The sequence below is a fragment of the Klebsiella sp. JB_Kp031 genome (assembly GCF_040064295.1).
In the GTDB taxonomy this organism is placed as follows: domain Bacteria; phylum Pseudomonadota; class Gammaproteobacteria; order Enterobacterales; family Enterobacteriaceae; genus Klebsiella; species Klebsiella quasipneumoniae.
In genome coordinates this window covers 57672-115342 of sequence record NZ_JBEAJW010000024.1, presented here as the reverse complement: position 1 = coordinate 115342, position 57671 = coordinate 57672, and the positions used below count along the sequence as shown (strand labels likewise).

At 59.8% G+C, this 57671-nt stretch carries 50 protein-coding genes and 1 tRNA gene (2 of these 51 cut by a window edge); 24 read left to right on the top strand and 27 right to left on the bottom strand.

The features are described 5' to 3' along the window. The 9 genes from ABLV64_RS09830 to ABLV64_RS09790 form a co-directional block, all read left to right on the top strand. Positions 1-641, top strand: partial view of a DUF4311 domain-containing protein gene (locus tag ABLV64_RS09830; protein ID WP_002886897.1) — the 3' portion only. Its footprint begins 136 nt before the window's first position; the window shows 641 of its 777 coding nt (coding positions 137-777); its start codon lies beyond the left edge, outside the window; the stop codon is at positions 639-641. A 13-nt stretch (positions 642-654) separates the two neighbouring features. Beyond that, positions 655-1299, top strand: a complete 645-nt coding sequence (locus ABLV64_RS09825; RefSeq protein ID WP_004206504.1) for a DUF4310 family protein — start codon at positions 655-657, stop codon at positions 1297-1299. Positions 1300-1411: 112 nt separating this feature from the next. Beyond that, positions 1412-2545: an amidohydrolase/deacetylase family metallohydrolase gene (locus ABLV64_RS09820; RefSeq protein ID WP_004206505.1), complete on the top strand. Its 1134-nt coding sequence runs from the start codon at positions 1412-1414 to the stop codon at positions 2543-2545. Beyond that, positions 2529-3647, top strand: a complete 1119-nt coding sequence (locus ABLV64_RS09815; RefSeq protein WP_348843279.1) for a DgaE family pyridoxal phosphate-dependent ammonia lyase — start codon at positions 2529-2531, stop codon at positions 3645-3647. The genes ABLV64_RS09820 and ABLV64_RS09815 overlap by 17 nt, the downstream gene beginning before the upstream one ends. Then, the gene (locus tag ABLV64_RS09810; protein ID WP_017900574.1) at positions 3644-4384 is read left to right on the top strand and encodes a KDGP aldolase family protein; all 741 of its coding nucleotides are present in this window, start codon (positions 3644-3646) and stop codon (positions 4382-4384) included. The genes ABLV64_RS09815 and ABLV64_RS09810 overlap by 4 nt, the downstream gene beginning before the upstream one ends. Positions 4385-4451: 67 nt before the next feature. Next, positions 4452-5603: a lactonase family protein gene (locus ABLV64_RS09805; protein ID WP_348843278.1), complete on the top strand. Its 1152-nt coding sequence runs from the start codon at positions 4452-4454 to the stop codon at positions 5601-5603. A 22-nt stretch (positions 5604-5625) separates the two neighbouring features. Further along, the gene (locus tag ABLV64_RS09800) at positions 5626-7536 is read left to right on the top strand and encodes a PRD domain-containing protein (protein ID WP_017900572.1); all 1911 of its coding nucleotides are present in this window, start codon (positions 5626-5628) and stop codon (positions 7534-7536) included. Between the two features lie 77 nt (positions 7537-7613). Further along, entirely contained in the window at positions 7614-7856 is a 243-nt protein-coding gene (locus ABLV64_RS09795) for a type II toxin-antitoxin system RelB/DinJ family antitoxin (RefSeq protein ID WP_002886901.1), read from the top strand. Next, positions 7846-8127, top strand: a complete 282-nt coding sequence (locus tag ABLV64_RS09790) for a type II toxin-antitoxin system RelE/ParE family toxin (RefSeq protein WP_017900571.1) — start codon at positions 7846-7848, stop codon at positions 8125-8127. Before ABLV64_RS09795 ends, ABLV64_RS09790 begins: the two co-directional genes overlap by 11 nt. A 3-nt stretch (positions 8128-8130) precedes the next feature. On the opposite strand, the gene nrdG is transcribed toward ABLV64_RS09790, so the two are convergent. The 5 genes from nrdG to treR all read right to left on the bottom strand — a co-directional run bounded on the left by nrdG (position 8131) and on the right by treR (position 15631). Beyond that, entirely contained in the window at positions 8131-8595 is a 465-nt protein-coding gene (gene nrdG / locus ABLV64_RS09785; protein WP_023319597.1) for an anaerobic ribonucleoside-triphosphate reductase-activating protein, read from the bottom strand. A 307-nt stretch (positions 8596-8902) separates the two neighbouring features. Then, positions 8903-11041: an anaerobic ribonucleoside-triphosphate reductase gene (gene nrdD / locus ABLV64_RS09780; RefSeq protein ID WP_004206513.1), complete on the bottom strand. Its 2139-nt coding sequence runs from the start codon at positions 11039-11041 to the stop codon at positions 8903-8905. A gap of 385 nt (positions 11042-11426) precedes the next feature. After that, the gene (gene treC, locus ABLV64_RS09775; RefSeq protein WP_348843277.1) at positions 11427-13082 is read right to left on the bottom strand and encodes an alpha,alpha-phosphotrehalase; all 1656 of its coding nucleotides are present in this window, start codon (positions 13080-13082) and stop codon (positions 11427-11429) included. A 51-nt stretch (positions 13083-13133) separates the two neighbouring features. Continuing rightward, positions 13134-14552 (bottom strand): PTS trehalose transporter subunit IIBC, encoded by a 1419-nt coding sequence (treB, locus tag ABLV64_RS09770; RefSeq protein WP_004206516.1) that lies wholly within the window; start codon positions 14550-14552, stop codon positions 13134-13136. 131 nt (positions 14553-14683) lie between these two features. Beyond that, positions 14684-15631, bottom strand: a complete 948-nt coding sequence (gene treR, locus ABLV64_RS09765; protein ID WP_069135465.1) for a trehalose operon repressor TreR — start codon at positions 15629-15631, stop codon at positions 14684-14686. A gap of 377 nt (positions 15632-16008) precedes the next feature. On the opposite strand from treR, the gene mgtA reads away from it, so the two are divergent. Then, positions 16009-18717 (top strand): magnesium-translocating P-type ATPase, encoded by a 2709-nt coding sequence (mgtA, locus tag ABLV64_RS09760; RefSeq protein ID WP_004206521.1) that lies wholly within the window; start codon positions 16009-16011, stop codon positions 18715-18717. 73 nt (positions 18718-18790) lie between these two features. Here the strand turns inward: mgtA and ridA are convergent, their stop codons facing one another. From ridA to ABLV64_RS09735, 5 genes are all read right to left on the bottom strand, one after another. After that, positions 18791-19177 carry a 2-iminobutanoate/2-iminopropanoate deaminase gene (gene ridA, locus ABLV64_RS09755; protein WP_002886926.1) on the bottom strand — a complete coding sequence of 129 codons (387 nt, stop codon included), beginning with the start codon at positions 19175-19177 and terminating at the stop codon, positions 18791-18793. Positions 19178-19329: 152 nt separating this feature from the next. Beyond that, on the bottom strand, positions 19330-19791 hold the full coding sequence (gene pyrI / locus ABLV64_RS09750) for an aspartate carbamoyltransferase regulatory subunit (protein WP_002886927.1): 462 nt from the start codon (positions 19789-19791) through the stop codon (positions 19330-19332). Between the two features lie 14 nt (positions 19792-19805). After that, entirely contained in the window at positions 19806-20741 is a 936-nt protein-coding gene (pyrB, locus tag ABLV64_RS09745; protein WP_004206522.1) for an aspartate carbamoyltransferase, read from the bottom strand. Between the two features lie 2 nt (positions 20742-20743). Next, positions 20744-20803: a pyrBI operon leader peptide gene (locus ABLV64_RS09740; RefSeq protein ID WP_227650304.1), complete on the bottom strand. Its 60-nt coding sequence runs from the start codon at positions 20801-20803 to the stop codon at positions 20744-20746. Next, the gene (locus tag ABLV64_RS09735) at positions 20778-20882 is read right to left on the bottom strand and encodes a pyrBI operon leader peptide (RefSeq protein ID WP_002886930.1); all 105 of its coding nucleotides are present in this window, start codon (positions 20880-20882) and stop codon (positions 20778-20780) included. The genes ABLV64_RS09740 and ABLV64_RS09735 overlap by 26 nt, the downstream gene beginning before the upstream one ends. 194 nt (positions 20883-21076) lie before the next feature. On the opposite strand from ABLV64_RS09735, the gene ABLV64_RS09730 reads away from it, so the two are divergent. Beyond that, on the top strand, positions 21077-21529 hold the full coding sequence (locus ABLV64_RS09730) for a YhcH/YjgK/YiaL family protein (RefSeq protein WP_049003738.1): 453 nt from the start codon (positions 21077-21079) through the stop codon (positions 21527-21529). Positions 21530-21598: 69 nt separating this feature from the next. On the opposite strand, the gene argF is transcribed toward ABLV64_RS09730, so the two are convergent. After that, positions 21599-22603 carry an ornithine carbamoyltransferase gene (gene argF, locus ABLV64_RS09725; protein WP_004178387.1) on the bottom strand — a complete coding sequence of 335 codons (1005 nt, stop codon included), beginning with the start codon at positions 22601-22603 and terminating at the stop codon, positions 21599-21601. Positions 22604-22766: 163 nt separating this feature from the next. On the opposite strand from argF, the gene rraB reads away from it, so the two are divergent. Beyond that, positions 22767-23189 carry a ribonuclease E inhibitor RraB gene (gene rraB / locus ABLV64_RS09720; protein WP_004206524.1) on the top strand — a complete coding sequence of 141 codons (423 nt, stop codon included), beginning with the start codon at positions 22767-22769 and terminating at the stop codon, positions 23187-23189. Positions 23190-23247: 58 nt separating this feature from the next. Continuing rightward, entirely contained in the window at positions 23248-24012 is a 765-nt protein-coding gene (gene miaE, locus ABLV64_RS09715; RefSeq protein WP_004206526.1) for a tRNA isopentenyl-2-thiomethyl-A-37 hydroxylase MiaE, read from the top strand. 282 nt (positions 24013-24294) lie between these two features. On the opposite strand, the gene ABLV64_RS09710 is transcribed toward miaE, so the two are convergent. The 4 genes from ABLV64_RS09710 to pepA form a co-directional block, all read right to left on the bottom strand. Further along, positions 24295-24798, bottom strand: coding sequence for a GNAT family N-acetyltransferase (locus tag ABLV64_RS09710; RefSeq protein WP_017900565.1), 504 nt, complete (start codon positions 24796-24798; stop codon positions 24295-24297). Positions 24799-24917: 119 nt separating this feature from the next. Further along, positions 24918-27773, bottom strand: coding sequence for a valine--tRNA ligase (locus ABLV64_RS09705; protein WP_053810834.1), 2856 nt, complete (start codon positions 27771-27773; stop codon positions 24918-24920). Then, positions 27773-28216 carry a DNA polymerase III subunit chi gene (holC, locus tag ABLV64_RS09700; RefSeq protein ID WP_004206530.1) on the bottom strand — a complete coding sequence of 148 codons (444 nt, stop codon included), beginning with the start codon at positions 28214-28216 and terminating at the stop codon, positions 27773-27775. The genes ABLV64_RS09705 and holC overlap by 1 nt, the downstream gene beginning before the upstream one ends. 121 nt (positions 28217-28337) lie before the next feature. Continuing rightward, positions 28338-29849 carry a leucyl aminopeptidase gene (pepA, locus tag ABLV64_RS09695; RefSeq protein WP_004206531.1) on the bottom strand — a complete coding sequence of 504 codons (1512 nt, stop codon included), beginning with the start codon at positions 29847-29849 and terminating at the stop codon, positions 28338-28340. A 389-nt stretch (positions 29850-30238) separates the two neighbouring features. Here pepA and lptF point away from each other — a divergent pair, with 389 nt between their 5' ends. Next, entirely contained in the window at positions 30239-31336 is a 1098-nt protein-coding gene (gene lptF / locus ABLV64_RS09690; RefSeq protein ID WP_012969078.1) for an LPS export ABC transporter permease LptF, read from the top strand. Further along, a complete protein-coding gene (lptG, locus tag ABLV64_RS09685) occupies positions 31336-32418 on the top strand; it encodes an LPS export ABC transporter permease LptG (RefSeq protein WP_002886956.1) in 1083 nt (360 codons plus the stop codon). Before lptF ends, lptG begins: the two co-directional genes overlap by 1 nt. Before the next feature lie 48 nt (positions 32419-32466). Here the strand turns inward: lptG and ABLV64_RS09680 are convergent, their stop codons facing one another. Together ABLV64_RS09680 and ABLV64_RS09675 are read right to left on the bottom strand one after the other, a co-directional pair. Then, entirely contained in the window at positions 32467-33969 is a 1503-nt protein-coding gene (locus tag ABLV64_RS09680) for a helicase HerA-like C-terminal domain-containing protein (protein ID WP_048322798.1), read from the bottom strand. A 97-nt stretch (positions 33970-34066) separates the two neighbouring features. Beyond that, on the bottom strand, positions 34067-34888 hold the full coding sequence (locus ABLV64_RS09675) for a TIM barrel protein (RefSeq protein ID WP_004206534.1): 822 nt from the start codon (positions 34886-34888) through the stop codon (positions 34067-34069). 351 nt (positions 34889-35239) lie between these two features. Between ABLV64_RS09675 and ABLV64_RS09670 the strand changes: the two genes are divergently transcribed. Next, entirely contained in the window at positions 35240-36745 is a 1506-nt protein-coding gene (locus ABLV64_RS09670; RefSeq protein WP_004146794.1) for a CoA-acylating methylmalonate-semialdehyde dehydrogenase, read from the top strand. A gap of 18 nt (positions 36746-36763) precedes the next feature. Next, positions 36764-37573, top strand: a complete 810-nt coding sequence (gene iolB / locus ABLV64_RS09665; protein ID WP_023291777.1) for a 5-deoxy-glucuronate isomerase — start codon at positions 36764-36766, stop codon at positions 37571-37573. A 749-nt stretch (positions 37574-38322) separates the two neighbouring features. On the opposite strand, the gene ABLV64_RS09660 is transcribed toward iolB, so the two are convergent. Together ABLV64_RS09660 and iolC are read right to left on the bottom strand one after the other, a co-directional pair. Continuing rightward, on the bottom strand, positions 38323-39180 hold the full coding sequence (locus ABLV64_RS09660) for a MurR/RpiR family transcriptional regulator (protein WP_004206536.1): 858 nt from the start codon (positions 39178-39180) through the stop codon (positions 38323-38325). Between the two features lie 151 nt (positions 39181-39331). After that, a complete protein-coding gene (gene iolC / locus ABLV64_RS09655; protein ID WP_004146797.1) occupies positions 39332-41245 on the bottom strand; it encodes a 5-dehydro-2-deoxygluconokinase in 1914 nt (637 codons plus the stop codon). A 505-nt stretch (positions 41246-41750) separates the two neighbouring features. Here iolC and iolD point away from each other — a divergent pair. The 4 genes from iolD to iolE are packed head-to-tail and all read left to right on the top strand — an operon-like array spanning position 41751 to position 46600. Then, positions 41751-43691 (top strand): 3D-(3,5/4)-trihydroxycyclohexane-1,2-dione acylhydrolase (decyclizing), encoded by a 1941-nt coding sequence (gene iolD, locus ABLV64_RS09650; protein WP_064795200.1) that lies wholly within the window; start codon positions 41751-41753, stop codon positions 43689-43691. Between the two features lie 46 nt (positions 43692-43737). Further along, positions 43738-44751, top strand: a complete 1014-nt coding sequence (locus tag ABLV64_RS09645) for a Gfo/Idh/MocA family oxidoreductase (protein ID WP_004152192.1) — start codon at positions 43738-43740, stop codon at positions 44749-44751. 41 nt (positions 44752-44792) lie between these two features. Beyond that, positions 44793-45677, top strand: coding sequence for a sugar phosphate isomerase/epimerase (locus ABLV64_RS09640; protein WP_004152193.1), 885 nt, complete (start codon positions 44793-44795; stop codon positions 45675-45677). A 23-nt stretch (positions 45678-45700) separates the two neighbouring features. After that, complete coding sequence (gene iolE, locus ABLV64_RS09635) at positions 45701-46600, top strand: myo-inosose-2 dehydratase (protein WP_002886970.1); 900 nt, start codon at positions 45701-45703, stop codon at positions 46598-46600. 186 nt (positions 46601-46786) lie between these two features. On the opposite strand, the gene ABLV64_RS09630 is transcribed toward iolE, so the two are convergent. The 8 genes from ABLV64_RS09630 to ABLV64_RS09595 form a co-directional block, all read right to left on the bottom strand. Next, on the bottom strand, positions 46787-48097 hold the full coding sequence (locus tag ABLV64_RS09630) for an ABC transporter substrate-binding protein (RefSeq protein ID WP_186998104.1): 1311 nt from the start codon (positions 48095-48097) through the stop codon (positions 46787-46789). Further along, complete coding sequence (locus ABLV64_RS09625; protein WP_017899880.1) at positions 48090-49163, bottom strand: ABC transporter ATP-binding protein; 1074 nt, start codon at positions 49161-49163, stop codon at positions 48090-48092. The genes ABLV64_RS09630 and ABLV64_RS09625 overlap by 8 nt, the downstream gene beginning before the upstream one ends. Positions 49164-49168: 5 nt before the next feature. Next, positions 49169-49993, bottom strand: coding sequence for a phosphodiesterase (locus tag ABLV64_RS09620; RefSeq protein WP_217325144.1), 825 nt, complete (start codon positions 49991-49993; stop codon positions 49169-49171). Between the two features lie 10 nt (positions 49994-50003). Further along, entirely contained in the window at positions 50004-50891 is an 888-nt protein-coding gene (locus tag ABLV64_RS09615) for an ABC transporter permease subunit (protein ID WP_004206543.1), read from the bottom strand. Next, positions 50881-51765 carry a sugar ABC transporter permease gene (locus ABLV64_RS09610; protein WP_004146807.1) on the bottom strand — a complete coding sequence of 295 codons (885 nt, stop codon included), beginning with the start codon at positions 51763-51765 and terminating at the stop codon, positions 50881-50883. The genes ABLV64_RS09615 and ABLV64_RS09610 overlap by 11 nt, the downstream gene beginning before the upstream one ends. A 130-nt stretch (positions 51766-51895) precedes the next feature. Beyond that, positions 51896-52915 (bottom strand): NAD(P)-dependent alcohol dehydrogenase, encoded by a 1020-nt coding sequence (locus ABLV64_RS09605; RefSeq protein ID WP_004178400.1) that lies wholly within the window; start codon positions 52913-52915, stop codon positions 51896-51898. Between the two features lie 111 nt (positions 52916-53026). Continuing rightward, positions 53027-54496, bottom strand: a complete 1470-nt coding sequence (locus tag ABLV64_RS09600) for a SulP family inorganic anion transporter (protein ID WP_136084725.1) — start codon at positions 54494-54496, stop codon at positions 53027-53029. Beyond that, complete coding sequence (locus tag ABLV64_RS09595; RefSeq protein WP_136084724.1) at positions 54493-55173, bottom strand: carbonic anhydrase; 681 nt, start codon at positions 55171-55173, stop codon at positions 54493-54495. The genes ABLV64_RS09600 and ABLV64_RS09595 overlap by 4 nt, the downstream gene beginning before the upstream one ends. A 594-nt stretch (positions 55174-55767) precedes the next feature. Between ABLV64_RS09595 and ABLV64_RS09590 the strand changes: the two genes are divergently transcribed. The 3 genes from ABLV64_RS09590 to dptF form a co-directional block, all read left to right on the top strand. Then, positions 55768-55852: transfer RNA gene (locus tag ABLV64_RS09590), tRNA-Leu, on the top strand. Between the two features lie 199 nt (positions 55853-56051). Then, on the top strand, positions 56052-57317 hold the full coding sequence (locus ABLV64_RS09585) for an integrase arm-type DNA-binding domain-containing protein (protein WP_154064628.1): 1266 nt from the start codon (positions 56052-56054) through the stop codon (positions 57315-57317). Between the two features lie 217 nt (positions 57318-57534). Continuing rightward, a protein-coding gene (dptF, locus tag ABLV64_RS09580; protein ID WP_154064629.1) for a DNA phosphorothioation-dependent restriction protein DptF crosses the window boundary here: on the top strand, positions 57535-57671 show its beginning. The gene runs 1513 nt beyond the window's last position; the window shows 137 of its 1650 coding nt (coding positions 1-137); its start codon is at positions 57535-57537; its stop codon lies beyond the right edge, outside the window.

Here is a 57671-nt window from a genome sequence, read left to right as displayed (position 1 = left end):
ACTCCTGTGAGGGCGATCCGGCTTCCCACTTCTCCTTTGGCCTCGGTTTCTTCTTTAACGCCTGGGCCTCTTCCGTTGCAGCAGGCTCCTTCACCCAGGATGTTGACCACCGCATTATCCCCAACTGGGGCGCGGCGGCGCTGATGCTGAAAAATCGTAACGTCGGCGAAACGCTGCACGATCCGAAAAAAATGGCCATCTCCTGCGGCATCATCGGCATGATTGTCGTCGCCTTCCTCAACCTTACCGCCTCGTCCGTACCGGAAGCGCTGCAGGTGACCGCGGTTAAGGTACTGGTACCGGCGGCAAACCTGCTGGTGAACACCGTGATGCCGGTGATCTTCTGGCTGGCGGCGATCGACGCCGGTAAAAAATCAGGCTTCTGGGCGACCATCTTCGGCGGCGCGGCGCAGCTGATTATGGGCAACGCCGTACCGGGGCTGGTGCTGGGTATTCTGATCGGCAAAGGCGTTGAAGAGAGCGGCTGGAACCGGGTCACCAAAGTGATGATGGTGGCCATTGTCGCCCTGTTCGTCCTCAGCGGCTTCTTCCGCGGCTTCGACATGAAGATGATCGAATCCTTCCATCTGACCGTGCCGAACTGGCTGGACATGATCCACAACTCACTCAGCGGCAAATAACGGGAGCCTGATAATGGAACAGAATAAAGGTTTTTGGTATGCCGACTGGTCGTTCCCGATCTTCGTTGGCCTGCTCTCCTCCGGCGTCTTCGCCGGGACCCACATGTACTACCTGTACGGCATCGGCGCCTTTAACGAAGTCGCCTTCGTGGCGATGCTGAAGTCGGGGATTGATACCGGCGTTTACGGCGCGGTGGCGGCGTTTGGCGCCAGCTTTCTGTTCGCCCGCATCATCGAAGGGTCGCTGGTGGGGATCCTCGATATCGGCGGCGCTATTCAGACCGGGATCGGTCTTGGCGTCCCGGCGCTGCTGCTCGGCGCGGGCTTTGTCTTCCCGGTGGCGAACTTCGCCGCCTCGCTGGCAACCGGCCTGATCCTCGGCCTGGCGGTGGGCTACATCATCATTCTGGCGCGTAAGTTCACCATCAACCAGAGCGACTCCACCTACGGCGCCGACGTGATGATGGGCGCAGGTAACGCCTCCGGCCGCTTCCTGGGGCCGTTGATTATCCTCAGCGCAATGACCGCCTCGATTCCTATCGGGATCGGCTCGCTGGTTGGCGCACTGCTGTTCTATATCTGGCAGAAACCGATCACCGGTGGCGCCATCCTCGGCGCGATGATCCTCGGCTCGATCTTCCCGGTGGCGATTAGCTAATCGCTAGATGGCGCTGCGCTTATCGGGCCTACAGGTCAGCGCGATGTGTAGGCCGGATAAGGCGGTACGCCGCCATCCGGCAACAGATTCACTCTTTCATCAGGAGATAGCTATGTTTGATTTACTCCTGCGCCGCGCGCGCCTCGTCGACGATACCCTGACTGATATCGCCATTCAGGACGGGAAAATCGCGGCGCTGGGCGAGATTAGCGCGCCCTCCCGTAAAACCATCGATCTGCAGGGCAACAGCTACGTCAGCGCCGGCTGGATTGACTCCCACGTTCACTGCTACCCAAATTCGCCGATATATCACGATGAGCCGGACAGCGTTGGCATCGCCACCGGCGTCACCACCGTGATTGATGCTGGCAGCACCGGCGCCGACGATGTGGACGACTTCTACCAGTTAACCCGCAAAGCGGTGACGGAAGTCTATGCCCTGCTCAATATCTCCCGCGTCGGGCTGATTGCCCAGAACGAACTGGCCAATTTGGCCAATATCGACGCCGAGGCGGTGAAGCAGGCGGTGCAGCGCCATCCCGACTTTATCGTCGGCCTGAAGGCGCGGATGAGCAGCAGCGTGGTGGGGGAAAACGGCATTACGCCGCTGGCGCGCGCCAAGACTATGCAGCAGGAAAACGGCGATCTGCCGCTGATGGTACACATCGGCAATAATCCGCCGAACCTCGATGAAATTGCCGAGCTGTTGAGTCGCGGCGACATCATTACCCACTGCTATAACGGCAAGCCGAACCGCATTCTGAATCCTGCCGGCGAACTGCGCAGTTCGATTACCCGCGCCCTGCACCGCGGCGTGCGCCTTGACGTCGGCCACGGTACCGCCAGCTTCAGCTTTGAAGTGGCGCGCCGGGCGATTGCGCTGGGCATTCTGCCGCACACCATCAGCTCGGATATTTACTGCCGCAACCGCATCGACGGCCCGGTACGTTCGCTGGCGCTGGTGATGTCGAAATTCCTCGCTATCGGCATGACCCTGCCGCAGGTGATTGACTGCGTGACCGTCAGCGCCGCCGAGGGGCTGCGCCTGTCGCGTAAAGGGCGGCTGGAAGTGGGTTTCGACGCCGATCTAACGCTATTTCGCCTGGAGCGCCAGCCAACGCTGCTGGTGGATGCCGAAAAAGAGAGCCTCCAGGCAGACAACATTCTGGTGCCGCTGGCCGCGATCCGCGCGGGCAAAGGCTATCTGACCGAACAAGGGAGCGCGGAACATGCCTTCGATTTTTGAAAAATACCATTTAAAACAAGTTATTAACACTTCCGGCCGGATGACGGCGCTGGGCGTCTCCACGCCGCGCCCGGAAGTGGTGGAAGCCGCGATGGCCGGTATGAACCAGTACTTTGAAATGAAAGACCTGGTGAATAAGACCGGCGAGTACATCGCCAGGCTGCTGGACGTGGAAGGGGCGACCGTGGTCTCCTGCGCGTCGGCAGGGATTGCCCAGTCGGTGGCGGCGGTGCTGGTGAAAGACAGCGACTGGCTGCTGGAGAACCTGCACGTTACGCCGATAGAGAATAACGAAATCGTCCTGCCGAAGGGCCACAACGTCAACTTCGGCGCGCCGGTCGGCACCATGGTGGCGACCGGCGGCGGTAAGCTGGTGGAAGCGGGCTACGCCAACGAATGCTCTGCCGAACAGCTGGCGGCGGCGATCACCCCGCGCACCGCGGCGATCCTCTACATCAAATCCCACCACTGCGTGCAGAAAAGCATGCTCAACGTCGCGCAGGCCGCGGAAGTAGCGCGTCAGCATCATTTACCGCTGATCGTCGACGCGGCGGCGGAGGAAGATCTGCAGTGCTACTACCGCATGGGCGCCGACCTGGTTATCTACAGCGGCGCGAAAGCGATTGAAGGGCCGACCAGCGGGCTGGTGATCGGCAAAACGCAGTACGTTGAGTGGGTTAAACGCCAGTCGATGGGCATTGGCCGGGCGATGAAAGTGGGGAAAGAGGGGATCCTCGGCCTGACCTGCGCCATTGAACACTACCTGACGACGAGCAAAGAGAGCGGTGAGGAGATGGTGACGAAGATGACGCCTTTTATCGAACAGCTCAACACCCTCGACGGCGTCACTGCCCGTGTGGTATGGGACAGCGCCGGCCGCGATATCGCCCGCGCCGAAATCAAATTCGACGAAGCGGTGACCGGCGTGAAGACCGGCGATCTGGTTAACGCGCTGAAGCAAGGCGAATACGCCATCTACTTCCGCGGCTATAAAGCGAATGAAGGCATTATCGAAGCCGATGTCCGCAGCGTTAACGCACAGCAGCTGGCGGTGGTCGCCCGTCGCATCGCGGAAGTTCTGCACAAGGAGAAACAAGCATGAAACTGACCCCAAACTTTTACCGTGACCGCGTGTGCCTGAACGTCCTGGCGGGCAGCAAAGACAACGCTCGGGAAATCTACGACGCGGCGGAAGGTCATGTCCTGGTCGGCGTGCTCTCCAAAAATTACCCGGACGTCGCCAGCGCGGTGGCCGATATGCGCGACTACGCGAAGCTGATTGATAACGCCCTCTCCGTCGGGCTGGGCGCGGGGGATCCGAATCAGTCGGCGATGGTGAGCGAGATTTCTCGCCAGGTGCAGCCGCAGCACGTCAACCAGGTCTTCACCGGCGTGGCCACCAGCCGCGCGCTGCTCGGGCAGAACGAGACGGTGGTCAACGGCCTGGTTTCGCCCACCGGCACCCCGGGGATGGTGAAGATCTCCACCGGCCCGCTGAGCAGCGGCGCGGCGGATGGGATTGTGCCGCTGGAAACCGCCATCGCGCTGTTAAAAGATATGGGCGGCAGCTCCATCAAATACTTCCCGATGGGCGGCCTGAAGCACCGCGACGAGTTCGAAGCAGTGGCCAAAGCCTGCGCCGCGCACGATTTCTGGCTGGAGCCGACCGGCGGTATCGATCTGGAAAACTACAGCGCGATCCTGAAAATCGCCCTTGATGCCGGGGTAAGCAAAATCATCCCGCATATCTACAGCTCGATTATCGATAAGGCCAGCGGCAACACCCGCCCGGCCGATGTTCGCCAGCTGCTGGAGATGACCAAACAGTTAGTGAAGTAGTGCCCTTGCCCCTCACCCATCAAAGGATGAGGGGCAACTGATCCCACCGAACCATCAAGGAGTTACCATGCCAACCGCTCGTCACCTGCTTGTTGCTTCACTGTCTTTGCTTGCCGCCGGCGCCGCCGCGCAAACCCACTACGCCTGGATTGGCACCTATAATCCCAATGGCGAAGGTCTGTACCGCTTTACCGTTGATGGCCAAACCGGCGCGCTGCGGGACAAGGCGCTGGTGAGCTCGCTGGCGAATGTCGCGCAGCTGACCGTCTCGCGCGATGGCAAAACGCTGTATGCCGCCAGCGAGGTGGAGAAAGGCGTGGTGCAGGCGTGGCGCATTGAGAAGAACGGTGAGCTGACCGCACTCAATCAGGTCGCCTCCGGCGGCGCCGGGCCGGTTTATCTCTCCCTGACGCCAAACGGTAAACAGTTGCTGGTAGCCAACTACGTCAGCGGCAGCATCGCCGTGCTACCGGTCAAAGAAGATGGTAGCCTGGGTGAGGCGGTGGACAGGCATCAGGATGAAGGCCCGGCAGGGGCCGAACGCCCGGCGGCGGCCGTCGAGGGCAGTTTCGCCATCAGCGATCACAATGGCCCGCACGCCCATATGATCGCCGCCGATTCCAGCGGAAAATACGTTTACTCTACCGATCTGGGGCTGGATCGGATCTATCAGTACCGGCTGGATAGCGCCAGCGGCAAGCTGACGCCGAACGATCCGCCGTTTATCGCCGCTTCGTCGCCGGGCGCCGGCCCGCGCCACTTCGTCTTTACGCCAAAGGGCGACGGCCTGTGGCTGATTAACGAAGAAGCGTCGACGCTGACCTTCTATCATCTGGATAAGCAAAGCGGCCTGCTGCGCGAAGGCAAAACCGTCTCCGCGCTGCCGAAAGAGTATAAGGGCACCAGCTTTGCCGCCGGTCTGGCGCTGAGCAACGACGGCAAACAGCTGTACGTCGCCAACCGTCTGCATAACAGCATCGCCCACTTTACGGTGCAGGCCGATGGCCGCCTGAGCCACCAGGAGGATATCTGGACGCGCGGAGATTACCCCCGCACGCTGACCCTGGATACTCAGGGGCAGTGGCTGTACGTCATGAACCAGCGTAGCGATAATATTACCCGCTTCAGCGTGGCGCCGAAGGATGGCAAATTGACCTTTGTCTCAGACTACACGCCGGTCGGCAGCCCATCGCAGATGGTGATATCCGCCCAACCCTGAGCCGTAACCACAAGGAACTGACATGCGATTTCCCAACCAACGCTTAGCGCAACTCTTCACCCTGCTGCGGAATGAAACGCTGCCGCAGGATGAGCTGGCGCAACGCCTGTCGGTTTCCACCCGTACCGTGCGCGCCGATATTACCGCCCTGAATGCGCTACTGGCGCAGTATGGCGCGCAGTTTATCCTCAACCGCGGCAGCGGTTATCAGCTGAAAATTGATAACCCGGCGAGCTTTCAGACACTGGAGGAGGCGTCGCCGAAGGCGCAGCATGTCCCGCGTACCGCCCAGGATCGCATCACGTTTCTGCTGGTGCGTTTTCTGACGTCGGCGTTCTCCATCAAGCTGGAAGACCTGGCGGATGAGTGGTTCGTCAGCCGCGCCACGCTGCAGAACGATATGGTCGAGGTGCGCGAGCGCTTCCAGCGCTATCAGCTCACCCTTGAAACCCGCCCGCGCCACGGTATGAAGCTGTTTGGCAGCGAGGTATCGGTTCGCGCCTGCCTCACCGACCTGCTGTGGGAGCTGGCCCAGCAGGGCGGTATCGCGCCGCCGATCGGCGCCGAGGCCTTTGCCGCGGAGGTGCCAGCGCTGCTGGAGCCCGTGCTGCAGGAGACGCTCACCCGGCACCATATTCGCCTCACCGACGTCGGCGAGCGCTTTATCTGCCTGTACGGGGCGGTGGTGGTGCGCCGCGTCAGCGAAGGCTACCCGCTGGCGGATTTCAGTGCTGAAGATGTGGCGCAGAACGTCCGTGATGCCGCGCGCGATCTGGCGGGCGAACTGCAGCGGCTGGCCGGTAAACCTTTATCGCCCGCGGAAGAAGAGTGGCTGTGCGTGCATATCGCTGCCCGTCAGGTACAGGACGTGGACCCGGAAACCATCAGCGCCGACGATGACGAAGCGCTGGTCAACTACATCCTGCGCTACATCAACAGCCAGTATAACTACAATCTGCTGGACGATGCCCAGCTGCACGCCGATCTGTTGACCCACATAAAGACCATGATCACCCGCGTACGCTACCAGATCATGATCCCCAATCCGCTGCTGGATAACATCAAACAGCACTACCCGATGGCCTGGGATATGACCCTCGCCGCGGTCTCCAGCTGGGGCAAATACACGCCTTATACCATTAGCGAAAACGAAATCGGTTTTCTGGTGCTGCATATCGGCGTCGGGCTGGAGCGCCACTACAACATCGGCTACCAGCGTCAGCCGCAGGTGCTGCTGGTGTGTGATACCAGCAATGCGATGGTGCGGATGATTGAGGCGATCCTGCAGCGCAAATATCCGCAGCTGGAGATCGCCGCCACTATTTCCCAGCGCGAGTACGAACAGCGGGACGCGATCGAGGAGGATTTTGTTATCTCCACGGTGCGGATCAGCGAAAAAGACAAGCCGGTAGTGACCATCGCGCCGTTCCCCACTGACTATCAACTGGATCAGATCGGCAAGCTGGTGCTGGTGGACCGCACCCGTCCGTGGATGCTGAATAAGTACTTCGATGCCGCCCATTTCCGGGTGATCGACACGCCGATGGATCAGCAAACGCTATTCGCCGAACTGTGTCAGCAGCTGCTGGAGGAAGGCTTCGTCGATGCGGAGTTTCATGCTTCGGTGGTGGAGCGTGAAGCGATCGTCAGCACCATGCTCGGCGACGGTATTGCGCTACCGCACTCCCTGGGTCTGCTGGCGAAAAAGACGGTGGTCTATACCGTTATCGCTCCGCAGGGCATCGCCTGGGGGGACGAAACCGCCCATATCATCTTCCTGCTCGCTATCAGCAAGCGCGAGTATGAAGAGGCGATGGCGATCTACGATATTTTCGTGACTTTCCTGCGCGAGCGCGCCATGAGCCGCCTCGCCACGACCCGCAGCTTCGATGAGTTTAAAACGGTGGCGATGGAATGCGTCAGCCGGTTTTGAGAGGCGTTTTCCAGATTCGAGTGTAATTCAAATGTAATGCTATAATGCATTACAAAATATCCCTTTCTGGAGGCATAATGGCCACGCTCAACGTTCGACTGGATGATAAACTCAAAAAAGAGGCTTATGCCGTGCTGGAGAAACTCGATATGACGCCAACGGAGGCGGTACGCCTGCTGTTTCAATACATTGCGGAAAATGGCCGCATGCCGGTGAAAAGTATGACCATCAGCGATGGCGAAGCGGCGTTGTTACGCACCGTTCGCGAGCGGCTGGAAAACCCACGGCCGGGGGTTAAGGTGAGTCTGGATGACCTATGAACTGGAGTTTGATCCACGAGCCTGGCGCGAATGGCAGCTTGGCGAGACGGTCAAAAAACAGTTCAAAAATAAGCTCCAGCAAATTGTGCAGAATCCGCGAATTGAGTCGGCCAGGCTGAGCGATTTGCCGGATTGCTACAAAATCAAGCTTAAGGCGTCAGGTTATCGGCTGGTGTATCAAGTACGAGATAGGGTGGTGGTGGTTTACGTTATTGCCATTGGCAAAAGAGAGAAAGCGGCCGTTTATCATCAGGCGAATAAACGGCTCTAAACGCTATCGCAAATGATGCACGACCTGGTTGCTGCTGCCGCGCCAGATCAGCGCCGGGTCTTTTAAATCCTGCACAAACTTACCGTCGACCAGCACGTTGATCAGGTTCACCACCTGCATCTGCGCCTCATTCAGCTCATCCAGCTTATAGCCGGTCCAGACCCAGATATCTTTGCCGGGGCATTCGGCGCGCACGCGCTGAACCAGCTTTAAGATCTCCGCGACGTTCTGTGGATGCAGCGGATCGCCGCCGGAGAGTGAAATCCCCTGGCGCTTGATGCGGGTATCGTTGAGGTCGGCAATGATGCGGTCGGCCATCTCGGTCGTGAAGGGCATGCCGGAATTCACCCGCCAGGTGCTTTTGTTGTAGCAGCCTGGGCACTCATGGACGCAGCCGGAGACAAACAGGGTGCAGCGGGTGCCGGGGCCGTTGACAATATCTACCGGGTAGTACTGATGGTAATTCATTGTTTCCTCTTCTCATTTGCCGCTGCAGCGGCGTTGGCTGCGCTCGCTCGCCCGGGTCACTTACTCCAGTAAGCTCCCCGGGACTTACTCGTTTGCCGCCTTGCTACAACGCCAACTGATTTGAGGAAACCCACCTGGCTGTCTGGGATCCCTTCGTTTGCCGCCTTGCTCTGACGCTAATGGCTTTGCGAAAACGGAGGAGTGCGGCCATTTCCCGGCGTCGCTGCGCTCGGCCGGGCTACGACAGTGGTAGTGGTAGCCCGGATAAGGCGCTGCGCGCCGCTATCCGGGAAAAGCGCATTGTTCTTTAACCGATCTGCCCATTGCCCAGGTGCTTCACGCGGCGCTTCACTTCTTCCTGCTTGCCGGCGTTGAACGGACGCGCGTCCGGGCTACCGAGGTAGCCGCACACCCGGCGGGTAACGGAAACGCGGGAGGCGTCGTGGTTACCGCATTTCGGGCAGGTAAAACCCTTGCTGGTGCACTCGAACTCGCCGGTGAAACCACACTCGTAGCATTCATCGATCGGCGTATTGGTTCCGTAATACGGCACATGCTGATAGCTGTAATCCCACACGTCCTCCAGCGCCTTCAGGTTGTGCTGGATGTTCGGGTATTCGCCGTAGCAAATGAAGCCCCCGTTGGCCAGCGGCGGATACGGCGCTTCAAAATCGATCTTGTCGTACGGGTTGACCTTCTTCTCCACGTCGAGGTGGAAGCTGTTGGTGTAGTAACCTTTGTCGGTTACCCCTTCCACCACGCCAAACTCGGCGGTATCGAGACGGCAGAAGCGATCGCACAGGTTTTCGCTCGGCGTGCTGTACAAGCTAAAGCCGTAGCCGGTCTCTTCCTTCCACAAATCGACGGCGTCGCGCAGGCGCTGGACGATGGCCACACCCTTCTCGCGCAGCGCCTCGCTGTCGTACATGTGCTGATTGCCGTACAGTGCATTGATGGTTTCATGGATACCGATATAGCCCAGCGAAATCGACGCCCGGCCGTTTTTGAAAATCTCGGAGACGTCGTCGTCGGCTTTCAGTCGCACGCCGCAGGCCCCTTCCATATAGAGGATCGGCGCCACGCGCGCTTTTACCCCTTCCAGGCGGGCAATACGGGTCATCAGCGCTTTGCGCGCCAGCTGCAGGCGCTCGTCCAGCAGCGCCCAGAAGGCGGCTTCGTCGCCTTTCGCTTCCAGGGCGATGCGCGGCAGGTTGAGGCTGATAACGCCGAGGTTATTGCGCCCATCGTGCACCTGCTCGCCGTTCTCGTTTTCCCACACCCCGAGGAAGCTGCGGCAGCCCATCGGCGTTTTAAACGACCCGGTAACCTTCACCACCTGGTCGTAGTTGAGGATATCCGGGTACATGCGCTTGCTGGCGCACTCCAGCGCCAGCTGTTTGATGTCGTAGTTCGGATCGCCGAACTTATGGTTCAGGCCGTCACGGATCGCGAACACCAGTTTCGGGAACACCGCGGTCTTACGGTTTTTACCGAGGCCGGCAATGCGGTTACGCAGAATCGACTGCTGGATCAACCGCGATTCCCAGCTGGTGCCGAGGCCGAACCCGAAGGTGACGAACGGCGTCTGGCCGTTGGCGGTATGCAGCGTGTTAACCTCATACTCCAGCGACTGGAAGGCGTCGTAGCACTCTTTTTCGGTACGGGCGCGGGCATAGCCTTCGGCATCCGGGATCTGCCACTCTTCGGCGATTTTGCGATGCTTGTTAAAGCTTTCGCTGACGAACGGCGCCAGCACTTCATCGATGCGGTTAATGGTGGTGCCGCCGTAAATATGGCTGGCGACCTGGGCGATGATCTGCGCTGTCACCGCGGTGGCGGTAGAGATAGACTTCGGCGGCTCGATCTCCGCGTTGCCCATCTTAAAGCCCTGGGTCAGCATGCCTTTCAGGTCGATCAGCATGCAGTTAAACATCGGGAAAAAGGGCGAGTAATCGAGGTCATGATAGTGGATCATGCCGCGTTCGTGGGCCATCACCACATCGTGAGGCAGCAGGTGCTGCCGGGCGTAGTGCTTGGCGACGATACCGGCCAGCAGGTCGCGCTGGGTCGGGATGACTTTACTGTCCTTGTTGGCGTTTTCGTTGAGCAGCGCGGAGTTGGTCTGCTCGACGAGACCGCGGATCTCCTGATTGAGGCGGCCGCGCTTCTCACGCTGGCTATCACGGTCATGGCGATACTCAATGTAGGCGCGCGCCAGCTGCTTATAGGGGCCGGACATCAGCTGGTTTTCCACCGCGGTCTGGATCTCATTGATGTCGACCTGGGCGCGGCCCTGCATTTGTTGGCTAACGACTTCTGCGACGGTGGCGCAATAGTCTGCGTCATCGACTCCCGCTGCTTTAGCTGCACGCAGAATCGCTTCCTGAATGCGCTCTGACTTGAACGGCACTTTACAGCCATCACGTTTCATCACATGCGGTGTCATGATCACTCCATATATAGAACAGGTTATCCACAGAGGCGGAGGTTATCCCGAAGGCGCTGCGCGCTACGGCTCGTGCTGTTTGCCTTCAGATCCGGCCCGTTTTATCCACATCTCATCACCGCCAGACATCGACAAGATATGGTGACATAATAGACGATTAATACAACATGTAGGGCCGGGACGCATTTTAAGTTCTATATGTAGTGATTTGCATCAAAGATGTTTGCGATTTTATTGACCCAGAACAAGGTAAAAAGGTGAGAGTACGGATGATGGGCGCTGGCGATAAATGTAAATTTATCTGGCTGGAAAATAAGCAAAAATGCCTGGCGTTCGCCACCGGCGCCAGGCATGACCTTCTCATCTCGGGAGGGGAGGGGATACCTTACGCCTGCAGCCACCATACCGCTTCGAACGGCCGCAGCGTCAGCCCGGTCGGGCGGGGCGTGGTCTCGGCATAGTTGCTGATAATCATCTTCCAGTCGCCTGGGGCCTCCTCTGGCTGCCAGGTCTGCAGGTCGCGGCTCAGGTTGGCGGCGACCACCAGCGTTTGTCCCTGCCACTGACGGCGATAGCACCACAGCGACGGATGGTCAGGCAGGAGATCCTGATAATCACCCCAGGTCAGCAGCGGCAGGGTTTTACGCAGCGTAATCAGCCGCTGATAGGCATAAAACACCGAATCGGGGTCCGCCAGCGCCGCCTCGACGTTGATCTCCCGGTAGTTATCGCCAAGGCCGATCCACGGCTCACCGTCGCTGAAGCCACCGTTCTCGCCGGCGTGCCACGGCATCGGCGTGCGGCTGTTGTCGCGCGACTTGCTGGCAAGGATTGCCAGCAGTTCGTCCGGGCTTTGCCCCTGCGCCGCACGTTCGATAAACATATTGTGGCTCTCGACGTCGCGATAATCGCTGATGCTGTTGAAGTGCGGATTGGTCATACCGATCTCTTCGCCCTGATAAATATAGGGCGTGCCCTGCATGCCGTGCAGCACCATCGCCAGCATCTTCGCCGCCGGCACCCGGTACGCGCCTTCGTCGCCAAAGCGCGAGACGATGCGCGGCTGATCGTGGTTACACCAGAACAGCGCGTTCCATGCCCGGTTGTGCATCCCCTGCTGCCAGTGGCGGAACAGCGCCTTCAGCGCCACATAGTCCGGGCGGGCGAGGGTCCATTTCTCTCCGCCGGGATAATCGACTTTTAAATGGTGGAAGTTAAAGGTCATCGACAGCTCGCGGCCGTCCAGCGCGGCGTACTGCTGGCAGTGTTCCAGCGAGGTGGAAGACATCTCGCCGACGGTCATCAGGTTACGCGGGGTGAAGACATCGCGGCTCATCTCCTGCAGGAACTCATGCACCCGCGGGCCGTCGGTATAGAAGCGGCGGCCATCCCCGTCCAGATCGCAGGGAAAGGTCTGGTCTTTTGAGATCAGGTTGACCACGTCGAGGCGCAGACCGTCGACGCCGCGGTCAGCCCAGAATTCGCAGACCTTTTTCAGCTCGGCGCGCACCGCCGGATTCTCCCAGTTGAGATCCGCCTGCTCAATGGCGAACAGGTGCAGATAATACTGCCTGCTGTCGGCGTGCCACTGCCAGGCGTTGCCGCCAAACTTGGAGCGCCAGTTGTTCGGCAGGGCGTCCGGTTCGCCATCGCGCCAGATATAGAACTGACGGTAGGGGCTTTCCTTATTCAGCGACTGACGGAACCATTCGTGTTCGGTCGAGGTATGGTTCAGCACCATATCCAGCACGATGCGGATCCCGCGGGCCTTCGCCTCCGCCACCAGGGCGTCAAAGTCGGCCATCGTGCCGTAGGAGGGATCGATGGCGGTGTAGTTCGCCACGTCGTAGCCGTTATCCACCTGCGGAGAGACGTAGAACGGCGTCAGCCAGATGGCGTCTACCCCAAGCTTTTGCAGATAGTCGAGGCGGGAGGTGACGCCGCGCAGGTCGCCGGTACCGCTGCCGGTGGTATCCTGAAAACTCTTCGGATAGATTTGATAAATAACGCCGTTTTGCCACCAGTGGGGGAGTTGATTCATAGTACTTTCCTGCTGCAACGAGGGGCGCCAAAGGCGCCCCGAAAGAAGAAGTTAGACAATCTGCAAGGTGCCCTGACGGTACTTGCGCTGATACACCACGGTGGTGAGGATAATCGGCACCACCACCGCGATGGCCATCGCCATGGCGTACACCTGCCAGTAGGTTGGCTGGATGGAGAGGATCCCCGGCAGGCCGCCGACGCCGATGCCGTTCGCCAGCACGCCGTTCAGGCCGCACAGCAGGCCGGCGAGGCCGGAGCCGATCATTGCGCACAGCATCGGGAAGCGGTACTTCAGGTTGATACCGTACATTGCCGGCTCGGTGACCCCGAGATAGGCGGAGATCGCCGCCGGCACCGAGATTTCACGTTCATTCTGCTTGCGGCTGGCGATGATGATGCCGACCACCGCCGATGCCTGGGCAATGTTGGACAGCGCAATCAGCGGCCACACCGGGGTGCCGCCCATGCTTTGGATCATCTGCATATCGATGGCGAGGGTGGTCTGGTGGACGCCGGTGATCACCAGCGGCGCGTAGAGGAAGCCAAACAGCGCGGCGCCGATCGGCGCGAAGCTGCCGGTTAACAGATGGCGTACCGCGAAGGCCACGCCGTCGCCGATCAGGCGGCCGAACGGACCGATAATGGCGTGCGCGAGGAACACCGCGAGGATCAGCGAGCAGACCGGGACAATGACCAGGTAGAGGTAGTCAGGCACGATGCGCTTGAGGCGCGTCTCGATAAAGCCTAAGGCCAGGCCAGCCAGCAGGGCCGGGATCACCTGCGCCTGGTAGCCGACTTTGGCAATGGTAAACAGGCCGAAGTTCCACACCTCCGGCACCTGCTGGCCGAGGAGATAGGCATTCATCAGCTGCGGGGACACCAGGGTCACGCCAAGGACGATCCCGAGGATCGGCGTACCGCCCATCTTCTTCACCGCCGACCAGCAGATCCCCACCGGCAGATAGAAGAAGATCGCCTCGCCAATCAGCCACAGGAAGTCATAGATGGTTTTCAGCGACGGGTGCATCTGGGCCAGCGTCTGGCCGTTGCTCATGGGTAAGTCGCCGATGACGTTGCGGAAACCGAGGATCAGACCGCCGCTGATCAGCGCCGGCAGCAGTGGGAAGAAGATCTCGGCGAAGTGCGAAATCAGCTGTTCATGCCACTTCATATTTTGCCGCGCGGCCTGTTTGACCTGCTCTTTATCGGCGGAAGTCTGGCCAGTGGTCGCCAGCAGGGCTTTGTAGTAATCGCCCACCTCGGTGCCGATGACCACCTGGAACTGGCCGGCGTTAGTGAAGCATCCCTTCACCATGCGCAGCTGCTCAATCTCTTTTGGTCTGGCGATGGCCGGGTCGTTCAGCACAAAGCGCAAACGGGTAATACAGTGGCTGACGGTGGCGATATTGCCGCGCCCGCCCACCAGTTCGATCAGTTTATCGATGTCCTGCTGGTTTACTTTGCTCATGATGAAGCCTCAAAAACAGAGGGGGAGAGATGCCGTTTTTACCTTGAGGGCATCCTAACCGTTCCGCTTGATTTGCAAAATGGGAACGTTCCCGAAACCCGGCGACGATCACATAAATCGCCCGAACGAGATTAATTCAGGGCGGCGGGAATTACGATCTGGCGGGGATCAACGCTGCCGGCGATCTGCTCGATCAACTGCCGGGCGGCCCGGCGTCCGGACTCGGCATAGCCCGGATCGACGGTCAAGATTTCCGGGTGGAGAAACTTCATAAGCGGCGTGCTGCCGACGCTGGCGAGCTGCAGCGCATCGCGGCCCTGCTGCTGGAGGTACTTGCTGGCGCCGAGGGCGAGGGTATCGGTGGCGCAGACCAGGGCGCTGGTCTCGGCCGTCAACACGCTGGCGACGGTGTCATACCCCTGCTTCATGCCCAGCCCCGGCAGGGCGGCGGTGGGCGTCAGACGATGCTTTTTACAGAAGGCGAGGTAGGCGAGATGTCGGCGTTCGCCGGTGGTGACGTCGCTGTGCGGTACGCCAAGGAAGCTGATGTGGCGATGTCCGCGATCGTAGAGCCGCTGCATCAGCAGCGTGATGGCCCCCTCGTCGTCATAGCACACCGAGGCGAAGCCGGGGGCGTCGCGGGCCATCAGCACCAGGGTGTCGCGCCAGGGGGCGAGCATCGCCTCGTCGATGCCGGTAAAACCGAACAGTACCACGCCGTCAATATTACGCCGGGCGAGCATGCCGAGATGCTCCTCCACCAGCCCCGGGGAGAACTGACTCTCCATCATAATCGGGTCGTAACCCTGCTCATAAAAGGCGGGCAGCATGGTCTGCACGGCGAGGTTTTCCGACAGCGAATCGAGACGGGTGACGATAATCGCCACCACTTTATCGCTCTGGCCGCGCATGGCGCGGGCGGAGCGGGAGGGCGAGAAACCGTGCTGCTGCATCACCGCTTCGACGCGCTCGCGGGTCCGTTCGCTGACCCCGCTCTCGTTGTTGAGGACGCGGGATACCGTTGATTTCCCTACGCCGCTTAAGCGCGCGATATCTTTGATGGTCAGCCGGTTCTGCATGCGGAATTCTCGTCAGGGGGTAGAAGTGAGCATAATGCTACTCAACCAAACCGCAATGAGCAAAGTCTGGTTTACGTTCGGTTTAGTTGCGCGGGTTTATCATCGCCATTATTGCCACACAATCCTTAACGAGGGCGCTATAATCCGCGCCGTTTATATTCACTTACCGGAGATAGTTATGGACCCCGATCCCACTCCTCATCCTCGATGGAGCAACCTTTCTTTCCGGTAAGCCTGTTTAACACTGCTTTACCGGAAAGCGTAAAGCAGTGACGTCCTTGATGTCCCTGCCATAAAAATAACATGCCTGACAGGTAGGTTTTGCTACGCCCGTCGGCAACGCTGCGTTCGCTTTGGCGAGCGCGGAGGGACTGTTTATGCTGAAAAATTATACCCGGCAGCTGTTCGCACAGCTTAGCCGCCATCTGCCACGCCGTTTAGTCCAGCGCGATCCGCTGCCGGACGCCCGTCATCTGGCGAGCGGCCCCATTCCTGAGTCGCTGGGCAAACAGTGTCTGGACGTGGCGGCGATGGACGACCAGGAGATCTGGCGCGCCTTTGACAGCCACCCAGAAGGGCTCAATGAAGGCGAAGTGGCGGCGAAAATCCTCAAACACGGTGACAACCAGATCCCGGCGCAGAAGCCCTCGCCGTGGTGGGTGCATCTGTGGACTTGCTACCGCAACCCGTTCAATCTGCTGTTGACGGTGCTCGGCATCGTCTCCTATTCCACCGAGGATCTGTTCGCCGCCGGGGTTATCGCCCTGATGGTGGGGATCTCGACGCTGCTCAACTTCATCCAGGAGGCGCGCTCGACCAAAGCGGCGGATGCGCTGAAGGCGATGGTGAGCAATACCGCCACCGTGCTGCGGGTGGTCAACGAGCAGGGGGAGAGCCGCTGGCTGGAACTGCCTATCGACCAGCTGGTGCCGGGCGACATCATCAGGCTGTCGGCGGGAGACATGATCCCGGCCGACCTGCGTATCCTGCAGGCGCGGGATCTGTTCGTCGCCCAGGCCTCGCTGACCGGCGAATCGCTGCCGGTGGAGAAAGTGGCCCGCAGCCGCGATCCGCTGCAGCAGAACCCGCTGGAGTGCGACACCCTGTGCTTTATGGGCACCAACGTGGTGAGCGGCTCGGCGCAGGCCATCGTCTTCGCCACCGGCGGCCACACCTGGTTTGGTCAACTGGCCGGCCGCGTCAGCGAGCAGGAGAGCGAACCGAACGCCTTCCAGAAAGGCATCAGTCGGGTGAGCATGTTGCTGATCCGCTTTATGCTGGTGATGGCCCCGGTGGTGCTGCTGATCAATGGCTACACCAAAGGCGACTGGTGGGAGGCGGCGCTGTTCGCGCTGTCGGTGGCGGTCGGCCTGACGCCGGAGATGCTGCCGATGATCGTCACCTCGACGCTGGCGCGCGGGGCGGTGAAGCTGTCAAAACAAAAGGTGATCGTCAAACACCTCGACGCCATTCAGAATTTTGGCGCGATGGACATCCTCTGCACCGATAAAACCGGCACCCTGACCCAGGATAAAATCGTGCTGGAGAACCATACCGACGTCTCCGGCAAGGTCAGCGAGCGGGTACTGCATGCCGCCTGGCTCAACAGCCACTACCAGACCGGCCTGAAAAACCTGCTCGACACCGCGGTGCTGGAGGGCGTTGAGCTGGAGGCCGCCCGCGGGCTGGCGGCGCGCTGGCAGAAGGTAGATGAGATCCCCTTCGACTTCGAACGCCGCCGCATGTCGGTGGTGGTGAAAGAGCAGGACGACGCGCATCAGCTGATCTGCAAAGGGGCGCTGCAGGAGATCCTCAACGTCTCAACCCAGGTGCGCTACAACGGCGATATCGTGCCGCTGGACGACACCATGCTGCGCCGCATTCGCCGGGTGACCGACACCCTCAACCGGCAGGGGCTGCGGGTGGTGGCGGTGGCGACCAAATATCTGCCGGCCCGCGAAGGCGACTACCAGCGCGCCGATGAGTCGGACCTGATCCTGGAAGGCTACATCGCCTTCCTCGATCCGCCGAAAGAGACCACCGCTCCGGCGCTGAAAGCATTAAAAGCCAGCGGCATCACGGTGAAGATCCTCACCGGCGACAGCGAGCTGGTGGCGGCCAAGGTGTGCCATGAAGTGGGGCTGGATGCTGGCGAAGTGGTGATTGGCAGCCAGATTGAAGCGATGAGCGACGACGAGCTGGCGGCGCTGGCGAAACGCACCACGCTCTTCGCCCGCCTGGCGCCGCTGCATAAGGAGCGTATCGTGACGCTGCTGAAACGCGAAGGCCACGTGGTGGGCTTTATGGGCGACGGCATCAACGACGCCCCGGCGCTGCGCGCGGCGGACATCGGCATCTCGGTCGACGGCGCGGTGGATATTGCCCGCGAGGCGGCGGATATCATTCTGCTGGAGAAGAGCCTGATGGTACTGGAGGAGGGGGTGATCGAAGGACGCCGCACCTTCGCCAACATGCTTAAGTACATCAAAATGACCGCCAGCTCCAACTTCGGCAACGTCTTCAGCGTGCTGGTGGCCAGCGCCTTCCTGCCGTTTCTGCCGATGCTGCCGCTGCACCTGTTGATTCAAAACCTGCTCTACGATGTCTCCCAGGTGGCGATCCCGTTCGATAACGTCGATGATGAACAGATCCGCAAACCGCAGCGCTGGAACCCGGCCGATCTCGGGCGCTTTATGGTCTTCTTCGGCCCGATCAGCTCGATTTTCGATATCCTCACCTTCGGCCTGATGTGGTGGGTGTTCCACGCCAATACCGTGGAGATGCAGACCCTGTTCCAGTCCGGCTGGTTTATTGAAGGGCTGCTGTCGCAAACGCTGATCGTGCACATGATCCGCACCCGGCGCATTCCGTTCGTCCAGAGCCGCGCCGCCTGGCCGCTGTTCGCCATGACCCTGGTGGTGATGGCGGTGGGGATCGCGCTGCCGTTCTCGCCGCTGGCGGGCTATCTGCAGCTGCAGGCTCTGCCGCTGAGCTACTTCCCGTGGCTGGTGGCGATCCTGGCGGGCTATATGGTGCTGACCCAAACCGTCAAAGGCTTCTACAGCCGCCGCTACGGCTGGCAATGAGGGGAAGGTTTACGGATGACCCACGTAAAAAAGGCAGCCTGCGGGCTGCCTTTTTTCATGCCGAGGTTAGCGATCAGCGACGCACGGCGATGGCTTCGATCTCGATCTTCACATCTTTCGGCAGACGCGCCACTTCAACGCAGGAGCGCGCCGGGAAGGTGGCGTTGTGCTCGGTGAAGAACGCTTCGTAAGTGGCGTTAACGGTAGCGAAATCGTTGAGGTCTTTGACGAAAACGGTGGTCTTGACGATATCGCCGACGGTGAGGCCAGCGGCTTCAACGATCGCTTTCACGTTGTTCAGCGACTGGCGCGCCTGTGCGGACACGTCTTCCGGAACGCTGCCGGTTTTCGGGTCGACCGGGATTTGGCCAGAGGTGATGATCATGCTGCCGAGGTCAACGCCCTGAACGTATGGGCCAATCGCTGCTGGTGCATTTTCCGTCGCAATAGTTTTGCTCATGTTATCTCCAGATGAACTGAGTAATGTTACGCAAAATCATTCAGGTTGCCGCCAGGCGATAAGCGCTGTATCGCCGGCGCAGACGCCGCCTGAAGGACGAAGCGTAGGGTGGTAGCCATTATAGGGAGGCCTACCACCAATACCAACCGCATTTAGTTGGCCAGCACCACATAATGAGAAAACTCTTTTTCGCAGTATTTACATTTGAGTGCGATGTCATCAGCGCGCTTTTTCACTGCAAAACTGGAAGAAACCGGTTCGGCGTGGCTGATACAGTTGCTGTTCGGGCAGACCAGCACGCTGTCGATACGATCCGGCAGGCTCGGGCGGGATTTGCCCACCACTTCGTAATCATCAATGCGGTTTACCGTCGCCTGCGGGGCGTATAACGACAGCTGGTTAACCTGCTCGTCGGTCAGGAAGGTGTTCTCGATTTTAATCAAGTCTTTGCGGCCCATCTCGCCGGAGGGCAGGTTCAGGCCGATGGTGATGCGCTGGTCGGTTTCGGTCAGTTTGAACAGGGTGAGCAGCTTAAAGCCGACCTGCGCCGGGATGTGGTCGATCACGGTGCCGCGTTTGATCGCTTCTACCTGCAGTTTATTGTCGTGTGTCATCTCTCATTTCCCCCTTACAGAGCCAGCTCGCTATTCAGTACCAGTGCCAGTAACGCCTGGCGGGCGAAGATGCCGTTACCGGCCTGCTGGAAGTACCAGGCGTGCGGCGTTTTATCGACATCGGTGGTGATTTCGTCAATGCGCGGCAGCGGGTGCAGCACCTTCATGTTAGCGCGCGCCCCTTCAAGGTCGGCGGCGCGCAGGACGAACTGCGCTTTGACGTTGGCATATTCCGACGGATCCAGACGTTCTTTCTGCACGCGGGTCATGTACAGAATATCCACTTCCGCCATTACGTCGTCGATGGCGCTATGCAGGCTCCAGGCGATACCTTTTTCATCCAGCATATCGAGGATGTATTGCGGCATGGCCAGCGCGTCCGGGGCGATGAAGTAGAAGCGGTTGCCGCTGAACTTGGCCAGCGCCTGGGTCAGGGAGTGGACGGTACGGCCATACTTCAGATCGCCGACCATCGCCACGTTGAGGTTTTCGAGGCGGCCCTGGGTCTCCTGAATGGTGAACAGGTCGAGCAGGGTTTGGGTCGGGTGCTGGTTAGCGCCGTCGCCGGCGTTCAGTACCGGCACGCCGCCGGAGAATTCGGTCGCCAGACGGGCCGCGCCCTCCTGCGGATGACGCATCACGATGGCATCAACGTAGGTGCTGATGACGGAGATGGTATCCGCCAGCGTTTCCCCTTTTTTGCCCAGCGAAGTGTTGGCGCTGTCGGAAAAGCCGACCACGCTGGCCCCCAGGCGGTGCATCGAGGTTTCAAAAGAGAGGCGGGTGCGGGTCGAGGCTTCAAAGAAACAGCTGGCGATAACCTTATGCTTCAGCAGCTCGGGTTGTGGATTGGCTTTCAGCTTTGCCGCCGTCGCCAGCACCAGTTCGAGGTCTTCGCGGCTGAGATCGTTTATGGAAATGATATGTTTTTGATATAGCGGGTTAGCCATGCTTATCTCCTGACGCCTGGGCAAAAAAAAAGCCCCTTAAATAAGGGGCTTCGGGAATCCAATGAGCAACGGAAAGAAAAACGGCAGGCCAGCGTCTGCATTGAGACGCGCTAAGACAGAATGTCGTACGCAATTGGCCATGCTTCCTCCCGGCAAAACGACTGGCATTATACGCAGACCGTTATGACGATCAAGCGATTCATTCACAATCAGGTAATCGTTTGCCTGCAGAAAAGTGCGCCAGCGCAAAGAACCATGAAACTGTACTGGTATGGCAGCGGCGATGGGGGTATAAAACGCAAAAATGAAATGTTGTTTTATATTCGAGGTGAGCGATGATTATTGGCAATATCCACCATCTGCAGCCGTGGCTGCCGGCCGCGCTGCGCGAGGCTATCGAACACGTTATCGCCCATGTCAGCGAGGCGACGCCGCTGGGTAAACACGATATCGACGGCGACAACCTGTTTTATCTGATTTCCGAAGACACCACCGAGCCGCAGGCCGCACGCCGCGCGGAATATCATGCCCGCTATCTCGATATCCAGATTGTGCTCCGCGGCAGCGAGGGGATGACCTTCAGCACCTTGCCGGCAGGAGAGCCACAGACCAACTGGCTGGCGGAGAAAGACATCGCTTTCCTGGCGGAGGGGACGCAGGAGCAAACGGTGATCCTTAACGAAGGGGACTTTGTGGTGTTTTATCCCGGGGAAGTGCATAAACCGCTGTGCGCCGTGGGCGCGCCGGCGAAGGTGCGCAAAGCGGTGGTGAAGATGCTGATGGCGTAACGCAGCGCCCTGACGGGCGGTATCCCGGATACGCGCCGCGCGATCCGGGATTTGACGGCGAGCGAAGGACTATTTGCTCAGCGTCGCCACCATCACCGCTTTGATGGTGTGCATTCGGTTTTCCGCCTGGTCAAAGACCACGCTTGCCGCTGACTCAAACACCTCGTCAGTCACTTCCATGCCGCCGTGCAGGCCGTAATCGGCCGCCATCTGTTTGCCCAGCGTGGTCTGGTCGTCATGGAACGCCGGCAGGCAGTGGAGGAACTTGACCTGCGGATTGCCGGTCAGCGCCAGCATCGCGCTGTTAACCTGATAGTCGCGCAGCAGGGCGATACGTTCGGCCCATTTTTCCTTCGCCTCGCCCATTGAGACCCAGACGTCGGTATAGATAAAATCGGCGCCTTTCACCCCCGCGGCGATATCTTCCGTCAGGGTGATGTTGCCGCCCTGCTGTTTCGCCAGCGCGGTACAGGTTTCCACCAGCGCGGCCTCCGGCCAGCAGGCCGAGGGCGCCACCAGGCGCAGATCCAGACCGGTCAGCGCCGCGGCTTCCAGCATCGAATTGCCCATGTTGTTGCGCGCGTCGCCGGCGTAGACCAGCGTCATCTGGTTAAAGGCTTTGCCCGGCAGGTGCTCTTTCATGGTCAGCAGGTCCGCCAGCAGCTGGGTAGGGTGGAATTCGTTGGTGAGGCCGTTCCATACCGGCACGCCGGCATATTGCGCCAGGGTCTCCACCACTTCCTGGCCGTGGCCGCGATACTGAATGCCGTCGTACATCCGTCCGAGCACACGGGCGGTGTCCTTGATCGACTCTTTATGGCCAATCTGGCTGCCGCTTGGCCCCAGGTAGGTCACGCGGGCGCCCTGATCGTATGCGGCAACTTCGAAAGAGCATCGTGTACGGGTTGAGTCTTTTTCGAAGATGAGCGCGATGTTTTTCCCTGCCAGTTTCTGGACTTCGATACCGTTTTTCTTATCGGCTTTCAGCTTTGCCGCCAGCTCGAGCAGAGCGGTGATTTCTGCAGGCGTAAAATCGAGTAACTTTAAAAAATGCTTCTGGTAAAACGCAGACATGGTTCCCTCACCTGGCATAGGCCACTAATTGAATTAAAATTCAATTTATATGTATGAATATTCATTTGCAAGTCTGTGATCGAAATCTTTCACTGAGAAGTGGAGGCAATGACGGCGGTATGTGACAATAGGGATAACTGCCGCACATTATGAGGAACGAGCCATGGCAAACCCGGAACACCTGGAAGAACAGCGTGAAGAGACGCGTCTGATTATCGAAGAGCTGCTGGAGGATGGCAGCGATCCGGACGCACTGTACACGATTGAGCATCACCTCTCTGCAGACGATTTCGAAACCCTGGAGAAAGTGGCGGTGGAAGCCTTTAAGCTGGGCTACGAAGTAACCGAGCCCGAAGAGCTGGAAGTGGAAGAGGGTGAAGTGGTCATCTGCTGCGATATTCTGAGCGAATGCGCCCTGAACGCAGAACTGATCGATGCCCAGGTGGAACAGCTGATGACGCTGGCAGAAAAATTTGACGTCGAGTATGACGGTTGGGGCACCTACTATGAGGACCCGAACGGCGAAGAAGACGGCGATGATGACGAAGATTTTGTCGATGAAGACGACGATGGTGTTCGTCACTAAGTCGCAGATGTTGTAGATGGATACGGCGGCGCCAGCCGCCGTATAGCAAGGAACTTCCATGGATTACCCGCAGATACTCTCCCCGATTATCAACTTCCTGCACTGCCCGACGCCGCAGGCGTGGATTGACGAAGCCCGCAAGCCGGAAAACCTGCCGCTGCTGCTGACCGACCATATGGTGTGCGAACTGAAAGCGGCGCAGAACGCCATGCTGCTGGTGCGTCGCTACGTCGCGGATAAAGCCGACGCCGATGAGCTTCTGGACTGCCTGAAGCCGTATGAAGACTTCACCTACCGCCGGGGGCCGGAGCCGGATTTTGTCGCTCTGCATAAGCGGATCAACAAAAGCGCCATGCCGCAGACCGACGACCCATGGGGCCGTCAGCTGCTGGACAGCATGATTTTGCTGATTAAAGAGGAGCTGCATCACTTCTGGCAAGTGCGGGAGATGATGCTGGCGCGCGATATCCCCTATGTCAAAATCACCGCCAGCAACTATGCCCGCGGCATGCGACGGGAGGTACGCTCACATGAGCCGGTGATGCTGATCGATAAGCTCATCTGCGGCGCCTATATCGAGGCCCGCTCCTGCGAGCGCTTTGCGGCGCTGGCGCCGTGGCTGGACGACGATCTGCAGAAGTTCTATCTGTCGCTGCTGCGCTCGGAAGCGCGTCACTATCAGGACTACCTGGATCTGGCGCAGAAGATTGCCGGAGAAGATATCAGCGAGCGGGTACGCCAGCTCGGCGAGGCGGAAGCGGCGCTGATCCTCCGTCCGGAGGCCGAGTTCCGCTTTCACAGCGGCGTGCCGGCGGCGGCGTAGCCCACGCTATTCGGCCCCTGTAGCCCCGGTAGCCACTAACACCGGCAGTTTCATTAGCCATGGGGAGAGAGATAGCGTTGAGAGCTTCAGCTCGCAATAGTACGGGCAGTAGGTTGGGTAAGGCGTTAGCCGCCACCCGACAAAAAAACGGCACCGCGAGCACGGGTAAGGTGCCAGCAGTGCCATCCGGGACATACCCCGGTAGCGCTGCGCTTAGCCGGGCTACCGAACTGTAGCCCCGGTAAGCGTAGCGCTACCGGGGACGCCTGCGATATCGAGGCGCTACAGCGTTTTCAACATCCGCACTTCGCAGTCCACGTGGCCGGTGCAGCCCAGCGGACCGTCAATATGTTCGAAGCCAAGATGCTCATATAAGCCGATCGCCTCCGTCAGGAAGGCGGTGGTTTCCAGATAGCAGCGTTTAAAGCCCTGCTCGCGGGCGTAGTCCAGCGCCAGCAGCGCCAGCTTCTTCGCCAGCCCCTGGCCGCGGGCGCTGGTCATAAAATACATTTTCTGCAGCTCGCAGATATCCGGCTCGCTGCAGGCGAGCGGCGCGACGCCGCCGCCGCCAACCACTTCTCCCTCTTTCTCCACCACCCAGTAGGCGGAGCCCGGCTGGCTGTAGAGCTCATATAGCTCATCGAGATTCGGGTCGGCGACCGTATAGCCTTTATCGGCGGTCAGGCCGTATTCAGCGGAGACCTGACGGATGACCCTGGCGATGGCGGGATTGTCTGCCGCCGTAATGCGACGCAGCAACGTCGCCGCGGGGACGCTCGTATTCATACAATGACTCATTACCCAAAAAAGACGAATGATGATGTTAATAACATCGCGGCAGGGGAGAGCGCAAGCGAGGATGTTTCATAAAAACGCCCCTTGCCGGGTGGCAAGGGGCGGGAGGGTTACAGCGCGGCGATCACCGCCTGCTGTTCAATAAGCTTCGCTTTCGCTTCCGCGTAGCCTTCCAGCTTCTCGCGCTCTTTGGCGATCACCGCTTCCGGCGCTCGGGCGACAAAGCCTTCGTTGGCCAGCTTGCTTTCGATGCGGCCAATTTCACCTTCGATTTTGGCCACTTCTTTCGCCAGACGCGCCAGCTCATCTTCTTTGTTGATGAGGCCCGCCATCGGGATCAGCAGTTCGGCGCCGTCGACGATCTTGGTCACCGAGACCGGACCTTTATCCTCGGCAGGCAGCACGGTAATGCTTTCCAGACGCGCCAGATTCAGCAGGAAGCTGCGGTTGTCGTTCACGCGACGCTCGGCCTCTTTGCTGCAGCCGCGCAGCAGCAGTTCCAGCGGTTTGCCCGGAGCGATGTTCATTTCCGCACGGATGTTACGCACGGCGACGATCGCCTGCTTCAGCCATTCGGTGTCGGCCAGCGCCGCGTCGTCCACCTGAGAGGCATCGTACTGCGGGAACGGCTGCAGCATGATGGTGTCGGCGGTGATCCCGCAGATGACCTTCACGCGCTGCCAGATGGTCTCGGTGATGAACGGAATGATCGGATGCGCCAGGCGCAGCAGACCTTCCAGCACAGTCACCAGCGTATGGCGAGTGCCGCGCAGCTCCGCTTCGCTGCCGCCGTTCATGACCGGCTTGGTCAGTTCCAGGTACCAGTCGCAGAACTGGTTCCAGGTGAACTCATACAGGATGCCGGCGGCGATATCGAAGCGGAAGTTATCCAGCGCTTCGCGATACGCTTTGACGGTGTGGTTGAATTCCGCAAGGATCCAGCGGTCGGCCAGGGAGAGCACCATCTCGCCGCCGTTGAAGCCGCAATCCTGATCTTCGGTGTTCATCAGCACAAAGCGGCTGGCGTTCCACAGCTTGTTACAGAAGTTACGGTAACCTTCCAGACGCTTCATATCCCAGTTGATGTCGCGGCCGGTAGAGGCCAGCGCCGCCAGGGTAAAGCGCAGGGCGTCGGTGCCGTGCGGCTCGATGCCGTTCGGGAACTGTTTCTCGGTGCGCTTACGGATTTTCTCCGCCAGCTGCGGCTGCATCATGTTGCCGGTACGTTTCTCCAGCAGCTCCGGCAGGGTGATGCCGTCAACCATATCCAGCGGGTCGATAACGTTACCCTTGGATTTGGACATCTTCTGGCCTTCGTCATCGCGGATCAGACCGGTCATGTAGACGGTCTTAAACGGAACCTGCGGTTTACCGTTTTCATCTTTGATGAAGTGCATGGTCATCATGATCATGCGGGCGATCCAGAAGAAGATGATGTCGAAGCCGGACACCATCACGCTGGTTGGGTGGAACTGACGCAGGGCGTCGGTGTTTTCCGGCCAGCCGAGGGTGGAGAAGGTCCACAGCGCGGAGGAGAACCAGGTATCGAGAACGTCTTCGTCCTGACGCAGCGCAACGTCGGCGCTCAGGTTGTTTTCCTGACGCACTTCGTCTTCGCTACGGCCCACGTAGACGTTGCCGTCGTTGTCATACCATGCCGGAATGCGGTGACCCCACCACAGCTGACGGGAGATACACCAGTCCTGAATATCGCGCATCCAGGAGAAGTACATGTTTTCGTACTGCTTCGGCACGAACTGGATGTCGCCGTTTTCAACGGCTTCCACCGCCGGCTTGGCCAGCACGTCCGCGCGCACGTACCACTGGTCGGTCAGCATCGGTTCGATAACCACGCCGCCGCGGTCGCCGTAAGGGACGGTCAGGTCGTGCGGTTTGATCTCTTCCAGCAGGCCGAGGGCGTCAACCGCCGCAACGACGGCTTTACGCGCCGCGAAGCGTTCCAGTTTCTGGAACTCCGCCGGGATCTCGCTGGAGTAGACGTCAGATTCATTGCCTTTGGTGTCGTACACTTCCGCGCTTTCGCGGATGTCGCCGTCAAAGGTCAGGATGTTGATCATCGGCAGCTGGTGACGACGACCCACTTCGTAGTCGTTAAAGTCGTGCGCCGGGGTGATTTTCACGCAGCCGGTGCCTTTCTCCATGTCGGCGTGTTCGTCGCCCACGATCGGGATGCGGCGGTTTACCAGCGGCAGCATCACGAATTTGCCAATCAGATCTTTGTAGCGCGGATCTTCCGGGTTAACGGCCACGCCGGTATCGCCCAGCAGGGTTTCCGGACGGGTAGTGGCGACCACCAGGTAGTCTTTACCGTCAGCGGTTTTCGCGCCATCGGCCAGCGGGTAGCGGATGTGCCACATCGAACCTTTCGATTCGCGGTTTTCCACTTCGAGGTCGGAAATGGCGGTGCGCAGTTTCGGGTCCCAGTTAACCAGGCGTTTACCGCGGTAGATCAGATCTTCTTTGTACAGGCGAACAAAGACTTCTTTCACGGCATTGGAAAGCCCCTCGTCCATGGTGAAGCGCTCGCGCTCCCAGTCCACGGAGTTGCCGAGACGGCGCATCTGACGGGTAATGGTGCCGCCGGATTCCGCTTTCCACTGCCAGATTTTGTCGATGAAGGCGTCGCGGCCGTAGTCGTGGCGGGTTTTTCCTTCTTCAGCGGCAATCTTACGCTCAACCACCATCTGGGTAGCGATACCCGCGTGGTCGGTCCCCGCCTGCCACAGGGTGTTTTTGCCCTGCATGCGCTGGTAGCGAATCATGGTATCCATGATGGTTTGCTGGAAGGCATGACCCATATGCAAACTGCCGGTGACGTTCGGCGGCGGGATCATGATGCAGAAGCTCTCCTGGCTTTCATCACCATTCGGTTTGAAATAGCCCTGCTTTTCCCAGTGCTCGTAAAGCGGCTGTTCGATATCTTGTGGGTTGTATGTCTTTTCCATTATTTCCAGGTTGCCGTGTTCAGGTTGAAACCAGCCATGCGGTACGCCTTATAGCGTTCGCGCGCCAGTTGTTTCAGATTTTCTTCGTAAGGGACAAAGTCTATCACTTCTGTGAAAGCGGTGGCAAAATCTGCAAAGTTAAGCCGCAGGCTGATCAGAATATCCCGCGGGCTACTGTTGCGCTTTTGCGGCCAGGCAATCTCCACCGGCGCGCCGCCTCGCGGGCCTTCGCCCGCCAGATTGTGCGGCACAAAGCTCTCCGGCGGCCGCGACCACAGCGCCTCATCGAGACGAATCGCCTGCTGCTCATCTTCACAGGCGATCAGGACGCGCTTGCCGTTGCGCCAACGTTCTGCGGCAATGTCACACACCAGCTGCTCGACGGCGCTCAGGCCGTCGACGGTGTCTTCGTTGTCCAGAAGGTAGAACGTTGCATTCTTCATATATGGGGCTTCTTGTCGTGGATTTAAATGCAAAGCCGGGTGGCGCTACGCTTACCCGGCCTACAAACGGCATCTTTCCGTAGGCCCGGTAAGCGTAGCGCCACCGGGCATCAGACGGCAATCACTCTTCGCCGTTAAAACCCGCGCGATTGAGCAGGAACTGCGACAGCAGAGCGACCGGACGACCGGTGGCGCCTTTGGCTTTGCCGGAACGCCAGGCGGTGCCGGCGATGTCGAGGTGCGCCCAGTTGTACTTGCGGGTGAAGCGCGACAGGAAGCAGCCGGCGGTGATCGCGCCGCCAGGACGGCCGCCGATATTCGCCATATCGGCAAAGTTGGATTCCAGCTGGTCCTGGAACTCATCGGCCAGCGGCAGACGCCATGCGCGGTCGCCGGCCAGTTCGGAGGCGCCGATCAGCTCATGGGCCAGCGGGTTATGGTTCGACATCAGGCCGGTGATGTGATGGCCGAGGGCAATCACGCAGGCGCCGGTCAGCGTTGCGACATCGATAACCGCTTCCGGCTCGAAGCGCTCAACGTAGGTCAGCACATCGCACAGCACCAGACGGCCTTCGGCGTCGGTGTTCAGCACTTCCACCGTCTGGCCGGACATGGTGGTCAGAACATCGCCCGGGCGATACGCGCGACCGCCAGGCATGTTTTCACAGCCCGCCAGCACGCCGATCACGTTCAGCGGCAGCTGCAGCTCAGCAACCATCCGCATCACCCCGTATACCGCCGCGGCGCCGCACATGTCGTACTTCATCTCGTCCATGCCTTCAGCCGGCTTGATGGAGATGCCGCCGGAGTCGAAGGTCAGGCCTTTACCGACCAGCACGATAGGACGCGCGTCTTCCGACGGGTTGCCTTTATACTCGATGACCGACATCAGCGACTCGTTCTGCGAACCGTTGCCGACGGCGAGGTAGGCGTTCATTCCCAGCTCGCGCATCTGCTGTTCGCCGATCACGCGGGTGATAACGTTTTTGCTATAGGTATCGGCCAGCTGGCGTGCCTGGGAGGCCAGATAGGCGGCGTTACAGATGTTCGGCGGCATGTTGCCGAGATCTTTCGCCGCTTTGATGCCGGCGGCGATCGCCAGCCCGTGCTGAATGGCGCGTTCGCCGCTGGTCAGCTCGCGACGGGTCGGCACGTTAAAGACCATTTTACGCAGCGGGCGACGCGGCTCGCTTTTGTTGGTCTTCAGCTGGTCGAAGCTGTACAGCGTCTCTTTGGCGGTTTCAACGGCCTGGCGAACTTTCCAGTAGTTGTTACGGCCCTTGACGTGCAGCTCGGTCAGGAAGCAGACCGCCTCCATTGAACCGGTATCATTCAGGGTATTGATGGTTTTCTGGATGACCTGCTTGTACTGACGCTCATCCAGTTCGCGCTCTTTGCCGCAGCCAATCAGCAGAATGCGCTCAGACAGAATGTTTGGCACATGGTGCAGCAATAACGTCTGGCCAGGTTTGCCTTCCAGCTCGCCGCGACGCAGCAGGGCGCTGATGTAGCCGTCGCTGATTTTATCGAGTTGTTCGGCGATGGGGGAGAGGCGACGTGGTTCAAAGACGCCGACCACGATACAGGCGCTCCGCTGCTTCTCCGGGCTACCGCTTTTTACACTGAACTCCATGCACTATGCTCCTGAATCTTAAAGACAACAGTGGTGGCTACGGCTATACTCGTCGCCTTTCAAGTTGCAGATGCGCCGGCTGCGCCTGCTTACCCTGACGTGGCACATTGTGCGCGCCAGGGGCCACAGCCCTGCTGCCTTCTTACAACTCGAAATCCATTGAGTATATAATTGCAAGCTTTCGTAACTCATATCCGCTGTTGCGGTGACTTCGTGTTAATCTTAACGTTATTAAGGCCTGGGTTCGTCAGAAAAGATCCTGACATGCAGAACCGATGAGTCATTTAATCTTAGCGACGTTTTCGACGACCAAAGAGAATAAATGACGTTTAAGCCATGAAACAAGCAATTTTCCTGCACTAAAACGGGTTTTTACGGGCGTATTTATAGTGATAATCATAAGATATCTGGTTCGTGAGACGCTGAAAAGCCAGTTGGCGATCCTATTCATCCTGTTACTGATTTTCTTTTGTCAGAAATTAGTCAGGATCCTCGGCGCTGCGGTGGATGGCGATATCCCAACCAATCTGGTGCTCTCGCTGTTGGGGCTCGGCATCCCGGAGATGGCGCAGCTTATCCTGCCGTTAAGTCTGTTCCTTGGCCTGCTGATGACCCTCGGCAAGCTGTACACCGAAAGCGAAATTACGGTGATGCACGCCTGCGGCTTGAGTAAAGCCGTGCTGATCAAGGCGGCGATGATCCTCGCGCTGTTCACCGGCGCGGTGGCGGCGGTCAACGTGATGTGGGCGGGGCCGTGGTCGTCGCGCCATCAGGATGAAGTGCTTGCGGAAGCCAAAGCCAACCCCGGCATGGCCGCTCTGGCCCAGGGCCAGTTCCAGCAGGCCAGCGATGGTAACGCGGTGATGTTTATCGAGAGCGTGAACGGCAACCGCTTCCATGACGTCTTCCTTGCCCAGCTGCGTCCGAAAGGCAACGCGCGCCCCTCCGTGGTGGTGGCGGATTCCGGCGAGCTGTCGCAGCAGAAAGACGGTTCGCAGGTGGTGACCCTCAACAAGGGCACCCGCTTTGAAGGCACCGCGATGCTGCGCGATTTCCGCATTACTGACTTCAATAACTATCAGGCCATTATCGGCCACCAGGCGGTGACCTCCGATCCGGACGACACCGAACAGATGGATATGCGCACTCTGTGGCAGACCCACACCGACCGCGCGCGCGCCGAACTGCACTGGCGCTTCACGCTGGTGGCGACGGTCTTCATTATGGCGCTGATGGTGGTGCCCCTCAGCGTGGTGAACCCGCGCCAGGGCCGCGTACTGTCGATGCTGCCGGCGATGCTGCTCTACCTGGTGTTCTTCCTGCTGCAGACCTCAATCAAGTCGAACGGCGGCAAAGGCAAAATGGACCCGGCTATCTGGATGTGGGCGATCAACCTGCTCTATTTTGCGCTGGCGGTGCTGTTAAACCTGTGGGACACGGTGCCGATGCGCCGCTTCCGCGCCCGTTTTAATAAAGGAGCGGCCTGATGCAGGCGTTTGGCGTACTTGACCGTTATATCGGTAAGACGATTTTCAACACCATCATGATGACGCTGTTCATGCTGGTGTCGCTCTCCGGCATTATCAAGTTTGTCGATCAGCTGAAAAAGTCCGGGCAGGGCAGTTACGACGCGCTGGGCGCCGGCCTCTATACCATCCTCAGCGTGCCGAAAGACATCCAGATCTTCTTCCCAATGGCGGCGCTGCTTGGCGCGCTGCTGGGGTTGGGGATGCTGGCCCAGCGCAGCGAGCTGGTGGTGATGCAGGCGTCCGGTTTTACCCGGTTGCAGGTGGCGCTGGCGGTGATGAAAACTGCGATCCCGCTGGTGCTGCTGACCATGGCGATCGGCGAGTGGGTGGCGCCGCAGGGCGAACAGATGGCGCGCAACTACCGCGCCCAGCAGATGTACGGCGGTTCGCTACTTTCCACCCAGCAGGGGCTGTGGGCGAAAGATGGCCATAACTTTGTCTATATCGAACGGGTGAAAGGTAACGATGAGCTGGGGGGCGTCAGCATTTATGCCTTCAACCCGGAGCGTCGTTTACAGTCGGTGCGCTATGCCGCCTCGGCAAAATTCGATAGCGAGAATAAAGTGTGGCGCCTGTCGCAGGTGGATGAATCCGATCTGACCGATCCGAAGCAGGTGACCGGGTCGCAGATGGTGAGCGGTACCTGGAAAACCAACCTGACGCCGGACAAGCTCGGCGTGGTTGCCCTGGATCCGGATGCGCTGTCGATCAGCGGGCTCCACAACTATGTGAAATACCTGAAATCCAGCGGTCAGGATCCGGGACGCTACCAGCTCAATATGTGGAGCAAAATCTTCCAGCCGCTGTCGGTGGCGGTGATGATGCTGATGGCGCTGTCGTTTATCTTTGGCCCGCTGCGTAGCGTGCCGATGGGCGTCCGGGTAGTGACGGGGATTAGCTTCGGCTTTATCTTCTACGTGCTGGATCAGATTTTCGGCCCGCTGACCCTGGTGTACGGCATACCGCCGATCATCGGCGCGCTGTTGCCAAGCGCCAGCTTCTTCCTGATAAGCCTCTGGCTGATGATGCGTAAGGCCTAGCGGGTAAGCCTGAAACCTAAGCCCCCTCATTGATGAGGGGGCTTTTTTTTAGCGCTTGCGTCCGCCCAGCAGGCTGCCCAGCATGCCGCGGACGATCTGATTGGTGACCTGGCGAACTGCGCTTTTCGCCGCGGTCTGCACGATACCGTCGCGTTTGCCGCCGCGCGGGCCGGTGCTGCCGAACAGGATATCTTTCAGGCCGCCGAGCAGCCCGTCGTCTTCCCCGCTCTGCTGACCCTTCGCCGGCGGAGCCGACTGCTGCTCGGTAGTGACCTGCACCCCTTGCTGCAGCATCTCGAAGGCCGACTCGCGGTCCACCTCCTCTTCATACTTGCCGTACAGCGGCGAGTGATTCAGCAGGCCATTGCGCTCGTCATCGCTGACCGGCCCCATCCGCGAGCAGGGGGCGATAACCATCGCCCGCTCGACCACCGACGGACTGCCTTTCTCATCGAGGAAGGAGATCAGCGCCTCGCCGGTGCCCAGCTCCTGGATCGCCTGTTCGGTACTGAAGGCCGGGTTGGCGCGCATGGTCTGGGCGGCGGTTTTCACCGCTTTCTGATCCTTCGGCGTAAAGGCGCGCAGCGCGTGCTGCACACGGTTGCCCAACTGGCCGAGCACAGCGTCGGGAATATCCGCCGGGTTCTGCGAGACAAAATAGACGCCGACGCCCTTGGAGCGGATAAGACGGATCACCTGTTCGATTTTATCCAGCAGCACCTGCGGCGCATCGTTGAACAGCAGATGCGCCTCATCGAAGAAGAACACCAGTTTGGGCTTGTCGAGATCGCCCGCCTCCGGTAGGCGCTCGTACAGCTCGGAGAGCATCCACAGCAGGCTGGCGGCGTAGAGCTTCGGCATCTGGTAGAGCTTTTCAGCGCTGAGGATATTGATCACCCCTTTGCCACTGGCATCGACGCGCATCCAGTCGGCAATATCCAGCATCGGCTCGCCGAAGAAGTGCCCGGCGCCCTGTTGCTCCAGGGTCAACAGCCCGCGCTGGATGGCGCCGACCGAGGCGCTGCTGATATTGCCGTACTGATTCTGGAAAGATTTGGCGTTATCGCCGATAAACTGGGTGATGGCGCGGAGATCTTTGAAGTCGAGCAGCAGCAGGCCGCGGTCGTCCGCGATGCGGAAAATAATGTTCAGCACGCCGCTCTGCACCTCGTTGAGATTGAGCAGGCGCGCCAGCAGCAGAGGGCCAAGATCGGAGACCGTCGCCCGCACCGGGTGGCCCTTTTCGCCAAAGATATCCCAGAGCACCACCGGGTTGGCGTGCGGCTCCCAGTCGCTGACGCCGATCTTCTCCAGCCGCGCCTGCAGTTTCTCTGAGCTCTGCCCCGCGGCGGCAATGCCGGTCAGGTCGCCCTTGACGTCCGCCATAAATACCGGCACGCCAATCTCCGAAAACGACTCAGCCAGCTTTTGCAGGGTGACGGTTTTACCGGTGCCGGTCGCACCGGTGATCAGCCCATGGCGGTTGGCCATGGCGGGCAGCAAATAGAGCGCGTTATCCAGCGTGCGCGCAATCAACAGGGGTGAGCTCATGATCGATTCCTCCATTTATCCTGCGACGATTATAGGCAACCTCGTCGTCCGGCGTTGGGGAAATCGTCACGCGCCGCGCACGCTGTCGCGAGAGGCCTCAGGCGCAGTGGCGTTGGATAAGCGCGATGCTCTGCTCAATTTCGCGCTCGATATCCGCTTCGCTCCACTGCGCCAGCTCGGGAGCGAAGGGTTCAAAAGCGTATATCCCCTGATAGCCGCGGGCTTCCAGTGCCTTAACCTGCTCGCAGGTGCCGAGACGATCCTGCGGCGTCAGCATGATGCGCTCGGCATCGGTGAGCTGCTCGCGCGGACGGGTATCGTCCACTCCGGAAAGATGGACCAGCCCGATGTCCGCCACTTCCACCTGGCTGAACTCGTCCGCCGCCTGCGGGTAGAGATGGTGATGGAAGGTGTCGATCAGCAGCTTAAACGGCACGCGCGCGTCATGGATCAGCGTCTGCGCCTGGTGTGCAGATCGCAGCGAGCTTTGCGGGAAGCCCAGCGGCTCCACCAGGCCGTGGATGCCGTAGAAGGCGAACAGCGGGGCCAGGTCGCGCAGGGCGCCCAGGGTGTCGCTGGCCGGTATCTCGCTGCCGTCGTTGAGCGGGCAGAGCACCAGCGATTTGGCGCCGATGGCCTGAGCCTCTTTCAGCAGCGACTCGGTCAGCTGCCGCACCTCTTCGCTACGGCGGTTAAAGGGATAGACCGCGTTAATCGTCAGGATCTCGATGTGATAACGTGCCGCCAGCTCGCGCACCTGCTGATGGCTTAAATCGTCGGTCACTTTCCCGCTGGGTAAATCGTTGCGCAGCTCGACTTTATTCAGGCCCAGACGGTTCACCAGACGGAAAAACGCTTCAATGCTGAGCGCTGGCGCGATTTTGCGGTTAATACAAAAACGTTGCATTGCGATGGCCATAGGACACTCCTGACGGAAGAGGGTTAGGTTCGTTCACTTGGCTAACAGTCAAAACGTTTATTCCAAAATAAGCAAGAATGAAAATGATGATTGTTTGAGCTGCCTCGCAAAATATTCCCGGCCGCCGCGGCGGGAGCGACCGGGACGGGGAGCCTGGCATCACGAGGCGGCGCGGCTCGATGGGGGAAGCGTGTAAGCGATGCGTGAGCGCAAAATGCGACTGTTATCACCAAAATGAAATTTCATTTCACAACAATGTTGAAATATAAATTTCATTTTACTACGGTTATAGCACAGCAGAATCAGCGACGGGCCGGTGTGCGCTGGCCCTCTTCACTATGAGGCGAGAACATGACGATCACAGGAAACTTTATTGGCGGGAAAACCGTTATCAGCAGCAGCAACGAAACGATGCCGGTGTACGATCCGGCGACGGGCAAAGCGGTGCGCGAAGTCACGGTATCGACCGCGCAGGAAGTCTCTGAGGCGATTCAGGTTGCTCGCGATGCGTTTGACAGCTGGTCCCGTACCACGCCGCTGCGCCGCGCCCGCGTGCTGTTCAACTTCAAAATGCTGCTGGAGCAGCACGTGGAAGAGCTGGCGGGGATCATCGTCAGCGAGCACGGCAAAGTGTGGTCGGATGCGCTGGGCGAGCTGACCCGCGGCATGGAAGTGGTCGAATTCGCCTGCGGGATCCCGCACCTGATTAAAGGTGAATACTCTTCTGACGTCGGCACCGGCGTCGACAGCTATTCGCTGATGCAGCCGCTGGGCGTGGTGGCCGGGATCACCCCGTTCAACTTCCCGGCGATGGTGCCGATGTGGATGTTCCCGCTGGCGCTGGCCTGCGGCAACAGCTTCGTCCTCAAACCGCCGGCGCTGGCGCCGACGGCCGCCGTGCGTCTGGCAGAGCTGCTGAAAGAGGCTGGTCTGCCGGACGGCGTGTTTAACGTCGTGCACTGCAGCAATGAAGATGCCGAGCAGCTGTACACTGACCCGCGCATTGCGGCAGTGAGCTTCGTTGGCTCCTCCGGCGTGGCGGAGTATATCTATAAGACCGCCAGCGCCCACGGCAAGCGCGTGCAGGCCTTTGGCGCCGCCAAAAACCACGCGATAGTGATGCCGGATGCCGATCTCGACGCCACCGTTAACGCCATTATGGGTGGCGCCTTCGGCTCCGCAGGCGAGCGCTGCATGGCGCTGCCGGTGGTGGTCGCGGTGGGAGATGAAACCGCCGACAAACTGATCGCCCGCCTGAAGCCGTTGGTGGAGGCGCTGAAAGTGGGCCCGGGCTGCATGCGCGGCCAGGAAGAGAACGAGATGGGGCCGGTGGTTTCTGATACTCACCAGAAAAAAGTCCTCGGCTATATTGATAAAGGCGAAAGCGAAGGGGCAAAACTGGTGGTCGATGGCCGCAAACTGCGCGTGCCGGGTTACGACGCGGGCTATTATGTCGGCGGCACCCTGTTCGATCACGTCACCCCGGAGATGACCATCTGGCGCGAAGAGATCTTTGGCCCGGTGCTGGGGATTGTGCGCGCGGCGGACTATGACAGCGCCCTCGAACTGGTCAACAGCCACGAGTTTGGCAACGGCAGCGCCGTCTTCACCAGCAACGGCCACACCGCGCGTGAATTCGTCCACGACGTGCAGGCGGGGATGGTTGGGGTGAACGTGCCGGTCCCGGTGCCGATGGCGTTCCACAGCTTTGGCGGCTGGAAGCGCTCAGTGTTCGGGGCGCTGAACGTTCACGGGCCGGACGGCGTGCGCTTCTACACACGCATGAAGACCGCCACCGTACGCTGGCCGGCAGGGCAGCAGACCGTATCTGAATTCAGCATGCCGACGCTAGGTTAATCGGCGAAGGAGAGCGCCATGTCGTTACTGGCTAAATCGCGAAAAGAGGGACAGATCCAGCATATTACGCCGCAAAGCGCCGGTTGGCGCTATATCGGCTTTGATGTCTGGATGTTGAAAAAAGGGCAGACCGTGACGCTGGAGAGCGGCGACCGCGAGCTGTGCCTGGTGCTGGTTGCCGGCCTGGCGTCGGTGAAAACGCAGCAGGCCGATTTCCCGAATCTCGGTAAACGGATGTCGCCGTTTGAACGCACCCCGCCGTGGTCGGTGTACGTGCCACCGCAGGATCGGGTCGAGGTGACCGCCGATTCCGATCTGGAGCTGGCGGTGTGTAGCGCGCCGGGCAAAGGCAGCTTCCCGGCACGCCTTATTCGGCCGGAAGACGTCGGCGTCGAGCATCGTGGGAAAGGGCGCAACCAGCGTCGGGTGCATAATATTCTGCCGGACAGCGCCGAGGCGGATTGCCTGCTGGTGGTGGAAGTCTACACCGACGAAGGGGCCACCAGCTCGTGGCCGTCGCATAAGCACGATACCGCCCAGCCGGGCAAAGAAACGCAGCTGGAAGAGACCTACTATCACCGCTTCGATCCGCCGCAGGGCTTTGCCTTCCAGCGGGTCTACACCGACGACCGCAGCCTGGACGCCTGCATGGCGCCCTATAACCACGATGTGGTGATGGTGCCGCGCGGTTACCATCCGGTGGCGGCGATTGCCGGTTACGACAGCTACTATCTGAACGTCATGGCCGGGCCGGATCGGAAATGGCTGTTCACCTGGGAAGAGGACCACGCCTGGATCAACACGCCGGAATATCCGCGCCACGACTAACGTGACGCGCAGACGCCGATAAAAAAGGCCGGTTAGCGATGCTAACCGGCCTTGTTGTTTGAGGCTGCGGGTGTTTTTTAGCGAAAGGCTCCGCGGAATCCCACTCCCTGGCCCGGCAAGCGCAGCGTTGCCGGGCCGTCAGGCACCGTACCCGTGACTGTGCCGGATGGCGCTACGCTTATCCGGCCTACAGGGTTCGTGCGACCTGTCCTTGATTTACCCACTTGCGCGACTGAAACTGCCGGTGCTGACGGCCTCAAAATCGCTGAGACGTTCCCGGAAGGCCGGGGCAGCCCGCATGGATGCGGGCTGAGGGCCGTGTTTTGCACGGACGCTGCCTCGGCCCGACCCGAAGCCTGCAGGGATAAGTCGAAGGGACCGCGCAGCGGCGATTTTGCTGGCCGGAGCCCGGGGGTACAGGGGGGCGGCGGCGACTGGCCGCCCCCTGTGCGCTCCCTGCGCCATGCCAGGCATAACGCAGACGATTAACCGGGAGCGCAAATTTCGCTGAAGTTACACGTGATAAACGCATTGTCTGGCCGGGAAAGTTGCAAACCGATAACAGTCTCTACGGCGACCCGCAGGCGCACATACCCCAGGCCCGGCAAGCGCAGCGCCGCCGGGCAGGACACCTCCGGCGCCATACCCGCCTTTGTGTCGGATGGCGGCATAAATGCCTTGCCCGGCCTACCGGCGCCTCCCGCAGGCTTATGCCACTCCGCCGGGCAACCGACGCCAGGCGGCTTATTTCACGCCTTCTGCTTGGCCTCAGACTCCTGACTGCTGTTCAGCGCCAGCGAGACCGCCAGCGTCTGGGCCAGGCACAGGGAAGCAACCTGCGAGCGGAAGCCATCCACCTGCGCTTCCCGCACCACAAAGCAGACATCGCTGAAGGCCGCCAGCGGGCTGACCTGGCTGTCGGTAATGGCGATCTGCCGCGCTTTGCGCTGCGCGCCCAGCTCCACCAGCTCGACCACTTCCCGAGCGTACGGCGAGAAGCTCACCGCCACCACCACGTCTTTCGGGCCGACCAGACTCAGCTGCTCGGTGAACATGCCGCCGAGGCCGTCGATCAGAAAGGCTTTGCGATCGAGGTGGCGCAGCGCATAGGTCAGATAGGAGGCGACGCTGAACGACCGGCGCAGGCCAATGACGTAAATATTTTCCGCCTCGCCCAGCAGGGCCACCGCGCGCTCCAGCTCATCGCTGGAGGTCTGCATCGCCAGCTGCTGCAGCGCCTGGTTGTTCACCATCGTGAACATATTGAGGATTTCCGTCGGCGTTTCCGGCGGGCTGGACTCATCGCTGGTGGTCTGGCGGAACAGACGGGCGCGCTCGGTATAGTTGGCGGTCTCTTCCATCAAATGCTGCTTGAACATCTGTTTCATTTCGTTAAAGCCGCTGAAGCCGAAGGCGTTGGCAAAACGAATCAACGTGGAAGGGGGAACGTCCGCCTGTTGCGCAATGGAGGCCACGGTATCGAAAGCCACGCTATTGCTGTTATCAAGGATATAGCGGGCGACCTGTTTCAGGCGTTTGCTTAACGTATCGTAGCGACGCCTGATTTCATCCTGCAGGATGGTCAGCTGTGTTGGGTTATTGGCCATAGAGTGCGCTCTGAGAAAATGGAAGGAATATGGCTTCCAGTGTACCAAATGAAGCGAATTTTTCATTTATTGCGACGAAATACGCGATTCATTTCACGAAGAAACAGAAAAACGCCCGCTCCGCAAGGTGACGGAGACGGGCGTCGGGGGATCAGCGGCGGGCTTCGCGCCAGTAGCCAATAAGCGTCAGGTAGTTGCGTTTCACTTCCTCTATCAGGGCCTCATCGCTGAGCTCACCCTGCATCCAGCGCCGCGACGGCTGGCCAAAGATGGTGCGCCCGACGGCGAAACCTTTGATCATCGGGTGTGCGGCCGCTTCGGCGAAACCGGCGCGCAGTTTGTCGGAAGGCGCGTCGAGGCCGAGGATCAGGATCCCGCGGCTCCACGGATCTTCGCGCTCGATAAGGGCGGTGATCTGCTGCCAGCTGGCGCTGGAGAGCGGCGGCAGCTTCCACCAGTCCGGCTTGATCCCCAGCTGATAGAAGTGTTCCAGCATGGTGTGGTAATGGCGCTCGTCTTTGTCCGGGCCATTTTCCGGCAGGATCACCTCCAGCAGCAATTCATGGCCTGACTTGTTACAGGCCTGCCACACCTCGAGCAGCAGGGCGTCCTGCTCTGCACGCAGCGCCGCCGGGTCGTCCGGGTGATAGAAGACCAGACATTTGACGACATGCTCCAGCGGCCAGTCGATCAGCTGCGAGCCGATGTTGCCATGCTCCAGACGCAGCGGTCGCGAGCTGGGCAGTTCGATAGGGCGCCCGATCCACCAGCCCTTGCCGGTAATGGCGTTCAGCGCACGCTGGCCGTAGGTGCCGTCGGCCAGAATACCGCTGCGCTGGTCAAGACCCGCCTCCTGCGCCGCCGCTTCGGCCGCGGCCAACAACAGCAGCTTGAGCTGCGGAATGCAGGCTTCATCGCGCCCGGTCTCCCGCGCCAGATCGGCCAGCTGTTTGCGATGGTCGAAGGCGAAAATGCACAGCTCCGGCCACTGCTGGCGGCGGCTGGTCACCCGGTGCAGGTGGTTGAGGCGCTCGTCGACGTCCGGGCGCGGCACCGATTCGGCGCGCTGCAGGTAGTCATCGAGTTCGACTTTGGTCGGCATCGCCGGCGCACAGCCGTGGCGGGAGACCACCAGCGCCCCACAGGCGTTGGCATAACGGCAAGCTTGCTCCCAGCCCTCGTCGTTAAGCCAGCCGCGCAGCAGGCCAGACATAAAGGCATCTCCGGCGCCCAGCACGTTGAGCACCTCCACGCGCACGCCCTGCTGCAGCGGCACCTGGTCCCAGCTGTCCGGGATGTCTCCTTCCAGCACCACGCAGCCCATCGGCCCGCGCTTGCAGACGAGGGTGGCTTTGGTGGCATTGCGCACATTTTTCAGCGCGGTCAGGGTATCGGTGCTGCCCCCGGCAATATGAAACTCTTCTTCGGTTCCCACCACCAAATCGAACAGATGCAGCACTTCCTGCAGCTGGCTGGTGACCGGCCCGGACTCAATGAAACGGGTTTCGCCATCGCCGAGCGAGGTGAGTCCCCACAGCACCGGACGGTAATCGATATCCAGCGCGGTACGCAGGCCGTGACGGCGGGCGTACTCCAGCGCCTTCAGCACCGCGGCGCGGGTGTTGGCGTGCGACAGATGGGTGCCGGTCACCGCCAGCGCCCGGGAGGAGGCAATATACTCCTCGCTGATGTCGTCAGGCGTTAAGGCCATATCGGCGCAGTTATCGCGGTAGAAAATCAGAGGGAAAGTCTCCTGATCCTTTATCCCCAGCATCACCAGCGCGGTCAGGCGAGATTTGTCGGTAATCAGATACTCAGTATCCACCCCGGCGCGGTTGAGCGTTTCACGCAGGAAACGGCCGTTGTGTTCATCGCCAACGCGCGCCAGCATGGCCGATTTCAGCCCCTGAATCGCGGTGCCAAAGGCCACGTTGCCGGAGGAGCCGCCCAGATATTTCGCGAAACTGGCAACGTCTTCTAGCCGCGAACCGATCTGCTGGGCATAGAGGTCGACGGCCACCCGACCTATACAGATGACGTCGAGCCGCTTTACTGCTGCATTCATAGCTAGGATTTCCTTTTTGGTGTCTGCTGCCTGGAAGGGTCGGGATCCCGACGTTGACTCCGTGAACAGCCTGAGGGTTATTGGTTACCCTTAGTTTGAGAAATAAATATTTCATTTGCAAACTCGTTCGAAATTAAAAAACCAAAAGTGTGAGGGATCTACCACTCTGCCGCACTGAGCCTCGCGTGAGCGCGGATCGTCCCCACTGTTGACCCGGGAGAAAATGAAACGCCACACGACAGCCATTTACCTATGATTTTTAAGGGGATATTGTCGTGTGCTGCGGCAAAAAAGGGCCCGAAAACGTGTCAGGAATGTAAGTGAAACGTATGAAATGGGTAGAGAGTTTGATCCTTCTCGCAAAATGAAATATTTCTTCTGTATTTGTATTTAATGAAAAAAATGTTTGCCTATAATCCACAGGTATTCCAGTGACGTGAACGACGGCCCCGGCGGCATCGGCGCGACGCCACACACAAATACTGAACAATAAGGATTGTGCATCATGGGCAAACTGAGACTGACAACGGCGCAGGCGCTGGTGAAGTTCCTCGATAACCAGTACCTGGAAGTGGATGGTGTAGAGCTGAAGTTCGTGAAAGGCATTTTCGCGATATTCGGCCATGGCAACGTCCTGGGGCTGGGGCAGGCGCTGGAGCAGGACAGCGGCGACATGCGCGTCTATCAGGGGCGCAACGAGCAGGGGATGGCCCACGTGGCCACCGGTTTTGCCCGCCAGGCCTTGCGCCGGCAGATTATCGCCTGCACCTCCTCCATCGGTCCGGGGGCGGCCAACATGATCACCGCCGCCGGCACCGCCAGCGCCAACCGCATTCCGCTGCTGCTGCTGCCGGGCGATGTCTTCGCCACCCGCCAGCCGGACCCGGTGCTCCAGCAGATTGAACAGAGCTACGATCTCAGCATCAGCACCAATGACGCCTTCCGCGCGGTCAGCAAATACTGGGACCGCATTACCCGCCCGGAACAGCTAATGAGCGCCTGTATCAACGCCATGCGCGTCCTGACCGACCCGGCGGAAACCGGCGCGGTGACGCTGTGCCTGCCGCAGGACGTGCAGGGCGAAGCCTGGGACTACCCGGAATCCTTCTTTGCGCGCCGGGTGCACCGTCTTGACCGCCGCCCGGCCAGCGCCGCGCAGCTGGCGGACGCCGTGGCGGCCATCAAAGCCAGTCGTAAACCGCTGATCGTCTGCGGCGGCGGGGTGAAATACTCCGGCGCGGGCGAAGCGCTGTCCCGTTTCGCCGAGCGCTACGGGGTGCCCTTTGCCGAAACCCAGGCCGGGAAGGGGACGGTGGTCTCTTCTCACCCCCTGAACGTCGGCGGCGTCGGCGAGACGGGCTGTCTGGCGGCGAACCTGCTGGCGAAAGAGGCCGACCTGGTGATCGGCGTTGGCACCCGTTTCAGCGATTTTACCACCGCCTCGAAATGGATTTTCCAGCACCCGGAGGTGCGTTTCCTGAATATTAACGTCAGCAACTTCGACGCCTGGAAGCTGGACGGCATTGCCATGCTGGCGGACGCCCGGGAAGCGATGACCGCCCTCGACGCGGCGCTGGCGGACAGCGGCTGGCAGGCCGGCTGGGGCGCGCAGATCGAGAGCGTGCAGAGCCGTCAGTTAAAAGAGACCCAGCGCGTCTACCAGGCGGTGTGGCAGGAAAAATCCTTTGTCCCGGAGATCGACGATCATCTCGATCGCGAATCAGTGTATCGCGAATTCCGCCAGATCACCGACTCCACCCTGACCCAGAGCAGCGTCCTTGGGGTACTGAATGAAACGCTGCCGGCCGAGGCGGTGATCGTCGCGGCGGCGGGCAGCCTGCCTGGCGATCTGCAGCGCGTCTGGCGCAACCGCGCGGAAAACACCTACCACGTGGAGTACGGCTACTCCTGCATGGGATATGAGGTCAACGCCGCGCTGGGCGTGAAGCTGGCGCAGCCGCAGAGCGAAGTCTACTCCCTGGTCGGCGATGGCTCGTTCATGATGCTTCACTCTGAACTGGTCACCTCCCTGCAGGAGCGGGCGAAGATCAACGTCGTGCTGTTCGACAACATGGCCAACGGCTGCATCAACAACCTGCAGATGGAGCACGGGATGGACAGCTTCGGCACCGAGTTCCGCTACCGCCAGCCGGAAACCGGCCAGCTGCAGGGCGGCCTGGTGCCGGTGGACTTCGCCACCATCGCCGCCGGCTACGGCTGCAAAACCTGGCGCGTCACCACCCTGGACGAACTGCGCCACGCGCTGGACGCCGCCCGTCGCGAAACGGTCAGCACCCTGATAGATATTAAAGTGCTGCCGAAGACCATGGTGCACAAATACGGCAGCTGGTGGAACGTTGGGGTCGCCCAGACGGCGCTCTCTGAGCGGATCCGCAAAGTTGCGCAAATGATTAATGAAAAACGCGCCCAGGCGCGTGATTACTAAAACGAACATCCACCCTGAATCCTACAGACTTACGGAGAAAACCATTATGTCGCTCAAATTAGGTGTCATCGGCGCTGGCGCTATCGGTAAAGAACACATCCGTCGCTGCACCCAGGTTCTGCAGGGCGCCACCGTTGTGGCGGTGTCTGATATCAATGCCGACAACGCCCGTGCGGCGGTCGCGCTGCCGGGCGTGCAGGCGGAAGTCTACGCCGACGGCCACGACGTGATTAACGCCAGCGATGTCGATGCCATCCTGGTCACCTCCTGGGACCCGACCCACGAAGAGTACACCCTGGCCGCCATCGCCGCCGGTAAGCCGGTGTTCTGCGAAAAACCGCTGGCGATGTCTGCGGAAGGCTGCCGTCGCATCGTCGATGCCGAAATGAAGGCCGGCCGTCGTCTGGTACAGGTTGGCTTTATGCGCCCGTACGACGAAGGCTATCTGGCGCTGAAAAAAGTGATCGACGATGGCGATATCGGCGCGCCGCTGATGCTGCGCTGCGCCCACCGCAACCAGTCGGTCGGCGAGAACTACACCACCGATATGGCGATCACCAACACCCTGATCCACGAGCTGGACGTGCTGCGCTGGCTGCTGAACGATGACTACCGTTCCGTGCAGGTGCGCTTCCCGCGCTCCACCTCGCACACCCACGCGCGTCTGAAAGATCCGCAGATCGTCTCCTTTGAAACCAAAAAAGGCACCCTGATCGACGTCGAGGTGTTCGTGAACTGCCAGTACGGGTATGACATCCAGTGCGAAGTGGTCGGCGAGACCGGGATTGCCCGTCTGCCGGAGCCGTCTGCCGTCCAGATGCGCAAGTCCGCCAGCCTGTCGACTGCCATTCTGACCGACTGGAAAGACCGCTTTATCAAAGCCTACGACGTCGAGCTGCAGGCCTTTATCAACGACGTCAAAGCCGGCCAGCTGCACGGCCCGTCGGCCTGGGACGGCTACGCGGCGTCGGTGGCGGCGGACGCCTGCATTAAAGCGCAGGGAACCAGCGAGCCGGTTGAAGTGACGCTGCCCGAGTGCCCGGCATTCTACAAACGTTAAGCACGTTTTGCTGACGGAACTTCTTTGCACAGGTAACGACGATGAAAATTGCCTTTGATGTGGATGTCATTAAGGACCTCGGGATCACCCGCATGGTCCATCAGGTAGCGGAGTGGGGCTACAAGTACATTGAACAGTCGCCGCACCCGCAGATTAACCCGTTCTACAAGCACCCGCGCGCCAGCCGGGAGATCATGGCGGAGTACAAGCAGGCGCTGCGCGATACCGGCCTTGAGCTGTCGTCGTTTATCTGCGTCTACCGCTGGTCCGGCCCGGACGAACTGCGCCGTCAGGCAGCGGTGAAAAACTGGAAACGGCTGGTGGAAATTGCGGTGGAGATGGGCGTTCAGGTGATCAACACCGAGTTCTCCGGCGATCCGAATCAGCCTGAGATCTGCGATGAAATGTTCTATCGCTCGATGGAAGAGCTGTTGCCGATTTTTGAGCGGGAAGGCATCCGCGTGGAGATCCAGGCGCATCCCTGGGATTTCTGCGAAGAGAACAATGAAACCGTCGATATTGTGAAGTCGTTCCGCAGCGATAACGTGAAGTACGTCTACAGCGTGCCGCACACCTTTTTCTACGACAAAGGCGTCGGCGACGTGGCGAGCATGCTGCGCTATGCCGGGAGCGATCTCTCCCATGTCCTGATTGCGGATACCCGCAATCATACGAAACATTGCCGCTATATCGTTAACCCGCCGGGCGTGGATGCCGTGGTGCACCAGCACGTAGGCGTCGGGGAAGGGGATGTGGATTTCGACGCGCTGTTCCGCACCCTGCGCGAAATGAAATTCGCCGAGCAGACCTTCAAGGTCGGCGGGGAGCCGATTGTCGCCACCTCGCTGTTTGGCTACCCGGAAAAAATGAAATACCAGGCAGTGGAAACCCGTGAACTCATTGAACGTGAATTGCTGCGCCGCTAAGGCGCAGCGGCAGGAGCCCTACTATGAACAAAGATAACGTCAAACTGGCTATCGCCCCGATCGGCTGGACTAACGATGATATGCCGGAGCTCGGCAGCGAAAACACCTTCCAGCAGATCGTCAGCGAAATGGCGCTGGCCGGCTTTACCGGCAGCGAAGTCGGCAGCAAATATCCGCGCGACCCGGCGGTCCTCAAGCCGATGCTGGACATCCGCGGCATTCAGATCTGCAACGCCTGGTTCAGCACCTTTTTCGCCAACGGCCAGCGGGAAAAAACCATTGATGAATTCGTCAATCACATGAACTTCCTTCATGCGATGGGCGCGAAAGTGATTGGCTGCTCCGAGCAGAGCGGCAGCATCCAGGGGCTGGATAAACCGATCCTCGGCGATGCGAAGCCGTGCTTCAGCGACGAGGAGTGGCAGCGGGTAGCGGAAGGCTATAACACCCTAGGTCGCCTGGCGGCGGAGAAGGGGATGCAGGTCTGCCTGCATCACCACATGGGCACCGGCATCCAGACCACTGCGGAAATCGACAAGTTTATGTCGCTGGTGGACGAGCGCGTCTTCCTGCTGTTCGACACCGGCCACGCCTGGTATTCCGAAGGCGGCGAAGCGCCGATGCTGGCGATCCTCAAAAAGTATCTGCCGCGCATCAACCACGTTCACCTGAAAGACGTCCGTCCGCCGGTGATCGACCAGGTGCGCCGCGACGGCCTGTCGTTCCTCGACGGCGTGAAAAAAGGCACCTTCACCGTCCCGGGCGACGGGGTGATCGATTTCCGTCCGGTGTTCAAGCTGCTGGACGACTTTGGCTATAAAGGCTGGATGGTGGTGGAAGCCGAGCAGGATCCTGCCCTGGCCAATCCTTTCGAATACGCCGTCAAAGCGCGCAAATATATTCGCGAAACGGCAGGGATCTAATCGTTGTGACATTTTCAGGCCATACCGGGTATGGCCTGCTTTTTTTCCTTCCTCAACCGGACCCAGGGCTCAACCACGGCGCCGGACAGTTCCCTCTCCCGGGCCCAGGGCTTAACCACAGCGCCGTACCGTCCCCTCTCCCTCAGGGAGAGGGCCAGGGTGAGGGTGACGATGACGGGTAAAGCGTCACTTCACTTCCGCCAGCGCGGTCTTATCCACATAAGGTTTCATCAGCGCGTCGGCTTCCTTCTGCGCCGCCTGCACCGCCGCTTCCGGCGTCACTTTGGCATCGTTAACCACCGCCGCCAGCTGGTTCTCCATCGCCTTACGTACCGCAACGGTCTCCCAGGTGGAGTACCACGGATGGGCGTACTTCAGCTGCTCAAGGGCGATCGCCGCCCGCGGATCCTGCTGCAGATAGGCCTTCATCTCTGGCGTATCGTATGACGCCTTGCGCGGCGAGAAGTAGCCGGTAAAGCGGCTCCACGCGCCGTTCACGTCGGGGCTCACCAGATAGGTCAGGAACTGATACGCCGCTTTCTTCTGCGCATCGCTGATGCCTTTAAAGCTCACCAGGCTGGCGCCGCCGATCGGCACCGCGCGCTGCTCTTTGGCCGGCAGCATCGCCACCCCAAGCTCAAAATCTTTGCTATTTTCGCGCATAAAGCCCAGCGCGCCGGTGCTGAGCATCGCCATCCCGAGCTTGCCGGAGAAGAAAGCAGCGCTGATCTGCTTCGAGTTCAGCACCCCGGACGGCATCACCTTGTCCTTGTAGATCAGATCCTGCCAGAAGCGCAGGGCGCCGATGGCGGTCGGCGAGTTGTAATAGACCTCGCCAGGATAGTCTTCGTTAAAGTATTTCCCGCCGTTGGCGCGTACCAGCGCCGAGAAGATCCAGCCGCCGTAGTCGTCGTTGGTCGACGGCAGCATGATCCCCCACTGGCCTTTGCTCTCGTCGGTCAGCTTTTTGGCATCAGCCAGCAGCTCGGCCCAGGTCTGCGGCGGCTGTTTGATCCCGGCCTGATCGAACATCGTCTTGTTGTAGTAGAGGATCGGCGTCGAGTTATGGAACGGGATCGCATAGGTGGTGCCCATCACCTGGGCGTTCTTATGCATCGCGGGCCAGAATTCCTTTTGCAGAAAATCGCCAGCCTTTTGATCGCCATATTTAAACAGCTCGTCCATCGGCAGGATCTCATCCTTCAGCGCCAGATCGGTGGTGAAGTTGGCGGACATGATCACCAGCGCCGGCGGCTGGCCGGCCTTCTGCGCCGATTCGGCTTTGATCTTGGTGGTGTCGTAGTTGCCAGTGAAGATGCCGCGCACTTCGACATCCTGCTGCGAGTCGTTGAATTGCTTAATGACGCGGGTCATCTCCATGGTCAGCTTGCCGTCCACCGGCGCCGGGAACATGAAGTCTATTTTCTCTTTTGCCAGCGCCGCGCCGCTCAGGGCAAGACTGAGGCCAACCGCGACTACCGTAAGAGGTTTAAACATGATTACACTCCATCAGTAAATTATGCTGGGTCTCAGCATGAAAAAGATGCACATCGGCAGGCGAGAAGCCGACCAGTAGCGACTCGCCTTTCTCCGGCACCGTGCCGCGGTGGCGGCGGCTAAAGCGCAGGGTGCCGATCGGGGTGCTGACGTGGAGCAGGTAGTCGGCTCCCATCAGTTCTCGTTGCAGAACGGTGGCCGGGAGGCGCAGATGGCCCTCCTCCACGCGGTCGGTAATATGTTCCGGGCGAACGCCCAGCCAGACGCGGGTCTGATCCCGGTGGCGCGGCGGCAGCGGATAGCGCTGTTCTCCCAACAGTACTTCACCATTGGCGCAGGGCAGCGACAGCAGGTTCATCGCCGGCGAACCGATAAACCCGGCGACGAACAGGTTGGCCGGGTTGGCGTACAGATACTCCGGGCGCCCGACCTGCTGTACGTGGCCGCCGTTCATCACCACGATGCGGTCGGCCATCGACATCGCCTCGGTCTGATCGTGGGTCACATAGATCGTGCTGGTTTTCAGCTGCTGGTGGAGGGCCATAATGCTGTCGCGCACTTCGCTGCGCAGGCGGGCGTCGAGGTTGGAGAGCGGCTCGTCCATCAGGAACAGCCGCGGATTGCGCACGATCGCCCGGGCCATCGCCACCCGCTGGCGCTGGCCGCCGGAGAGCTTCGCCGGTTTGCGGTCGAGCAGCGCCTCCAGCTGCAGCATCTGCGCCACTTTATCCACCCGTGGCTGCCAGCTGCTTTTCTCTTCCTTGCGCACTTTCATGCCGAAGGTGATGTTGTCGCGCACCGACAGATGCGGAAACAGGGCATAGTTCTGGAAGATCATCGCGAAGTTGCGCTCGCGCGGCGTGGCGGCGGTGATGTTCTCATCATGCAGCCAGATTTGGCCTTCGCTGACCGGCTCCAGGCCGGCGAGCAGGCGCAGCAGGGTGCTTTTCCCGCAGCCCGACGGGCCGACCAGCACCACGAATTCACCTTCGTGAATATCCAGCGACAGGGCGCTGAGCGCCGGTTTGCCGTCGAAACGTTTACTGATGTTTTGCAGACTGAGCATGGCGGTTAGCGCTCTTCCGTTGGGCAACTGATGTTTTCGTCGTACAGCCAGGGGCCGGCGTAGTGGGCCAGCGAGTGCTGGTAGCTCACCCACTGCTCGCCGACCTGGCGGTGCATCAGGCATGAAGCCGGGGAGAGGTCGTAATAGGGCCGGGTGTCTTCGTGGCAGTACGGCACCTGATGGACGGTACCAGGGATAGTGGAGATCAGCGCCTGGCGATACTGGGTCATGGTCAGGCTGTGGTTATGGCCGCAGAAGATGCGCGTCAGCGACGGGAAACGCTCCACCAGCGCCAGCAGACGGTGGCCGTTTTCGCAGGCGATCGGGTCCATCTGCGCATTGCCCAGCGGCAGAGGCGGGTGGTGCATAAAGATGGTCGCCGGTTTGTCGCCGCCCTCGAACAGCTGGGCTTCCAGCCAGCCGATGGTCTCGTCGGTCAGCCAGCCCTTCGAGGTGCCGGCGCGGCTGGAATCGATAAACAGCAGGCGGGTGGCGAAGTCATCCACCGCATAGCGCATATTTTGCGGATCGTTGCCCAGCTGCGGGCACAGCGGCTGAAGATGCTCCAGAAAATGGGCTTTGTCGTCGTGGTTGCCGGGGATCAGATACAGCGGATAGTTCAGGCTGCCGAGGATCTGGCGGGCCACCTGATACTCCTCCGGGCGGCCGCAGTTGACGATATCCCCGCTCACCACCACCGCGTCCGGGCGCTCGCGCAGCGCGTTAAGCTGCGAGACCACATCGGCGTTGGCGGCGTTGACGTCGATAAAGCCGTACAGCTTCTCGCCGCGGCTGCGGAAATGGGTATCGGAAATGTGTGCTAACAGCATGAATCACTCCTTATTTGATCCCGGAGAAGCCGAAGCTCCGCAGGAACTGTTTCTGAAAAAGAATGAACGCCAGCATCAGCGGCAGGCAGACCATCAGCGTCCCGGCGCCGATGGTGCCCCACTGGCCGCCGGATTCGGCGCCCATGGCGAAGGAGACCAGCCCGACGGTCAGTACCTGCTTGTCGGGATCGTTGAGCATCATCAGCGGCCACAGGTACTCGTTCCAGTGGTAGGTAATGCTGACGGTGGCGAAGGCCAGCACCGACGGCCAGGACATCGGCAGCAGCACGCGGAACAGCACCTGCCACCAGCGGCAGCCCTCCATCAGCGCCGCCTCCTCCAGCTCTTTCGGGATGGCGAGGAACGCCTGACGCATCAGGAACACGCCGAACGCCGAGGTGAAATAGGGCATCATCACCCCGGTGAGGGTGTTGAGCAGGCCGAAGGTTTTCAGGGTCAGCATGTTCGGCACCATCATCACCACCGGCATGATCATCAACTGCACCAGGAACAGAAGAAACAACGTCTGCTTGCCGCGAAACTCGTGGCAGGCGAAGACGTACCCGGCGGTGGTGATGGTCAACAGCTGCACGCAGAAGGTGCCGAAGGTGAAGATAAGGGTGTTGGCGTACAGGCTCAGCCAGTCGGCGCTGTTCCAGGCGTCGCGGAAGTTATCGAGGGTCAGCGGCAGGCGCGGCAGCAGCGAGGCCATATCTTCCCCGAAGGTGGTGGCGCTGAACGAGGTGGCCAGCATCCAGATAAACGGGCTGATCCACAGCAGCGCCAGGCAGCACATTAATACTGTAAGCGTAAAGGGCGACGAGCGGCGCAGGCGCAGCCACAGCGGACGCGCAGCGGCGGGTGTGCGGACCAGCAGCGGCGAGATGTCAGCGCTCATAGTGGGCTCCTTTCTCCAGCAGTTTCAGGTTAATCAGCGAGAAGGCGAACAGCCCGGCCAGGGTCAGGAAGGTGGCGGCGGAGGCTTTGCCAAGGTCGTGGGTATCCCAGGCGAGATTCTGAATGTAATAGAGCAGCACGGTGGTGGCGTTGTCCGGCCCGCCGCGGGTCATCACCGCCACGTGGTCGATCTGGGTGATGGAGTAGATCAGCGCGGTGGTGATCACAAAGCTCAGCGTCGGGCGCAGCAGCGGTAGCGTGACCTTAAAAAAGACCTGCGTGCGGGTAGCCCCTTCCATCAGCGCCGCTTCCCGCGTCGAGGCCGGAATGCTCTGCAGCCCGGCGAGGAAAAACAGCATGTAATAGCCGGCGAACTTCCACACGCCGATCAGCGCCAGGGCCAGCAGCGCGCTGTTGCTGCGCCCCAGCCAGTTGTTGTTCATCGGCCCGAACAGCTTCGCCAGATAGTGATCGAGCAGGCCGAGGCCGGGCATAAAGATAAACAGCCACAGCGCGGCGGCGCTGACCATCGGGATAATCATCGGGAAGAAAAAGGCGGTGCGCAGCCAGCGGTTGACGCGATGGTTCTCGCTCAGCGCCACCGCCAGCAGCAGGGCGAGGGTCACCCCGGGCACCACCGTCAGCAGGATATAGAGCAGGTTATTGCCCAGCGACTGCCAGAAGACGTTATCGGCAAACAGGCGGGCGAAGTTATCCAGCCCGACGTACTGTGCGCCGTCGCTGGCCATGCGGGTATCAAACAGGCTGTCATACACCGAACGCCCCAGCGGGAACCAGGTAAACAGCAGTAAAAACAGCAGGGAAGGCGACAGGATCAGCCAGGGAAGCCAGGTCTTTCTCATGGTGACGCGCATCTCGTTCAGCCATTTATCGAAGCCCGGATTGTGGGAAGCAATGACTACAGAGGCATGGCGGGGAGATGACGGTTTGATGAAGCGACGGGGAAAACGCCGGGCGAGCGGGCCGCCCGGCGGGAGAGAACCATCAGAAGTCGGCTTTCAGCACCGCGCGGTAGCGGGCTTTGCCTTCGCGAACGTGCTTCAGCGCTTCGTTAATCTGCGACATTGGGAACAGCTCGGTGGTCGGAGCCACTTTGCTGCGCCCGGCAAACTTCATCAGCGTGCGCAGTTCGGACGGGTTGCCGGTCGCCGAGCCGGAGATGCTGCGGTCGCCGCCGATAAGGGTAAAGGCCGGCACCGGGAACGGCTTCATCACCGCGCCGACGGTATGGAAGTTGCCGCCGTAAGCCAGGGCTTCGAAGTACGGCTGCCAGTCGAGATCCACCGCCACGGTGTTGATGATCAGGTCAAACTGACCGGCCAGCGCTTTTAAGGCTTCCGGATCGCGGCTGTTGACCACGCGATCGGCGCCCATCGCCAGTACTTCCTGCTCTTTGGCCGGGTTGGAGCTGAAGGCGGTCACTTCCGCGCCCATCGCCCGCAGCAGCTTAATGGCGATATGGCCGAGGCCGCCGATGCCGATCACCCCGACGCGGCTGGTGGCGGTGACGTGGTGGGTCAGCAGCGGTTTAAAGACGGTGATGCCGCCGCACAGCATCGGGCCGGCGGACGCCAGATCGATGCTCTCCGGCAGGGGGATCACCCACTGCCAGTCGGCGCGCAGCTTATTGGCGAAGCCGCCGCGGTTGAGAATGGTCGGCACCGAGCCTTCCAGACAGTTGATCTGGTTGCCGCTGATGCAGGCGTCGCAATGACCGCAGCTGCGCGCCGTCCAGCCGATGCCGACCTTCTGGCCAATCTTCAGCCCTTTATCCTGCGCCGCGCTGCCCAGCGCCGCCACCCGGCCAATCACCTCGTGACCGGCCACCAGCGGGTAGCTCGACATCCCCCATTCGTTGTCGATCATCGACAGGTCCGAATGGCAGATCCCGCAGTATTCCACCTCAACTTCAACATCTTCCGGCTGCAGCTCGCCGGCATCGTACTCCCACAGCGACAGATCGGCGCCCGCTTCTTTGGCGGCGTAGCTTTTAATGATGCTCATGTTCATTTCCTTGGGGTTGGCGTGATAACCCAGAAAGTGTAGAGCATGGTATTCCCCGGCGCTTGGCAATCGGAGGGGTCGCGAAGCGGGCGGACCAGCCGCCCGTTAAGGTCAGCGGCTGGCCAGCGGCCACTGATTAAGGCGGATGCCGCGCTGCGGGGCGCTCTCGGCAAAATCATTCAGCACTGCCCGCACGTCCGGGTCCAGATAGCCGACGCTGTCGTGCTCGACGATCACCACGCTCTTTTCCGGAATTTTCGCCAGCAGGGCCAGCAGATGCGGATTGTGCATAAAGGTCAGATTCTGCTGGATGCGTAGCACGTAGTGGTCATCGTAGCGCGCCAGCTGCAGCGAGTGGCGATGGCTGCGCCAGAGGCTGAACGCCATCTGGGTGGCAAGACCAATCCCGATCCCCGCCAGCATGCCGAAGGCGATAATCCCGCCGATGGTGGCGAGGAACGGGACGTACTGCGCCGCCCCCTGGCGGAATTGCTCGATGAACAGCCGCGGCGTCGCCAGCTTATAGCCGGTATACAACAGCACGGCGGCGAGGCTGGCGAGCGGGATCAGGGTCAGCAGACCGCTGAACCACAGGCCGCAGATCAACAGCAGCACGCCGTGGATAAAGATCGACAGTTTGCTCTGCGCGCCGTTGCTAACGTTCACCGAGCTGCGGACGATGACCGCGGTGATTGGCATCGCCCCCAGCACGCCGGAGAGCAGATTGCCCACGCCCTGGGCGACCATTTCACGGTTCGGCGAAGGCGGCGGATTTTGCGGGCGCAGCTTTTTCAGCGCCTCCTGGCTGAGCAGGGTTTCGAGGCTGGCGACCAGCGCCAGGGTCACCGCCACCACCCACACCGACGGATTGCGCCACGCGCTCCACGCCGGAGACTCCAGCTCGCCCAGCAGCTCGCCGAGGCTGCCGAACGCCGGCAGGGTAATACGCGGCAGGGCGGCCAGCTGCTGCGGCGCAAAATGGGTCAGCAGCAGGGTGGTCACGCAGCCGAGCAGGACGGCGATCAGCGGCCCGGGGATCCAGCGCAGGCTCTTCACCCGGCGGATAAGCGGCGAGCCCCACAGCCAAAGCACCAGAAGGCCGCCCGCGGCGACGGCAATCGCAGTGACGGAGAAAGCAGCATTGCCCTGAACCACATCGGCAAGCCCGGTCTCTTCCGCCGTGCCGAGCGCGACGGGGATTTGCTGCATAATCAGCAGGATGCCGATCGCCGCCAGCATGCCTTTGATGACGCTGGCGGGAACGAGGGAGATAAAGCGCCCGGCCCGCAGAATGCCGAACAGCAGCTGCAGCACGCCGGCCAGCACCAGCGCCATCAGGAAGAGGGAGAAGGAACCCAGGGATTCAATGGCGGCGACGACGATGGTGACCAGTCCGGCGGCGGGGCCGCTGACGGCGAAGCGGGAGGGGCTGAGGGCGGTGACGACCAGGCCGCCGATGATGCCGGTCAGCAGGCCGACGAAGGGCGGTAAGCCGCTGGCCTGGGCGATGCCGAGGCACAGCGGCAGGGCGACAAGGAAGACGACGATGCCGGCGAGAGAGTCCTGACGAAGCGTGTTCATGGGGCGTGCTCCTGCGGTGAGAGGTGTTCAACGAGGGTGGTTAAATGGCCGGAAGCCAGATCGTAGACGCAGCCGTGCAGGCTGAGCGGCCGCCCGCTGGCGAGCACCGTCTGCACCGGCTCACTCTCCAGCAGACGGGCGAACTGGGCGCGAACGTTGGCTTCCACCAGGGCATCAAGGGCACGGCGAGAGGGCTCCGCGTCGGAACTGGCGCTGGCACTGGCGGCCGGGGAGGCCGCAACACCACACCCATCGGCGATCTGCGCAATTTCGTGATGCAGGGTGTGGCGCAGCTGGCCGATGCGGCGAGCCAGCGCCGAGGATTCCTGCGCCAGCGGCAGGGTGGGCAGAGAGAGCGCCGCCTGCACGCCGCCGCAGCCGTAGTGGCCGCAGAGCACCACCCGCTCCACCTCAAGGTAGTGGAGGGCATATTGCAGGACGCTCATGACGTTGTCGTCGGCGGGGTCGAGCATATTGGCGATATTGCGGTGGACAAAAAGCTCGCCGGGCTGGCTGCCGGTGAGCACCTCGGCGGGAACGCGGCTGTCGGAGCAGCCGATCCACAGCGAGTGGGGCCGCTGCCCGTCGACCCATTTTTCGAAATAGTCCGGGTCATGCTGACACTTTTGCAGCGCCCAGCTGCGGTTGCGGGCCAGCAAAGGTTTTAACGTCGTCACAAGTATTCTCCTGAGTTAATTCATCGAGTGAATATGTCCATCAAGACTCGTACAGCGACTAGTAAAAATAGTGTTTACCGGAACCCTTCACGCCTGAGGAAAATCCTGGAATAAACGGCAAAAAGAAAACTTTTCATTAATGTAAAGTTATAAAAATATTGATGAAATTAATATTTTGCTGCGAGGCGGATGAATAACTAAAAGGCATTGGCTAAAACTTTCTGGAATATATGGGAATGGTGGTGGGTGGGGTTAGGGGGAATAGTTGGGGAGTGGATATTGGGGGATTTGTTTGGGGGGAGATGGATTGTTATAGGGGTGCAGGTGAGAGTGAGGTGAGAAAAATTTGAGATAAGTTTGAGTGGGGTTTGGGAGTGCTGGGGTAGAAGGGGGATGGCTGGCAGGTGGAGTTGGGGGCGCGGGGTTGTGAGAGGAGGGGGGCTGGTGGCCGTCGCGGTATAGAACGGCGGCAAAAGGTGACGCCGCGCAGGATAGCGCTGTTTTTTTCAACACTTAGCGCAATGACGACACGCTGTCGCTTGCATGGCCGCCGCCGACAGGTATAATCCAGAACGTTTCCGCATCCCCTTCAGTGCCGAAGTGGCGAAATCGGTAGACGCAGTTGATTCAAAATCAACCGTAGAAATACGTGCCGGTTCGAGTCCGGCCTTCGGCACCATCGGAACATCAATAGACGTCAACGGACGTCTTTTTTTGTGTCTGAAATCCCCGCCATACAAGGCCTTCCGCGATTTTTCTTTCAACGGAAGTCAATCTGAGTCAACCCACATCTAGTCGCTTGTGAGTATAGAACCGAGTATATATGCTGGTTCGATAATGGTTGTATACTCACGGTGGCTCATGGAAGGAGAACTTTTATGGCTCTGACAGATATCAAAGTGCGTTCTGCAAAACCGCAGGAAAAGGAGTACACCCTTGTCGATGGGGATGGCATGTTTTTGCTTATTCACCCTAACGGCTCAAAATACTGGCGGTTCCGCTTTCGCTTTGGTGGTAAGCAGCACCTGATCGCATTTGGTGTTTATCCTGAAACATCGTTAGCCGAGGCGAGGCAGAAGAGGGAAGAGGCTAGGAGGCTTGTTGCTGCAGGTATCGATCCCCGTCAACACAAACGTGCAGTGAAAGAAGAGCAGGCGAAAGAGGCGATCACTTTTGAGTCTGTGGCGAGAGAGTGGCATGCCGCTAACAAGAAGTGGTCAGAGGATCACAGTCGACGCGTACTGAAGAGTCTGGAAGACAATCTGTTCCCTACAATAGGCAAGTGTAGTATTGAAGAGCTAAAAACTCGCGATCTGCTTGCACCCATTAAAGTTGTAGAAGCAACTGGCCGCCTTGAAGTTGCTTCTCGTCTTCAGCAACGGACAACTGCCATCATGAGGTATGCCGTTCAAAGTGGCCTCATTGATTACAACCCAGCCCAGGAAATGGCTGGTGCAGTTGCTTCCAGTAATCGTGTCCATCGCCCTGCACTTGAGCTGAAACGCATACCTGAATTGCTCCACCGAATTGACGGTTACACGGGACGCCCTTTGACCCGCTTGGCTGTTGAGCTTACATTGTTAATCTTCATTCGTTCCAGTGAATTGCGCTTTGCGCGTTGGTCTGAAATCGATTTTGAAACGGCAATGTGGACAATACCGGCTGAACGAGAAGCTATTGAAGGAGTGAAGAATTCACAGCGTGGCTCGAAAATGCGTACGCCTCATTTAGTGCCGCTGTCTCGCCAGGCATTAGAAATTCTGAAACAGGTTCACAAGCTTAGTGGTGAGCGTGATTTTGTTTTCGTTGGCGATCATAACCCTCGTAAACCGATGAGTGAAAACACGGTGAATAAGGCGCTGCGTGTTATGGGATATGACACTAAGGTGGAGGTTTGTGGGCATGGCTTCAGGACTATGGCATGTAGCTCGTTGATTGAGTCAGGGCTGTGGTCAAGGGATGCTGTAGAGCGGCAAATGAGCCATATAGAACGTAACTCAGTACGTGCGGCTTACATTCATAAAGCAGAGCATCTGGATGAACGCAAACTGATGCTGCAATGGTGGGCTGACTTTCTGGATGGGAATCGGGAGAGAGGGATTACTCCGTTTGACTATGCAAAAGTCAATCGGGGTAATATGTAGTGTATGTGTTTAATTAATATACAACCAATCAACCAGCTTCCAAAGTGAAGCTGGTTGATGGATGGACTTGACCCGGCATCTCTGGATGTGTTTCGTGGACGGACAGGAAAATATACAATTTTGAAAATGCTCGTAATGAATGTGTCAAAGAGCCTATAGATATCAGTGGGTAGCTTTTATAGAATAGGTGTATTCCTACTTTAGAGAACATGAAGTTATGAGCGCAATCACATTACGTAAAGCGTTGGGTGTACTTGCGAAGTCATCTTCGTTTTCCGTCACCACCGTGACACACCGTCAGAAAGATGAGTTCGATCAGTTAAAGGAACAACTCTTTGTTAAACAAGAAATTGA

Excerpts from the sequence above, each read along its gene's own strand:
- ABLV64_RS09710 (WP_017900565.1), bottom strand. The coding sequence starts at position 24,798 with ATGAATACGAGCGTCCCCGCGGCGACGTTGCTGCGTCGCATTACGGCG.
- ABLV64_RS09630 (WP_186998104.1), bottom strand. The coding sequence starts at position 48,097 with ATGTTTAAACCTCTTACGGTAGTCGCGGTTGGCCTCAGTCTTGCCCTG.
- argF (WP_004178387.1), bottom strand. The coding sequence starts at position 22,603 with ATGTCTGCGTTTTACCAGAAGCATTTTTTAAAGTTACTCGATTTTACG.
- ABLV64_RS09825 (WP_004206504.1), top strand. The coding sequence starts at position 655 with ATGGAACAGAATAAAGGTTTTTGGTATGCCGACTGGTCGTTCCCGATC.
- ABLV64_RS09790 (WP_017900571.1), top strand. The coding sequence starts at position 7,846 with ATGACCTATGAACTGGAGTTTGATCCACGAGCCTGGCGCGAATGGCAG.
- ABLV64_RS09675 (WP_004206534.1), bottom strand. The coding sequence starts at position 34,888 with ATGGCCATCGCAATGCAACGTTTTTGTATTAACCGCAAAATCGCGCCA.
- iolC (WP_004146797.1), bottom strand. The coding sequence starts at position 41,245 with ATGAATGCAGCAGTAAAGCGGCTCGACGTCATCTGTATAGGTCGGGTG.
- holC (WP_004206530.1), bottom strand. The coding sequence starts at position 28,216 with ATGAAGAATGCAACGTTCTACCTTCTGGACAACGAAGACACCGTCGAC.
- treB (WP_004206516.1), bottom strand. The coding sequence starts at position 14,552 with ATGAGCAAAGTAAACCAGCAGGACATCGATAAACTGATCGAACTGGTG.
- ABLV64_RS09820 (WP_004206505.1), top strand. The coding sequence starts at position 1,412 with ATGTTTGATTTACTCCTGCGCCGCGCGCGCCTCGTCGACGATACCCTG.
- ABLV64_RS09660 (WP_004206536.1), bottom strand. The coding sequence starts at position 39,180 with ATGGCCAATAACCCAACACAGCTGACCATCCTGCAGGATGAAATCAGG.
- ABLV64_RS09625 (WP_017899880.1), bottom strand. The coding sequence starts at position 49,163 with ATGCTCAGTCTGCAAAACATCAGTAAACGTTTCGACGGCAAACCGGCG.
- ABLV64_RS09735 (WP_002886930.1), bottom strand. The coding sequence starts at position 20,882 with ATGGCCAATTGCGTACGACATTCTGTCTTAGCGCGTCTCAATGCAGAC.
- ABLV64_RS09810 (WP_017900574.1), top strand. The coding sequence starts at position 3,644 with ATGAAACTGACCCCAAACTTTTACCGTGACCGCGTGTGCCTGAACGTC.
- pyrB (WP_004206522.1), bottom strand. The coding sequence starts at position 20,741 with ATGGCTAACCCGCTATATCAAAAACATATCATTTCCATAAACGATCTC.
- rraB (WP_004206524.1), top strand. The coding sequence starts at position 22,767 with ATGGCAAACCCGGAACACCTGGAAGAACAGCGTGAAGAGACGCGTCTG.
- ABLV64_RS09640 (WP_004152193.1), top strand. The coding sequence starts at position 44,793 with ATGAAAATTGCCTTTGATGTGGATGTCATTAAGGACCTCGGGATCACC.
- ABLV64_RS09680 (WP_048322798.1), bottom strand. The coding sequence starts at position 33,969 with ATGAGCTCACCCCTGTTGATTGCGCGCACGCTGGATAACGCGCTCTAT.
- miaE (WP_004206526.1), top strand. The coding sequence starts at position 23,248 with ATGGATTACCCGCAGATACTCTCCCCGATTATCAACTTCCTGCACTGC.
- ABLV64_RS09645 (WP_004152192.1), top strand. The coding sequence starts at position 43,738 with ATGTCGCTCAAATTAGGTGTCATCGGCGCTGGCGCTATCGGTAAAGAA.
- ABLV64_RS09795 (WP_002886901.1), top strand. The coding sequence starts at position 7,614 with ATGGCCACGCTCAACGTTCGACTGGATGATAAACTCAAAAAAGAGGCT.
- ridA (WP_002886926.1), bottom strand. The coding sequence starts at position 19,177 with ATGAGCAAAACTATTGCGACGGAAAATGCACCAGCAGCGATTGGCCCA.
- pyrI (WP_002886927.1), bottom strand. The coding sequence starts at position 19,791 with ATGACACACGACAATAAACTGCAGGTAGAAGCGATCAAACGCGGCACC.
- nrdD (WP_004206513.1), bottom strand. The coding sequence starts at position 11,041 with ATGACACCGCATGTGATGAAACGTGATGGCTGTAAAGTGCCGTTCAAG.
- treC (WP_348843277.1), bottom strand. The coding sequence starts at position 13,082 with ATGAATCAACTCCCCCACTGGTGGCAAAACGGCGTTATTTATCAAATC.
- nrdG (WP_023319597.1), bottom strand. The coding sequence starts at position 8,595 with ATGAATTACCATCAGTACTACCCGGTAGATATTGTCAACGGCCCCGGC.
- ABLV64_RS09815 (WP_348843279.1), top strand. The coding sequence starts at position 2,529 with ATGCCTTCGATTTTTGAAAAATACCATTTAAAACAAGTTATTAACACT.
- ABLV64_RS09800 (WP_017900572.1), top strand. The coding sequence starts at position 5,626 with ATGCGATTTCCCAACCAACGCTTAGCGCAACTCTTCACCCTGCTGCGG.
- ABLV64_RS09620 (WP_217325144.1), bottom strand. The coding sequence starts at position 49,993 with ATGCTGTTAGCACACATTTCCGATACCCATTTCCGCAGCCGCGGCGAG.
- iolB (WP_023291777.1), top strand. The coding sequence starts at position 36,764 with ATGTCGTTACTGGCTAAATCGCGAAAAGAGGGACAGATCCAGCATATT.
- ABLV64_RS09600 (WP_136084725.1), bottom strand. The coding sequence starts at position 54,496 with ATGAACACGCTTCGTCAGGACTCTCTCGCCGGCATCGTCGTCTTCCTT.
- ABLV64_RS09730 (WP_049003738.1), top strand. The coding sequence starts at position 21,077 with ATGATTATTGGCAATATCCACCATCTGCAGCCGTGGCTGCCGGCCGCG.
- treR (WP_069135465.1), bottom strand. The coding sequence starts at position 15,631 with ATGCAGAACCGGCTGACCATCAAAGATATCGCGCGCTTAAGCGGCGTA.
- ABLV64_RS09705 (WP_053810834.1), bottom strand. The coding sequence starts at position 27,773 with ATGGAAAAGACATACAACCCACAAGATATCGAACAGCCGCTTTACGAG.
- ABLV64_RS09610 (WP_004146807.1), bottom strand. The coding sequence starts at position 51,765 with ATGCGCGTCACCATGAGAAAGACCTGGCTTCCCTGGCTGATCCTGTCG.
- ABLV64_RS09605 (WP_004178400.1), bottom strand. The coding sequence starts at position 52,915 with ATGAGCATCATTAAAAGCTACGCCGCCAAAGAAGCGGGCGCCGATCTG.
- iolE (WP_002886970.1), top strand. The coding sequence starts at position 45,701 with ATGAACAAAGATAACGTCAAACTGGCTATCGCCCCGATCGGCTGGACT.
- pepA (WP_004206531.1), bottom strand. The coding sequence starts at position 29,849 with ATGGAGTTCAGTGTAAAAAGCGGTAGCCCGGAGAAGCAGCGGAGCGCC.
- ABLV64_RS09615 (WP_004206543.1), bottom strand. The coding sequence starts at position 50,891 with ATGAGCGCTGACATCTCGCCGCTGCTGGTCCGCACACCCGCCGCTGCG.
- ABLV64_RS09585 (WP_154064628.1), top strand. The coding sequence starts at position 56,052 with ATGGCTCTGACAGATATCAAAGTGCGTTCTGCAAAACCGCAGGAAAAG.
- ABLV64_RS09805 (WP_348843278.1), top strand. The coding sequence starts at position 4,452 with ATGCCAACCGCTCGTCACCTGCTTGTTGCTTCACTGTCTTTGCTTGCC.
- iolD (WP_064795200.1), top strand. The coding sequence starts at position 41,751 with ATGGGCAAACTGAGACTGACAACGGCGCAGGCGCTGGTGAAGTTCCTC.
- lptG (WP_002886956.1), top strand. The coding sequence starts at position 31,336 with ATGCAGGCGTTTGGCGTACTTGACCGTTATATCGGTAAGACGATTTTC.
- mgtA (WP_004206521.1), top strand. The coding sequence starts at position 16,009 with ATGCTGAAAAATTATACCCGGCAGCTGTTCGCACAGCTTAGCCGCCAT.
- ABLV64_RS09670 (WP_004146794.1), top strand. The coding sequence starts at position 35,240 with ATGACGATCACAGGAAACTTTATTGGCGGGAAAACCGTTATCAGCAGC.